This window comes from Frischella perrara (assembly GCF_000807275.1).
In the GTDB taxonomy this organism is placed as follows: Bacteria; Pseudomonadota; Gammaproteobacteria; order Enterobacterales; family Orbaceae; genus Frischella; species Frischella perrara.
In genome coordinates, this window is sequence record NZ_CP009056.1 from 2076177 (window position 1) to 2133847 (window position 57671).

47 protein-coding genes, 2 tRNA genes and 2 pseudogenes (2 of these 51 cut by a window edge) are annotated in these 57671 nt (G+C 32.6%); 15 read left to right on the forward strand and 36 right to left on the reverse strand.

All coding sequences use genetic code 11. From position 1 onward, the window contains the following. The 5 genes from nrdA to gstA all read left to right on the forward strand — a co-directional run. Nucleotides 1-1200 carry the 3' portion of a class 1a ribonucleoside-diphosphate reductase subunit alpha gene (gene nrdA / locus FPB0191_RS09005; RefSeq protein WP_039105479.1) on the forward strand. The gene continues 1086 nt to the left of window position 1, outside the view, so the window shows 1200 of its 2286 coding nt (coding positions 1087-2286); its start codon lies off the left edge, out of view; it ends in the stop codon at nucleotides 1198-1200. Between the two features lie 157 nt (nucleotides 1201-1357). Next, the gene (gene nrdB / locus FPB0191_RS09010; RefSeq protein ID WP_039105481.1) at nucleotides 1358-2488 is read left to right on the forward strand and encodes a class Ia ribonucleoside-diphosphate reductase subunit beta; all 1131 of its coding nucleotides are present in this window, start codon (nucleotides 1358-1360) and stop codon (nucleotides 2486-2488) included. Nucleotides 2489-3204: 716 nt separating this feature from the next. Continuing rightward, nucleotides 3205-5874, forward strand: coding sequence for a bifunctional uridylyltransferase/uridylyl-removing protein GlnD (gene glnD / locus FPB0191_RS09015; protein ID WP_039105482.1), 2670 nt, complete (start codon nucleotides 3205-3207; stop codon nucleotides 5872-5874). Nucleotides 5875-6079: 205 nt separating this feature from the next. Then, nucleotides 6080-7003, forward strand: coding sequence for an AEC family transporter (locus FPB0191_RS09020; protein WP_039105483.1), 924 nt, complete (start codon nucleotides 6080-6082; stop codon nucleotides 7001-7003). Nucleotides 7004-7175: 172 nt separating this feature from the next. After that, nucleotides 7176-7772 (forward strand): glutathione transferase GstA, encoded by a 597-nt coding sequence (gene gstA, locus FPB0191_RS09025; protein ID WP_039105484.1) that lies wholly within the window; start codon nucleotides 7176-7178, stop codon nucleotides 7770-7772. Between the two features lie 48 nt (nucleotides 7773-7820). On the opposite strand, the gene FPB0191_RS09030 is transcribed toward gstA, so the two are convergent. The 9 genes from FPB0191_RS09030 to FPB0191_RS09070 all read right to left on the reverse strand — a co-directional run bounded on the left by FPB0191_RS09030 (nucleotide 7821) and on the right by FPB0191_RS09070 (nucleotide 17274). After that, entirely contained in the window at nucleotides 7821-8687 is an 867-nt protein-coding gene (locus tag FPB0191_RS09030) for an EamA family transporter (protein ID WP_039105485.1), read from the reverse strand. A 3-nt stretch (nucleotides 8688-8690) separates the two neighbouring features. Next, on the reverse strand, nucleotides 8691-9602 hold the full coding sequence (gene truB / locus FPB0191_RS09035; RefSeq protein WP_039105486.1) for a tRNA pseudouridine(55) synthase TruB: 912 nt from the start codon (nucleotides 9600-9602) through the stop codon (nucleotides 8691-8693). Nucleotides 9603-9951: 349 nt separating this feature from the next. Beyond that, entirely contained in the window at nucleotides 9952-10329 is a 378-nt protein-coding gene (gene rbfA, locus FPB0191_RS09040) for a 30S ribosome-binding factor RbfA (protein ID WP_039105487.1), read from the reverse strand. Between the two features lie 92 nt (nucleotides 10330-10421). After that, nucleotides 10422-13118, reverse strand: coding sequence for a translation initiation factor IF-2 (gene infB, locus FPB0191_RS09045; RefSeq protein ID WP_039105489.1), 2697 nt, complete (start codon nucleotides 13116-13118; stop codon nucleotides 10422-10424). A 30-nt stretch (nucleotides 13119-13148) separates the two neighbouring features. Beyond that, nucleotides 13149-14624: a transcription termination factor NusA gene (nusA, locus tag FPB0191_RS09050; RefSeq protein ID WP_039105490.1), complete on the reverse strand. Its 1476-nt coding sequence runs from the start codon at nucleotides 14622-14624 to the stop codon at nucleotides 13149-13151. 39 nt (nucleotides 14625-14663) lie between these two features. Further along, a complete protein-coding gene (gene rimP / locus FPB0191_RS09055) occupies nucleotides 14664-15119 on the reverse strand; it encodes a ribosome maturation factor RimP (protein WP_039105492.1) in 456 nt (151 codons plus the stop codon). Nucleotides 15120-15312: 193 nt separating this feature from the next. Further along, a tRNA-Met gene (locus tag FPB0191_RS09060) sits at nucleotides 15313-15389 on the reverse strand. A gap of 998 nt (nucleotides 15390-16387) precedes the next feature. Beyond that, entirely contained in the window at nucleotides 16388-16840 is a 453-nt protein-coding gene (locus tag FPB0191_RS09065; protein ID WP_034883416.1) for a MarR family winged helix-turn-helix transcriptional regulator, read from the reverse strand. A 2-nt stretch (nucleotides 16841-16842) separates the two neighbouring features. Continuing rightward, nucleotides 16843-17274 (reverse strand): hypothetical protein, encoded by a 432-nt coding sequence (locus FPB0191_RS09070; RefSeq protein WP_039105501.1) that lies wholly within the window; start codon nucleotides 17272-17274, stop codon nucleotides 16843-16845. A gap of 839 nt (nucleotides 17275-18113) precedes the next feature. On the opposite strand from FPB0191_RS09070, the gene FPB0191_RS09075 reads away from it, so the two are divergent. Continuing rightward, nucleotides 18114-18473 carry an MmcQ/YjbR family DNA-binding protein gene (locus FPB0191_RS09075; protein ID WP_039105503.1) on the forward strand — a complete coding sequence of 120 codons (360 nt, stop codon included), beginning with the start codon at nucleotides 18114-18116 and terminating at the stop codon, nucleotides 18471-18473. Between the two features lie 152 nt (nucleotides 18474-18625). Here the strand turns inward: FPB0191_RS09075 and FPB0191_RS09080 are convergent, their stop codons facing one another. After that, entirely contained in the window at nucleotides 18626-19522 is an 897-nt protein-coding gene (locus FPB0191_RS09080) for a LysR family transcriptional regulator (protein ID WP_082018297.1), read from the reverse strand. Nucleotides 19523-19622: 100 nt separating this feature from the next. Between FPB0191_RS09080 and FPB0191_RS09085 the strand changes: the two genes are divergently transcribed. Then, entirely contained in the window at nucleotides 19623-20243 is a 621-nt protein-coding gene (locus tag FPB0191_RS09085) for an NADPH-dependent F420 reductase (RefSeq protein ID WP_039105507.1), read from the forward strand. Between the two features lie 475 nt (nucleotides 20244-20718). Here FPB0191_RS09085 and FPB0191_RS09090 read toward each other — a convergent pair. Together FPB0191_RS09090 and secG are read right to left on the reverse strand one after the other, a co-directional pair. After that, nucleotides 20719-20803, reverse strand: a tRNA-Leu gene (locus FPB0191_RS09090). 10 nt (nucleotides 20804-20813) lie between these two features. Beyond that, on the reverse strand, nucleotides 20814-21191 hold the full coding sequence (secG, locus tag FPB0191_RS12485) for a preprotein translocase subunit SecG (RefSeq protein ID WP_039105509.1): 378 nt from the start codon (nucleotides 21189-21191) through the stop codon (nucleotides 20814-20816). A 208-nt stretch (nucleotides 21192-21399) separates the two neighbouring features. Here secG and thiI point away from each other — a divergent pair, with 208 nt between their 5' ends. Further along, on the forward strand, nucleotides 21400-22845 hold the full coding sequence (thiI, locus tag FPB0191_RS09100) for a tRNA uracil 4-sulfurtransferase ThiI (protein WP_039105510.1): 1446 nt from the start codon (nucleotides 21400-21402) through the stop codon (nucleotides 22843-22845). Nucleotides 22846-22918: 73 nt separating this feature from the next. Here the strand turns inward: thiI and FPB0191_RS09105 are convergent, their stop codons facing one another. The 11 genes and pseudogenes from FPB0191_RS09105 to murA all read right to left on the reverse strand — a co-directional run bounded on the left by FPB0191_RS09105 (nucleotide 22919) and on the right by murA (nucleotide 38485). Continuing rightward, entirely contained in the window at nucleotides 22919-25693 is a 2775-nt protein-coding gene (locus tag FPB0191_RS09105; protein WP_039105511.1) for a M16 family metallopeptidase, read from the reverse strand. Between the two features lie 2 nt (nucleotides 25694-25695). Continuing rightward, the gene (locus FPB0191_RS09110) at nucleotides 25696-27378 is read right to left on the reverse strand and encodes an ABC transporter ATP-binding protein/permease (protein ID WP_039105513.1); all 1683 of its coding nucleotides are present in this window, start codon (nucleotides 27376-27378) and stop codon (nucleotides 25696-25698) included. Between the two features lie 17 nt (nucleotides 27379-27395). Then, nucleotides 27396-29930, reverse strand: coding sequence for a TonB-dependent receptor plug domain-containing protein (locus FPB0191_RS09115; RefSeq protein ID WP_110021830.1), 2535 nt, complete (start codon nucleotides 29928-29930; stop codon nucleotides 27396-27398). Between the two features lie 231 nt (nucleotides 29931-30161). Then, nucleotides 30162-30737 carry a DJ-1 family glyoxalase III gene (locus FPB0191_RS09120; protein WP_039105514.1) on the reverse strand — a complete coding sequence of 192 codons (576 nt, stop codon included), beginning with the start codon at nucleotides 30735-30737 and terminating at the stop codon, nucleotides 30162-30164. A 20-nt stretch (nucleotides 30738-30757) separates the two neighbouring features. Next, nucleotides 30758-31405, reverse strand: a pseudogene (locus FPB0191_RS09125) (sugar transferase); the annotation flags it as partial. Nucleotides 31406-31467: 62 nt separating this feature from the next. After that, nucleotides 31468-32283, reverse strand: coding sequence for a glycosyltransferase (locus FPB0191_RS09130; RefSeq protein WP_039105515.1), 816 nt, complete (start codon nucleotides 32281-32283; stop codon nucleotides 31468-31470). 144 nt (nucleotides 32284-32427) lie between these two features. Then, nucleotides 32428-33420: a glycosyltransferase gene (locus tag FPB0191_RS09135; protein WP_039105518.1), complete on the reverse strand. Its 993-nt coding sequence runs from the start codon at nucleotides 33418-33420 to the stop codon at nucleotides 32428-32430. A gap of 147 nt (nucleotides 33421-33567) precedes the next feature. Next, nucleotides 33568-34593: a glycosyltransferase family 4 protein gene (locus FPB0191_RS09140; protein ID WP_039105520.1), complete on the reverse strand. Its 1026-nt coding sequence runs from the start codon at nucleotides 34591-34593 to the stop codon at nucleotides 33568-33570. Between the two features lie 4 nt (nucleotides 34594-34597). Next, nucleotides 34598-35620 carry an EpsG family protein gene (locus FPB0191_RS09145; RefSeq protein WP_039105522.1) on the reverse strand — a complete coding sequence of 341 codons (1023 nt, stop codon included), beginning with the start codon at nucleotides 35618-35620 and terminating at the stop codon, nucleotides 34598-34600. Between the two features lie 312 nt (nucleotides 35621-35932). Next, nucleotides 35933-37228 (reverse strand): oligosaccharide flippase family protein, encoded by a 1296-nt coding sequence (locus tag FPB0191_RS09150; RefSeq protein ID WP_039105524.1) that lies wholly within the window; start codon nucleotides 37226-37228, stop codon nucleotides 35933-35935. Nucleotides 37229-37234: 6 nt separating this feature from the next. After that, on the reverse strand, nucleotides 37235-38485 hold the full coding sequence (murA, locus tag FPB0191_RS09155) for a UDP-N-acetylglucosamine 1-carboxyvinyltransferase (protein ID WP_039105526.1): 1251 nt from the start codon (nucleotides 38483-38485) through the stop codon (nucleotides 37235-37237). Between the two features lie 227 nt (nucleotides 38486-38712). Here murA and FPB0191_RS09160 point away from each other — a divergent pair, with 227 nt between their 5' ends. Then, complete coding sequence (locus FPB0191_RS09160; RefSeq protein WP_039105528.1) at nucleotides 38713-38910, forward strand: YbdD/YjiX family protein; 198 nt, start codon at nucleotides 38713-38715, stop codon at nucleotides 38908-38910. A 41-nt stretch (nucleotides 38911-38951) separates the two neighbouring features. Then, entirely contained in the window at nucleotides 38952-39986 is a 1035-nt protein-coding gene (locus tag FPB0191_RS09165) for a CobW family GTP-binding protein (protein WP_039105530.1), read from the forward strand. A gap of 98 nt (nucleotides 39987-40084) precedes the next feature. On the opposite strand, the gene ibaG is transcribed toward FPB0191_RS09165, so the two are convergent. From ibaG to pepN, 8 genes are all read right to left on the reverse strand, one after another. Beyond that, nucleotides 40085-40342, reverse strand: a complete 258-nt coding sequence (gene ibaG / locus FPB0191_RS09170; RefSeq protein ID WP_039105531.1) for a BolA family iron metabolism protein IbaG — start codon at nucleotides 40340-40342, stop codon at nucleotides 40085-40087. A gap of 151 nt (nucleotides 40343-40493) precedes the next feature. After that, entirely contained in the window at nucleotides 40494-40763 is a 270-nt protein-coding gene (locus tag FPB0191_RS09175) for an STAS domain-containing protein (RefSeq protein WP_039105533.1), read from the reverse strand. Between the two features lie 28 nt (nucleotides 40764-40791). Continuing rightward, nucleotides 40792-41451: a phospholipid-binding protein MlaC gene (gene mlaC / locus FPB0191_RS09180; protein ID WP_039105534.1), complete on the reverse strand. Its 660-nt coding sequence runs from the start codon at nucleotides 41449-41451 to the stop codon at nucleotides 40792-40794. 15 nt (nucleotides 41452-41466) lie between these two features. Next, nucleotides 41467-42039, reverse strand: a complete 573-nt coding sequence (mlaD, locus tag FPB0191_RS09185; protein WP_039105535.1) for an outer membrane lipid asymmetry maintenance protein MlaD — start codon at nucleotides 42037-42039, stop codon at nucleotides 41467-41469. Between the two features lie 16 nt (nucleotides 42040-42055). After that, nucleotides 42056-42832 carry a lipid asymmetry maintenance ABC transporter permease subunit MlaE gene (gene mlaE, locus FPB0191_RS09190; protein WP_211305620.1) on the reverse strand — a complete coding sequence of 259 codons (777 nt, stop codon included), beginning with the start codon at nucleotides 42830-42832 and terminating at the stop codon, nucleotides 42056-42058. Then, nucleotides 42832-43662, reverse strand: a complete 831-nt coding sequence (gene mlaF, locus FPB0191_RS09195) for a phospholipid ABC transporter ATP-binding protein MlaF (protein WP_039105538.1) — start codon at nucleotides 43660-43662, stop codon at nucleotides 42832-42834. Before mlaF ends, mlaE begins: the two co-directional genes overlap by 1 nt. A 128-nt stretch (nucleotides 43663-43790) precedes the next feature. After that, complete coding sequence (locus tag FPB0191_RS09200) at nucleotides 43791-44171, reverse strand: rhodanese-like domain-containing protein (protein WP_202965330.1); 381 nt, start codon at nucleotides 44169-44171, stop codon at nucleotides 43791-43793. Nucleotides 44172-44250: 79 nt separating this feature from the next. Further along, a complete protein-coding gene (gene pepN, locus FPB0191_RS09205; protein WP_039105539.1) occupies nucleotides 44251-46875 on the reverse strand; it encodes an aminopeptidase N in 2625 nt (874 codons plus the stop codon). 126 nt (nucleotides 46876-47001) lie between these two features. On the opposite strand from pepN, the gene pncB reads away from it, so the two are divergent. The 5 genes and pseudogenes from pncB (at nucleotide 47002) to mdtH (ending at nucleotide 52809) form a co-directional block, all read left to right on the forward strand. Then, on the forward strand, nucleotides 47002-48204 hold the full coding sequence (gene pncB, locus FPB0191_RS09210) for a nicotinate phosphoribosyltransferase (protein WP_039105540.1): 1203 nt from the start codon (nucleotides 47002-47004) through the stop codon (nucleotides 48202-48204). Between the two features lie 37 nt (nucleotides 48205-48241). Further along, nucleotides 48242-49645 (forward strand): asparagine--tRNA ligase, encoded by a 1404-nt coding sequence (asnS, locus tag FPB0191_RS09215; protein WP_039105541.1) that lies wholly within the window; start codon nucleotides 48242-48244, stop codon nucleotides 49643-49645. Nucleotides 49646-49908: 263 nt separating this feature from the next. Further along, nucleotides 49909-50937, forward strand: a complete 1029-nt coding sequence (locus FPB0191_RS09220) for a porin (RefSeq protein ID WP_039105542.1) — start codon at nucleotides 49909-49911, stop codon at nucleotides 50935-50937. Between the two features lie 175 nt (nucleotides 50938-51112). After that, entirely contained in the window at nucleotides 51113-51571 is a 459-nt protein-coding gene (locus FPB0191_RS09225; protein ID WP_039105543.1) for a methylglyoxal synthase, read from the forward strand. Between the two features lie 2 nt (nucleotides 51572-51573). Further along, a pseudogene (gene mdtH / locus FPB0191_RS09230) lies at nucleotides 51574-52809 on the forward strand (multidrug efflux MFS transporter MdtH). 18 nt (nucleotides 52810-52827) lie between these two features. Here mdtH and FPB0191_RS09235 read toward each other — a convergent pair. From FPB0191_RS09235 to FPB0191_RS09255, 5 genes are all read right to left on the reverse strand, one after another. Next, nucleotides 52828-53595, reverse strand: a complete 768-nt coding sequence (locus FPB0191_RS09235; protein ID WP_039105546.1) for a class II glutamine amidotransferase — start codon at nucleotides 53593-53595, stop codon at nucleotides 52828-52830. A gap of 29 nt (nucleotides 53596-53624) precedes the next feature. Then, nucleotides 53625-54203 (reverse strand): D-sedoheptulose 7-phosphate isomerase, encoded by a 579-nt coding sequence (gene lpcA / locus FPB0191_RS09240; RefSeq protein ID WP_039105547.1) that lies wholly within the window; start codon nucleotides 54201-54203, stop codon nucleotides 53625-53627. Between the two features lie 297 nt (nucleotides 54204-54500). Continuing rightward, nucleotides 54501-55379, reverse strand: coding sequence for a hypothetical protein (locus tag FPB0191_RS09245; RefSeq protein WP_039105548.1), 879 nt, complete (start codon nucleotides 55377-55379; stop codon nucleotides 54501-54503). A gap of 364 nt (nucleotides 55380-55743) precedes the next feature. Next, nucleotides 55744-56625: a hypothetical protein gene (locus tag FPB0191_RS09250; RefSeq protein WP_039105549.1), complete on the reverse strand. Its 882-nt coding sequence runs from the start codon at nucleotides 56623-56625 to the stop codon at nucleotides 55744-55746. 394 nt (nucleotides 56626-57019) lie between these two features. Then, nucleotides 57020-57671, reverse strand: the 3' portion of a protein-coding gene (locus FPB0191_RS09255) for a hypothetical protein (RefSeq protein ID WP_039105550.1). Its footprint extends 227 nt past the window's final position; only the last 652 of its 879 coding nucleotides appear in the window; the start codon falls outside the window, past its right edge; the stop codon is at nucleotides 57020-57022.

The window sequence follows — 57671 nt, forward strand, 5'->3', positions numbered from 1 at the left end:
GGACTTTATGATGCCTTTTTTGCTAATCAAGCTGAATTTGAACGTTTATATTGTCAATATGAAGCGGATGAATCAATTCGCAAACGCGCTGTTAAAGCGGTTGAATTATTTTCTTTGCTCATGCAAGAACGCGCATCAACCGGACGAATTTATATTCAAAATGTGGATCATTGCAATACTCATAGTCCTTTCAATCCAGACGTTGCCCCTGTTCGCCAATCCAATTTATGTATGGAAATTGCGTTACCAACAAAACCATTAAATAACATAAATGATGCCTCTGGTGAAATCGCCCTTTGTACGTTATCAGCATTTAATTTAGGATTGATTGAATCACTAGATGAATTTGAAGAACTGGCCCGTTTAGCCGTTCGTGCCCTTGATAATCTGTTAGATTATCAAGATTATCCTGTTCCAGCGGCCAAAACTTCGACAATGAATCGCCGAACATTGGGTATTGGCGTGATTAATTATGCTTATTATTTAGCTAAACATGGCGTTAAATATTCTGATGGCAGCGCTAATAACTTAACCCATCGAACCTTTGAAGCTATGCAATACTATTTATTGAAAGCGTCAAATGAATTGGCAATGGAAAAGGGAGCTTGCCCTTTATTCCATGAAACAAACTATTCACAAGGAATCCTTCCTATTGATACCTATAAACGTGATTTAGATGATATTGTTAAAGCTAAATTAAATTATGATTGGGAAGCATTACGCCAATCCATTAAAACACATGGTTTACGTAACTCAACACTATCAGCTTTGATGCCATCGGAGACCTCTTCACAAATTTCTAATGCTACCAATGGTATAGAACCTCCACGCGGTTATGTCAGTGTGAAAGCATCTAAAGATGGTATTTTAAAACAAGTAGTTCCTGAATATGACACACTAAAACGATTTTATGAACTGCTTTGGCAAATTCCAAACAATACCGGTTATTTACAATTAGTTGGCATCATGCAGAAATTTATCGATCAATCCATTTCAGCTAATACCAATTATGATCCAACTAAGTTTGCCAATGACAAAGTCCCGATGAAACAGCTTCTCGCGGATCTACTCATTGCCTATAAGTATGGTGTTAAAACGCTGTATTATCATAACACTCGCGACGGTGCTCAAGACATGCAAGAAGATATTACGATCTCAACTTCGGATGATGGTTGTGAAGGTGGTGCTTGTAAAATTTAGTTGTTCATCTTTTAGTAAGCTAGTTTTGTAAATTGTAACAAACGTTTGTTTAACGTGTACATCTGGTTGTAGGCAATAGTCTGCAACTAGGCTTTTTACGGTTGAATTTCATCAATATTCAAACGTAACAACCCTTTTTATCATTAAGGATTTAAGCATGAATTATACCATTTTCTGTCAAACACATAATGATCAGCTCAAGGAACCTATGTTTCTCGGTCAACCCGTTAATGTGGCACGGTATGATCAACAAAAATATGAAATGTTTGAAAAACTGATTGAAAAACAACTTTCTTTTTTCTGGCGTCCCGAAGAAGTTGATGTTTCGCAAGACCGTATTGATTATGCTGACTTACCTGAACATGAGAAACATATTTTCATTAGTAATTTGAAATATCAAACACTATTAGATTCAATTCAAGGTCGTAGCCCTAATGTGGCTTTATTACCGTTAATCTCTATCCCTGAATTAGAAACATGGGTGGAAACTTGGGCGTTTTCCGAAACGATTCATTCTCGTTCTTACACACATATTATTCGCAATATAGTGAATAATCCTTCAATTGTATTCGATGATATTGTCACCAATGAAGAGATCAAAAAGCGGGCAACTGATATCGCAGGTTACTACGATGATTTAATCACTTATTCCAACTATTACAACTTGTTAGGTACTGGCAAGCATGATATTAATGGCCAAACTATTACTATTGATAAGCGTGAATTAAAGAAAAAGCTGTATTTATGTCTAATGAGTGTTAATGCCCTAGAAGCTATTCGCTTTTACGTCAGTTTTGCTTGTTCTTTTGCCTTTGCTGAGCGTGAATTAATGGAAGGTAATGCGAAAATTATTAAGCTCATTGCCCGAGATGAAGCTCTACACCTAACCGGTACACAATTTATGATTAACACCTTACGTAGTGGTGAAGATGATCCAGAAATGGAAGAAATCGCGAAAGAGTGTGAAGGTGAATGTTATGAGTTATTTTTACAAGCAGCAATCCAAGAAAAAGAGTGGGCTGAATATCTGTTTTCGGGTGGTTCAATGATTGGTTTAAATAAAGATATTTTATGTCAATATATTGAATATATCACTAACATTCGAATGCAAGCAGTGGGACTTAAATTACCCTTTGAAACAAAATCAAATCCTATTCCTTGGATAAATAACTGGTTAGTCTCCGATAATGTTCAAGTTGCTCCACAGGAAGCCGAAATTAGCTCCTATTTGGTTGGTCAAATTGATGCTGAAATCAATGAAGATGATCTGAGTGATTTTACTCTATAGTGACTTAATCAATTTTTAGCTAAATGATAGGGATTAGTTTCGATCACATTTTTATGGCTATTCCGTAGCTTTTGGTTTGAAATTAAATTTTATTTTTAAATCTTGATTAATTTAAGCCGATGATATAAATCGGCTTTTTTATAACAGCTATTACTATAATAGTTATTATTTAGCTAATTTTTTAATATCAATTGATTATCTTAGAAAAAGTTAATTTATTACATTAATTTTAATAAATTATAGCTATTATGCACTATAAATGTAAATTTTTTGTAAAAAATAGTAAGCAAAATACGCTTAATTATAGTTAGCTTATGAATAAAATGATATTAAACAATCGGTTAAGTTAAGAAAATATTAATATTTTTTTACAAAAGTGTTGCGTTATCAGTTTTTAAATGTTAATCTAAATTTAGCTTAGAAATTGACTGGAATAACATTGTAAAGTGTTTTTTTGGTAGATTTCGAAGCTTATTTCCTTTCTGTTAATAGTTATTTTGGGCTTATCTCATAAGCCCTTTTTTTTTATGTTAATTTCACATGTTTTCTTTTTTTAACGTTTTTCATTCATTCTTATCAGATTAGTTGAATTTATTTCTTTTTATTTATTAATAACAAATGATAAAACTAGCTTAACGTCAAGTAGTTATTGACATCCTATGTTTTTAGGATAACGATATAAAATAATATCAATAATTGGCTTTAATGATTGCTTGATGAACACTGACATATATTCAACGCTTAAATTCCCTTTTTCACCACTTAATTTTACTGATGAGGAATTAACAATTGCTCATCTGAAGCAATCTTTAGATCAATTCTACCAATGGTCAGTAGCTGAATTTAAAGCAAACGCTGATATAGAAAAATTAATTTACACGCGGGCAAAATTTATTGATGAGCTATTGATTCGTTTGTGGAAGAATTTTCATATTCCAGATCAGGTTACGTCGATATTTAAATCAAATCGCATTTCTTTAATCGCTGTCGGTGGTTATGGTCGTAGTGAATTACACCCTTTATCAGATATTGATATATTAATACTTAGTGACAAAGAACTAACGAGTCAAATGGAAGAGCAAATCGGTCAACTAGTTCGATTGTTATGGGATTTGCATTTAGATGTCGGTCATAGTGTACGAACTCTAAAGATATGTTTACAAGAAGCCAAAAATGATATTACCATCATGACGAATCTTATAGAATCAAGATTAATTGTTGGTAATCAAGAACTATTTGACGAATTACAGCAACAAATACTCAATGAAAATATTTGGCCATCTAAGACATTTTATCAAGCTAAAATCCAAGAACAATTACAACGCCATCAACAATATCACAGTACAAGTTATAATTTAGAGCCTGACATTAAAAATAGTCCCGGTGGCTTACGCGATATTCAAATTATACAATGGATTGCACTCAGACATTTTGGGAAAGAATCATTACAGAAAAATGGACATTTTGTTTACCTCACATCAGAAGAAATTGATGAAATTAATAATTGTCGTCGTTTTTTATGGCGTATGCGTTTTGCCCTTCATAGCGTGATCAATCGTTATGACAATCGATTATTGTTTGACCGACAATTAAGTATTGCCAAATTATTAGGTTATCAAGGCGAGGGTAACCGGCCAGTTGAAAAAATGATGCGTGATTATTATCGTGTAGTACATAACATTACTGAGCTTAATCAGATGTTATTACAACTATTTGAAGAGTCTATTTTATCACTTAAATCAGATAAACCTTATGATATTGACGAGTATTTTCAAGTTCGCGATAAATTGATTGATATAAAAAATAACGATCTATTTATTCAATATCCGGTTATGATTATGCAATTATTTCATACCATACTATTAAATCCACAAATCATTGGCATTCATTCTAATACTATTAGGCAATTACGTTCAGCTCGTCGTAAACTTGATGGTTTATTATGCCAATTACCACAAGCACGCCAACAATTTTTACAAATTATCAAACATCCTGATGCAATAAAAAAAGCCATTTTTCTTATGCACCGGCATGGGATTTTAGCTAAATATATTCCGGGTTGGAAACGTATCGTTGGCATGATGCAGTTTGATTTGTTTCATATTTATACAGTTGATGAACATACTATTCGTTTATTATTGGAAATAGCTGACTTTACAACCGAAGAAGGACAGAAGAAACATCCGAATAGTTCAAAAGTTTATGCCAAATTACCTAAACCGGAACTGTTAATTATTACGGCTCTTTTCCACGATATTGCTAAAGGACGTTCTGGAGATCATTCTGAATTAGGTGCTGAATTAGTCGAGCAATTCTGCCAATTACATGATCTTAGCGAAAAAGAGACTAAATTAATAGTTTGGTTAGTCCGATACCATTTATTGATGTCAGTAACTGCGCAAAGTCGTGATTTACAAGATCCGGCTGTTATCCGTGAATTTGCTCAGCAAGTCAAAAATAAAAGTTATTTGCAACATTTGCTATGCCTGACTGTTGCCGATGTTTGTGCTACCAATGAAACGCTTTGGAATAGCTGGAAACAGAGTTTGATGCGTGAGCTTTATTTTCAAACCGACCGCTTATTTGAATTAGGCATCCATCGGATTCCAGAACATCGTAGTATTGCGAGAGAACATAAAAAACTGGCGCTAGCCCAGCTTGTCCAAGATGGTTATGATGAGTTAGAAATCAAACAGTTTTGGAAAGATTATCTTTTTGATTATTTTTGGCGTTATACTACTGAACAAATCGTATGGCATGTTAAGAATTTACTCAATCATGATCTTACACAACCTCTAGTTGTCATTAATCAAATCCCATTTCATGGTGGCACTGAAATTTTTATCTATTCTCCAGATAGACCATATCTCTTTGCAACAGTAAGTAGTGAATTAAGTAAACGTAATCTTAATATTCATGATGCATTAATTACAACGAATAAAAAAGAGTTTGCTTTAGATACCTTTATTGTATTGGATCCTTATGGTCATTTGATAAATAACGATCGTCACCAAGAAATCAAAGATAATCTTGAAAAAGCATTACGTCAAAATCACTATACAAGAGTAAAAATTAAACGTCTTTCATCAAAACTACGTCATTTTAAGGTGCCGACCCAAATTAATTTCTTATCGTCATTTAATGAACGCACAACATATTTAGAATTAATTGCTCTTGATCGTCCCGGTTTATTAGCTCGTCTAGGCGAAGTATTTTCCAATCTTGGATTATCATTGCGTAGTGCTAAAATTGTTACTATTGGAGAACATGTGGAAGATTTGTTTGTACTAACGAATAAAGATAACCAAGTTTTAAATGAAAATACCTGTGATCAATTACAACTCGCAATTATGATGGCAATTGATGAATTAGATAATGAGTCTTAGAATGGCTTGTTAAGCTATCGATACATAAAAAGGTCACCTATTCTTTACTTAGTTATTCAGTTAAAACACTTATATAGGCTGACCTATTAGTTTTGGTTATTTGTTTGCTTAGTCCTTACGATATTTGATAATTTTCAAAGACGTATATTTTTTCTTAGGCACACTATATAATGCTTAAACTCTGCACAAAAATTACTAATTCATTATGCAATTTTTTCTAATATTGTTCCCTATTTTTTGCATTTTCATTGTCGGATTTATATCTCAAAAGTTACTCCATTTTGATATTGCTAACCTATCAAAAATGTCATTGTATGTTTTATCACCATTTCTAGCATTTAAGACATTCTACACTCATACCTTAACGATTGATTATATTTTTTATAGTATTTATCTATTTTCTCTATGTTTCATCATAATTGGTATAGTTTACTTTTGTAGCCTCTTTATGAAATGGAATACTCAGGAAAATTGTGCCATGATACTTAGTTCGTGCTTTATGAATAATGGTAATTATGGTACACCGGTTATTTTAGTTTTCTTTGGTGAAATGGGGTTTGATTTAGCCGTTATTATCATGGTCTTACAACAATTTGTTATGAGTACTGTGGGCATTTATTATGCAGCGAAAGGGAGTAGTGGTGAAGATATCGTAAGTCAAAAAGCAGTGCTTAAAAAAGTTATACAGATGCCAATTGCTTATGGTGCATTACTGGGTATTCTCTTTCAATTATTCCATATCCCATTAACCTCATCTATCCTCAATTCAATAGGCATGATTGGTGATGCCTCTATAGTTATTATTATGATTATATTAGGTATGCAACTATCTATGTTAACCATTAAACATATAGATTATAGTAAAATTACGATTGCTTTAACTATTAGAATGATCATTTCACCACTGATTGCTACAGTATTAGTATACTTTTTACCAATTGAAACGACTTACAAACAAATATTAATTATACTTGCCGCTATGCCGAGTGCTGCCAATACTACCCTTATGTCTGTACAATTCAACACTAAGCCAGAGTTAGTGTCCAGTTCGACCTTTATAAGTACACTTATAAGTCTAATTACATTACCGATAGTACTTTGGTTGGTTGGAACTCCAATTCCTAGCTAATTGGACAATTACTTAGATAACGTATGATTAATTTTCAGTTTATTGTTGAATTAATTGGTTTAACCAATATTCACAACATCGTTGAGAGATCACTTTGTTTCTGAACCTCAACGGTGCTAATATAGATATCTCTATATAGTTAAATAACTACCAACATAAGGAAGGATAAAAGATGAAACTTTACTATAAGCCTTTTGCTTGTTCACTTACCCAACATATACTACTCATTGCATCAAAACTTGATTTTGATATTGAAAGGGTGGATTTAAAAACTAAAAAAACAGAGCATAATCATAACTTTTATGATATTAATCCGCGGGGGCAAGTTCCAACTTTAGTGTTGAATGATGGCACAGTCTTAACCGAAAATATTGCTATAGCTCAGTATATTGCTGATTCAGCACCTGATGCTAAGTTAATTGCCCCGGTTGGTAAACCTGAACGTTATCAAACTTTGTCATGGTTAAGCTATGTTGGTACTGAACTACATACTGCTTATGTACCTCTCTTTAAATCCGACGAACAAACCAGCAAAGAAGCTGCTGTGAAAGTGCTACAAACAAAATTAAATTTTATTGAAGCACGATTAGCAAATCGTCAATTCATAGCCACCGATTACTTCACTATTGCCGATGCTTATTTATATGTGGTTTTGAGTTGGCGTAAATATGTCGAACATTTACCGGCTTATCCAGCAATTGATCAATATACACAGCGTATTGAAGCAATTCCAGCTGTGAAACAAGCGTTAGAGCAAGAAAGTAAATAATAGCTTTAAGTGGGTCACAAAGACCCACTATTTATTCATCTACTTTTGTTATTGGTTCACGCTGTCAATTTTAGGTTTATGACCAATTGATAACACCGTGCCAATTGACGAAACAATGATGAGACTTATTGAAATCCATTGATTGCAAGTCAGCTTTTCTTCTAAAAATATAAAACCAGATATAGCACCTAATACGGGTGTTAAGCTCATTAATGTACTAAAAGTTAATGCAGAAACTCTAGGTAGTGTGATGACATCTAATGCATAAGGTATCGCCGATGCTAAAACAGCTACAACAAATGCCAGAGGTAATACATCTAGCGAAAACATCGCCATACCATTATGCCATACGCTTATAGGGAAAATAATACAACAAACCAATCCCGATGCAATTGCCACGCTTGAACTGCCTTGTAATTGTCCAGCTTTACGTCCAGTTATTATATATAATGCCCAGCAACTACCAGCACATAATGCAAATAGCAGACCATAGGGATCTAAACTAGAATTAGCTTGATGGATAGGTAACAATGAAACTAATCCAATTATTGCAATAGCTAACCAAATAAAATCTAGTAGCTTACGCGCAGAGCACATTGCTACTATTATAGGTCCAGTCAATTCAATAGCTACAGCAATGCCAATTGGAATGCGTTCTATTGCATAATAGAAAGATAAATTCATAAAACCCAAAGCCAATCCATAAACAATAATGTATTTCCATGCTTGTTTAGAAACGGGTTTACGCCAAGGTTTAAATATAAAAATTAGCATTAATGAGGAAAAAAACAGTCGCCAAGCCGTCATTCCTTCCGGCCCTAGCATTGAAAACAAATATTTAGCTAACGAAGAACTGCCTGTTACTGATGCTATAGAAACGAAAATCAATAGTATTGGTACAAAACGTTTTAACATTTCCTATTTTTCCGTTTGAATAAGCCGTTTTGGTACTAATTTATCAACCCTAACTTCACCCATACCAATAAATTTATCTTGTTGATACAATCTAACTAATTGAGGAGATTCATTATATGATTCATTAAGCTGAATTGAGCGACCTAATAATAGATCGTTACCTTGTTCGTTTGTCAGAATAATACAATTGTAATCAAGTGCTGGGCTATCAATCGGTAGCAATAACTCATCAAGCAAGGCTTGATTGTCACTATGCTGACGCAGAAAATCTAATGTTACCATTTTTTCATAGGGATAAGTTGAAACTTGTAACCGTCTTAAATATATAACATGTGCACCGCAGCCTAATAATTCGCCCAGATCATCTATGATAGTACGAATATATGTGCCCTTTGAGCAATGAATTTCCAATTCTAGCTGGTTGTTATGCAAGCTAATAAAGCGATTTTCGTAGATGGTGATAGGTCTTGCTTCACGTTCAATAGTCACGCCTTGACGGGCATACTCATACAATGGTCGCCCTTGATATTTTAAAGCTGAAAACATTGTTGGTAATTGCATAATATCGCCACGAAATTGTTCTAACGCAGCAAAAATATCTACTTCAGTAACATTAACACTTTTTTCAGCAACAACTGTTCCATCGGCATCAGAAGTATCAGTGCGAACACCCAATTGCGCAATAACTCGATAACGTTTATCGGAGTCTAATAGATATTGTGAGAACTTTGTTGATTCACCAAAACAAATTGGTAACATACCTGTAGCGAGTGGATCTAATGCACCGGTATGTCCTGCTTTTTTTGCATTATAGAGATATCTTACCTTTTGTAGTACATCATTAGATGTCATACCCTGTGGTTTATCTAATAATAATACGCCGTGAAGGTTACGACCTTTTTTTCTTCTTGCCATAATTGATCTGAATAAATTTCTAAAACTTGTATTTATCGTTAATTATTATAACGTTAACAATTTATTGATTTTGATAGTGATTAATTAAATTCAACAAAATTAGATGTTAAAAGTATTAAGCTTAATTTATTAGCTTTAGTTCTAATAGTGAGAAACCATTTCCTAAATTCAATATAAGGTTAATAACAATATGAATTAGCAAACCTAGTTGTCAATTTAGTTATTTTGCTGAATTATTTGCATTATATAAATATTTAAACGATTACTTTTTTATACCATTAAAAAGAATAAATCCCTTGCCTGTAAATTAACAAGGGATTTTTATCAAGCTAAATAAAAATTGATAATATTAATCTTGATGTCGATTTTCATCCTGTTGAATGACTTGACTAACAAGATTAGACATGCGCATACCTTCAACTAATGATTGGTCATAAACAAATTTTAATTCTGGAATAATCCTTAATTTCATTGCTTTACCAACTAAAGAACGAATATAACCCGTTGCATCATTCAATACTTTCAATCCTTGAGTAACAACTTCTGAATCATCATCATTAAGAAATGTCACAAATACCTTCGCATAAGACAAATCCTTAGATAGTTCTACTCCGGAGACTGTTACCATACCAAGACGAGGATCTTTTATTTCTCTTTGCAATATAATTGCAATTTCTTTTTGTAGTTCGTGACCAACACGTTGTGGGCGACTAAATGACTTTGCCATATTATTGAATCCTCCCAAATGATCCGGTTAAGTGAAAAGCACAAAACCGGATTAATGCTTTATAATTTGCTATTCTTCAACAATAGCTAAATTTAGATAGTTCGTTTAATTTCGATTGTTTCGAATACTTCGATCGAATCGCCTACACGAACATCATTGTAATTTCGAACGCCAATACCACATTCCATACCATTACGAACTTCATTAACATCATCTTTAAAACGGCGTAGTGATTCTAATTCACCTTCATAAATAACAACGTTTTCACGTAGAACGCGGATTGGATTATGACGTTTTACAACACCTTCAACAACCATACAACCTGCAATTGCACCAAACTTAGGTGATTTAAATACGTCGCGAACCTCTGCTAAACCAATAATTTCTTGCTTGTATTCAGGAGAAAGCATACCACTCATCGCCTGTTTAACTTCATCAATTAGGTCATAAATAACAGAATAGTAACGTAGATCCAGATTTTCTGATTCAATTACCTTGCGCGCGGATGCATCAGCACGAACATTGAAACCAAGTATAATTGCATTTGATGCCGCCGCTAATGATGCATCAGTTTCTGTAATACCACCAACACCTGAACCAACAATCTTAACTTTTACTTCATCTGTTGATAGTTTAATTAATGCGTCACTAATTGCCTCAACTGAACCTTGTACATCAGCTTTTAACACGATATTTAATTCGGATACATCACCTTCGGTCATGTTGGTGAACATGTTTTCCAGTTTTGCTTTTTGTTGACGTGCTAATTTCACATCACGGAATTTACCTTGACGATAAAGGGCAACTTCACGCGCTTTCTTCTCATCACGAACAACGGTTGCTTCATCGCCTGCTGCTGGCACACCAGAAAGCCCTAAGATTTCAACAGGAGTAGATGGACCTGCTTCCGTCACGTCTTTGCCCATTTCATTACGCATTGCACGAATACGTCCGTACTCAAATCCACAAAGAACAATATCACCTTTATGTAAAGTACCTGACTGAACGAGTACAGTAGCAACTGGACCACGACCTTTATCCAAGAAGGATTCAATCACAACACCACTTGCCATACCAGATTTAATAGCGGTTAACTCTAATACTTCAGCTTGTAATAGAATTGCTTCTAAAAGCTGATCGATTCCTGTACCAACCTTAGCAGATACGTGAACAAATTGAGCATCACCACCCCAATCTTCTGACATTACACCGTATTGTGCTAGTTCACCCTTAATACGTTCAGGATCAGCCTCTGGTTTATCAATTTTATTCACTGCAACAACAATAGGTACATTGGCAGCTTTAGCATGTTGAATTGCTTCAATAGTTTGTGGCATTACACCATCATCGGCAGCAACAACTAATACGACGATATCAGTAGCTTTCGCACCACGAGCACGCATTGAAGTAAATGCAGCATGTCCTGGAGTATCTAAAAATGTGATTTCACCATTCGGTGTTTTTACATGATATGCACCAATATGCTGAGTAATACCACCGGCTTCACCGGAAGCAACTTTTGCTTTACGAATATAGTCCAATAAAGAGGTTTTACCATGGTCAACGTGACCCATAATTGTAACAACTGGAGCACGCGATACTTTTTCAGCGCCTGTATCACGATCGCTCATTAGTGATTCTTCTAATTCATTTTCACGACGAAGTACTACTTTATGACCCATTTCCTCAGCAACTAGTTGTGCTGTTTCCTGATCGATTACCTGATTAATGGTTGCCATTGCTCCCATTTTCATCATGGTTTTAATCACTTCGGAACCTTTAACTGCCATTTTATTAGCAAGTTCTGCAACTGTTATTGTTTCACCAATGACAACATCACGGTTAACGGCTTGTACAGGTTTATTAAAACCTTGTTGAATAGTACTTTTGCCTTTTTTCTTGTGACCACTACGTGTAATAGCACGTGCTTCTTCGCGTTCAGCTTTGCTTTCTGACAGCTTACTACCTTTCTTCTGTTTGGTAATTTTGCCACCTCGTCCACGTCCACGTCCGCTTTCAACTTCACGGTCATTGTCATCTTCGGCAGCTCTAGCATAAGCAGAGGTGGTAACATGATAATCTTCATTTTCTTCAATGCGTTCTTCATTGTCATCACTATATTGTGCTGCAAGTTTGCGTGCCTCTTCCGCCATTCGCTTAGCTTCTTCTTCAAGCTTACGACGGTTTTCTTCTTCCGCCTTGCGCTTGATTTCATTAGCTTCTGCTTCTAAGCGTGCTTTTTCATCGTTAACTTTTTTTACTTTGGTATCATTATTTGCAGTTTTCGCTTCTTGGATCTGCTCTTTTTCAGCATTAGCTTTAGCTAATTCTGCTTGTTTTGCTTGTTCTGCTTGCAACTCTTGCTCTCTACGTAATTTTTCAGCTTCTTGTTTCGCTTTCTCTTCAGCTAACAAACGTGCTTTTTCTTCTTCAGCAGCCTTTTGCTCAGCTGCTTTTCTTTCCGCCTCTAAACGCGCTTTTTCTTGCTCTGCTGCAATTTGAGCGGCGTCATGTTTAACAAAAGTACGTTTTTTACGTACTTCTATTTTTACTTCTTTGCTTTTTCCACCTGAACCTTGTACATTTAGGGTTGAGTGAGTTTTACGTTGCAAAGTTAATTTTGTTGGTGCCTTTTGCGGATTAAGATGCGCTAATAAGGCTTCTTTCTCCGCTTGAGTCACGGTATCTGATACAGATTTTTTAATACCTGCCTCAGCAAATTTTTGCAACAGGGTTTCCACTGGAGTATTAATTTCTTGCGCCAGTGTTTTTATCGATACTTTGGTCATAGGCAATTGTCCCTTCCTGTTACTTTCAAACTATTCATTGGCAAACCAACAGATGTTACGCGCTTTCATGATTAACTCACCAGCTTGCTCACTATTCAAGCCTTCAATATCAGCTAACTCATCTGTACCTTGTTCAGCTAGCTCTTCTAATGTCGTAATACCATTAGCAGCTAATTTATAAGCTAATTCTTGAGTAATACCCGGAAGATTGATTAAATCTTGCGACGGTTGTTTATCGCTTCCATTTGCTAACGCTAAATTCGTTAAGGCATTTTTAGCACGATTTTTCAGTTCTTCAACTAGCTCTTCATTTAACCCATCAACTTCTAGCAATTCATCAACTGGAATATAAGCCAGTTCGTCTAAGCTACTAAACCCTTCTTCAAAAAGTAATGTAGCAAGCTCTTCATCAATATCAAGGTGATTCATGAAATTCTTAATTGCCGCAAATGATTCTTGATGGTGTTTTTCTTGCAGTTGATCAGTAGTCATCACGTTTAACGTCCAACCTGTAAGTTGAGATGCTAATCGGATATTTTGCCCATTGCGACCGATTGCCTGTGGCAAGGTTTCTGCATTTACGGCGATATCCATCGTGTGTTTATCTTCATCAACCACAATTGATGCTACATCAGCTGGTGCCATGGCATTAATCACATACTGGACAGGATTGTCATCCCATAATACGATATCAATACGTTCACCACCAAACTCATTAGAAACTGCCTGCACTCGCGCACCACGCATACCGACACAGGCACCAACTGGATCTATTCGTCGATCATTGCTTTTAACGGCAATTTTCGCTCTTGAGCCAGGATCACGAGCAACACCTTTAATGTCGATCATCTCTTCGCCGATTTCTGGTACTTCAATGCGGAACAATTCTTCCATCATCTGTGGATTAGAACGGCTAACAAATAATTGCGCCGGTTTATTTGGTGTTTCTACCAAATATAAAATACCACGCACTCGGTCACCAATACGGAAATTTTCTCTTGGTAACATATCATCACGCATCATCATGGCATCGGCATTATTACCTAAATCAAGAATGACGCTATCACGATTTGTCTTCTTTACTATCCCAGTAACAATTTCCCCGATACGGTTACGAAACATATCAATAACCATTGCTCGTTCAGCTTCACGAACTTTTTGCACAATAACTTGCTTTGCTGTTTGCGTTGTGATGCGATCGAAAGCAATCGAATCAATTTGCTCATCAACATAATCACCAATTTGTTTAGAAGGATCTTCATACTGGGCTGCTTCTAAGGTAATTTCGCGTAATGGTTGTGTAACATTATCAACAACTGTCCATAGACGGAATGTATCATAATCGCCCGTTTTACGATCAATTTTAACAACTACATCAATATCTTGCCCGTTCTTTTTCTTCGTTGCAGTTGCAAGTGCTGATTCCAAAGCTTCAAAAATTTTTTCTCTTGATAACGCTTTTTCATTAGATACAGCTTCAACAACTGCTAAAATCTCTTTATTCATCCTGTTCTACCTACTTATCTTTAAATTGTTAAATTAGGTTTAAAATTTAGGAACAATATTTGCTTTTTGAATATTACTTAAAGCAAAAACCTCATCTTTTCCATCGATAACTAAAGTAACCATTTCATTATCGTCAATTGATTTAATTGTGCCTTTCCAATTACGCCTATTAGCCACTGCAATGCGTAATGCCACACTGATCTCTTCACCTATAAAACGACGATAATGCTCAACATTAAATAGTGGGCGGTCCATACCCGGCGATGACACTTCCAAGTTATAAGCTGTTGTAATCGGATCTTCAACATCTAAAACAGCACTAATCTGGCGACTCACATCCGCACAATCATCTACTGTTATGCCGTTTTCACTATCAATGTAAACACGTAAAATCGGTGAACGGCTACGAATATATTCAACGCCAACCAATTCAAATCCTAACGCCATAACTGGGTCTTGAATAATATTTACTAATTGCTGTTCTAAATTAGTCAATGAAACCTCCACAGCACCGTTACAAAATAAAAAAGGGCATAAAGCCCAACTTAATCAATAATCCATTAAATATCAGTAATTACACTTCTGCAGACATTAAAAAACCTCGACAAGCGAGGCTACATTTTAGATTCTGTAATGAAGCCACTTTACTGTAATATATTAAATAATTAACATTATTTATAAATTCAAGTGGTTGCGGGGGCTGGATTTGAACCAACGACCTTCGGGTTATGAGCCCGACGAGCTACCAAGCTGCTCCACCCCGCGTCAGATGGGTTAAAATTATACGCTTTTTAGTTTAAAAAGCAAATATTAATTTTCCATTTCCATAGTAGATCGAGTTATAAAAATCTAATTATAAACAATATAAAAAGTGAGTAAAAAAATATAGATTCGTAATACTGATCACGCATATATATCGTGTGATTTTATATGGAAATGAAGGTGCTTACAATATAATAGATAGTGTGACTTTAGTAATAGAAATTATTCCATAATTAGAAACAATTCCTTATTCTTAAAAGGATAGTAGAATGAGAATCTTTGACAGTTAAAAGCTAGAATACATATTCTATCAGTTTTGTAAGAGTGCCTATATCTCAACAAAGATTCTTTTACCGTTACCGTCTATAACGGTTACCTCTAAAAATAATTAACAATCGTGACAGATAGTTAATATTATATACATTCCGGCTATATGCTCTTGCATTTATCGTGATTGGCTTTAGCGCCACCAAAAAATCGCTCAATATCATTTGATTTATTTAAGTAATCAAATTGACACTTTTAATGCTCACTTATTTTTGATTTAAAGTTAATTTTTCGCGGGTGTAAAAATCTGGTCAAAGAGGCGGTACCCAATTTTGAGTGTTAAAGAAATTAACCCTCCCCCATTAAAATAAAATTTTATAAAAAACTATGCATACTATACATGATTTCTTGTAAGCCTTATACTGTTATTGTTTGTGCTATGTATGTTCTACATTTTTACTGTACATAATTCAGTGATGTAAAAATTTATTACTAGATTAGCTAAATAATGGACTATCTATTTTTTATGATTTTGATTATTACAAGCCCAAAAAATACTTTTATTTCGCGGTTTTGCACAGAAATGAGTAAAGGCGGTGTTTTAGCTATTGAGTTGTAGATATTTACTACCCCATAACTGTTATAATAATACAACGAAAGGAATACTAATTAGATAATATTTTAATTGATTAGTGCTGATAGATAGTTATTAAAGTTTAATCTATTCTATAATATCATGACAGTTTTAATAACATTTTATGGAAATAGGTGATATCTTCGCCCAAACAAGAAAAAAATTGATTATCAAGCTTTTCTACTAATGGAGTAGTTTTATTGACCATAACATAGCCATTATCTGTTAATTGAATAGATTTGGCTCTACTATCTTTTATTGATGTAATTCTTTTAACTAATGTTTTTTTTTCTAAATTATCTAAGATTTGCGATACAGTAACAACATCAATATTAGCATGTTGAGATAAAGTTACTTGCGTAACTTCATCACAATGTTCCGAAAGATATGCCAACGTGGTAAGAATAATAAATTGCGGATGAGTTATTGAATACTGTTTCAAACTATTTTTTATTAAACTATGCCAAGCTGCATAGGTTTTCATAAATACAAAACCCATAGATTCTGACGAATCATGTTTAAATTGAGAAGAAAACCTATTATCTTTGGACATACTTATTTTTCTACCAGCTCTTTTAATAAAAATGCTTTATCTATAATATCATTTGAAATATTCTTCAAAAAATCATAACAAACTTTATTTGATAATTCCACTGTCGGTTCTAATTCAATTACCGCTTTTATAGCATATTTATTATCTGAATATTCGATTATTTGATGAGAAAAAAACAAAGCCCCAATATCTGGGATATCAAATCTTTCAGTCAATTCTCTATTAATCAATACGGTAGATAATACAACTTTCATGGCAGGCATGTTTTCCAGTTTAAATAAACCATTAACTCCACTTTTCATTTCACCTGTTATAGTAAATTCTTCAAGATCTGTTTCCCAAAGTTTTCTTAATGAAAAGTCAGTAAAATATGGCCAAATTTTATGAGGCATGGACACGGTTGGAAGTTCAAAAGAAATAGAAATTTTTTTCATATATAATCCTTATTTATTTAATTAGTGTGCTTATAATAAGTATACTAATTAAATGCGTCAACTAAATTTTATCGTGCTTGTTACAAATTTGTTTCACCTACGACAAAAGACGCGATTAATTATTATTAATATAATTGAATTGGTCGCGTTTAAAAAAGCTATTTGCTAACCTCGTGTGATATCGTTTTAGGTGCTACATCAAATACCACTTAATACCTCATAAAATTTGGTCATAAATGTGTCTAAATGTACTTTAATTGGTGTTAATTAAATGTTTTATCGATGTGATTACTGTGTTTTAAGTATTTTATGGACTTTAATGGATATTAATGAGCCACGGAAAACTAAGCATAAAAAGAAAAAACCTTATTAATACTATGTTTTTATTTTTAATAAATTCAACCGAATACCTGAAAAGAAAAGTGCCCCTTAAAATTGGGTGTTTTTCGTACTCATTTAATTTTGATTTAAAGTTTATTTTCGCGGATGTAAAAATCTGTCTAAAGAGGCAGTACCCAAATTTGAGTGTTAAAGAAATTACTACCCCATTAACATAAAATTTTATAAAAAACTGTACATACTATACATGATTTCTTATAACCCTTATTGTATAAGGGTTTGTGCTATGTATAGTCGGCATTTTAACTATACATAACTCTACATTCGAACTGTACATAATTCAGTGGTGTAAAAATTTTTTATTAGATTAGCTAAATAATGGACTATTTATTTTTTATGATTTTGATTAGTGCAAGACAACTATAATGTTATACTTAAGGAGATAAACTTCAATGCAGTTAAGTTGTATTTTCTATATCCAACATCTTTAGGAGATTATAATGAATAGAGAAACATTATTTAACTATGCCAAAAAACATTTTCATTCAGAACCTAACTATCTTTGGGAAAATTTACCTAACTATGCAGTATTGCGCCATCATCAGGATGGTGATAAATGGTATGCTATTGTTATGAATGTATCTGGCTCAAAACTTGGGCTAAAAGATGATAAAGAGATTGATGTTCTAGATATTAAAGCAAGACCTGAACATATAGGCTCTTTAAGGAAAAAAGAAGGTATTTTGCCAGCATATCATATGAATAAAGAACATTGGATCAGCATTATTCTTTCTGGACATTTATCAGATAAAGAAATATTCGATTTGCTTAACGAAAGTTATCACTTAACTTCAAAGTAATTTTAGCCTTAGCTTTAATATATTTGTTTATTTCATTAAGTATCTATTTTGTATTATACAAAAAACGCCAATCAAGGTGGTTAGAATACTCATAAACAAAAAAGTATGCTCATCTGCTTTAGGTAACCGATTTATACTGCCTATTATGATTTCTAACTTTGTTCATCTTCACCAAATTTTTGGATACAAAAATCAATAAAACATCTTAGTTTAGGTAGAACATGTCGATTAGATGCATAAAGAATATGCATGGGTCGGGTTGGCACGTGATAGTCAGGTAAAAGATGAACTAACAATCCTTTTTCTATTGCTGGTGTCACCATTTCGGCTGATTGTAACATAATACCTAATCCAGCAATGGCAGCTGGTAATAGTGCATCACCACTGTCGGTCATGAATCGCCCTGATACAGGTACAGAAAAATGACCTTCAGATCCCTCAAATTGCCAATGAGTTTGTAATGTTGTGTGAGAAAAACCTAAACATTCGTGATATTTAAGATCTTTTGGTGAATTAATCGGTGGTGAGGATTTTAAATATAAAGGAGCAGCACACAAAATCAACTGGTAAGGTTTTAATTTTCTTGCAATTAATCCACTATCAGGTAATTCGCCAACTCTGAAAACTAAATCAAATCCTTCATCAATTAAATCAACAATACGATTAGTAAGTGATAAATCAATGGAAATTTCTGGATAAGTGCTTAAAAACTCGGGTAACTGAGGTGCTAATGCATGAGTACCAAATGTTGTTGGTGCACTAATCTTAATTCGCCCTCGAGGTATGGCATTAATTTGTGCTGCAATCGCTTCTGACTCTTCAACTTCGGCAAGAATATTTTTGGCACGTTCATAAAATGCACGTCCTACTTCGGTTAAGCTCTGGTGACGAGTTGTTCTATTTAACAAACGAACATTTAGGTGTTCTTCAAGCATGCGGACATGTTTACCAACTAATTGTGGTGACATATTAAATACGTTTGCTGTAGCCGAAAATGAGCCTAATTCAACGGCTTTCACAAAAACAGACATAGAAGTTAATCTATCCATTAGAAACAATTTGTTTTTAAATATGAAATATAACTGAAATTTATCACTTTTTATTTCTATTGTATAGTTTTATCAATTCATTCATAAACAGGAGATAAAAATGAAAATTGCTATTATTGGAACAGGAAATATGGGGACAGGACTTGCAAATGTACTTGCCACAACAAATCATGATATTGTAATTGCAAGCAGAAACTCAGCAAAAGCTAAGGCTCTCGCAAAAAATATAGGCGCTGAAAGCGGTTGTATTGAAACTGCGGTAAAATCAGCCGAAATGGTGATTTTAGCACTACCTTATCAAGCCGTAAAAGAGGTATTACTCTCTTGTGGTGATTTAACTGATAAAATATTAATTGATATAACTAACCCAGTTACGGAAGACTTTAAAGACTTACTGATTGGGCATGTCACATCAGGCGCAGAAGAAATTCAAGCATTGGCACCAAAGGCGAAAATCGTAAAAGCATTTAATACTATCTTTGCCCAATTATTACCTACATCAGCACGAACAAAACAAACTTTACAAGTTTTTATTGCTTCTGACGATGATAACGCGAAAACCATTGTATCAAACATTGCTAATTCAATTGGATTTGAACCGATTAACGCTGGTTCTTTGTGTAATAGTCGTTTTATTGAACCTATTGGTGCAATGAATATTCATTTTGCCTTTTTCCTTGGGCAAGGACCAACTGTAGCCCCAATTTGGGTCAAAGCATAAATATGAAAATAACAGTCAATTTTGTTATTTAATTTATAATAAACAAAATGATATTAAAATTTATATTTCTAAATAGTCGCCATATACGGTTTATATTTTAACTCTACATTCGTACTATACAAAAAAACCGCCAACCAAGGCGGTTTAAACATTAATAAATAATTAGCTTTAGATAGACTCTTCTGCTTTAGGTAACCAGTCTTTACTAGCGTTTAAATTAAGCTCTAAATTAGTTTTAACCCCCTACTGTAAAGCACTTCTTTATGTATTGCTTGCCGTTCTCGTTCATTGCATAACTTAAAAACTGGGTAAGGGATAGGGGATTGCTTAACCCTGTGTTGCAGATGTATTCGACATAAGCATGGTAAAGATACTTTCTTGGATTAAAATGAACAACAAAATAGGCTTAAAGCCTTGTATTTGTTAGTTTTGATGTGTTTTAAAGGATTTAAAAGAATGTTACTGATTATTGAATTGGTGCCGTGGGCGGGACTTGAACCCGCATGCCCTAGAGCACTACCCCCTCAAGATAGCGTGTCTACCAATTTCACCACCACGGCAGTTTATAGATTATTCAGGAATATCTGAAGTTGGGTTAACCTGTTCTTGTTCATTTGTTGAATTATCAGGTGTTGTTACTGGTTGTTGACTATCGTTTACTTCTTGTGTCGCAACTGGTACTCCATCACCAATATTAGAGAATGTATCATTCGAGATCTGTTTACTTCCAATATTGGCTAGAACGAGGCTAATAACAAAAAATAAAACACCTAAAATCGTTGTTGTTCGAGTAAGGAAATTTCCTGTTCCTGCTGAACCAAATAATGTTGCAGAAGCACCAGCACCAAAAGATGCTCCCATGTCAGCTCCTTTTCCTTTTTGAATAAGAACTAAGCCAACAATTGCAATTGCAATAAGTAAATAAACAACGATTAAAATTCCGTACATGTTAACCTACAGTTAATTTAATTATCTTTTTTCAGCGCAAAAAGCCTAACGCAAAAGAAAATAAAAATATTGATGGCGAATATTAACGAAACATCACTCAACAAGCAAGTAAATTTTTATAATTTCTTGCTATTTATTTAATCTATTGTACGCATTATCGCAATAAATCTGTATAATGTCGCGAATTTTTTATGTTGTGATGATTAAAATGAAATTTATTATTAAACTTTTTCCAGAAATCACCATTAAGAGTGATTCAGTTCGTTTACGTTTTATTAAAATTTTAACTAGTAACATTCGGAATATTTTAACACATGATTTTGCAGTTGCTGTTGTTCGTCACTGGGATTACATTGAAGTGAGACCAAAAGATGAAAATCAGCAACACGCTATTTTAGAAGCACTTACCCGTATACCGGGTATCCATCACATTTTAGCTGTTGATGAACTAACTTTTACTGATGTGCATGATATTTATGAAAAATCGCGCGATTATTATCTTCCGTTGATTGAAAATAAAACGTTTTGTGTTCGCGTCAAACGACGTGGTAAGCATGACTTTACCTCAATCGAGGTAGAACGTTATGTAGGAGGTGGTTTAAACCAATCTGTAGCAAGTGCTAAAGTTAAATTAACAAAACCTGACATAACCGTTAATTTAGAAATTGAAAACAATAAATTGTTATTAGTGAAAGGTCGTTATGAAGGGATTGGTGGATTCCCTATTGGAACCCAAGAAGATGTTATGTCGCTGATTTCTGGTGGATTTGATTCTGGTGTTTCGAGTTATATGCTGATTCGGCGTGGTTCTAGAGTACATTACTGTTTCTTCAATTTGGGCGGAGCAAGTCACGAAATTGGCGTTAAACAAATGGCTCACTATCTTTGGCAGCGTTTTGGTAGTTCCCATAAAGTACGTTTTATTGCAATTAATTTTGCAGATGTAGTTGGTGAAATCTTGGAGAAAATCGACGATGGGCAAATGGGGGTTATTCTCAAACGTATGATGGTGAGAGCCGCATCAAAAATTGCTGAAAAATATGGCGTTCAAGCATTAGTTACTGGTGAAGCATTAGGACAAGTATCTAGTCAAACGTTAACCAATTTGCGTATGATAGATAATGCTACAGATACCCTGATTCTAAGACCTTTAATTACTCATGATAAAGAGCAAATTATAAAATTAGCTCGACATATTGGTACTGAAGATATTGCTAAAACTATGCCTGAATTTTGTGGCGTAATTTCCAAAAATCCTACGGTTAAAGCGATTAAAGAGAAAATAGAAGCAGAAGAAGCTAATTTTGATTTTGCAATTTTGGAAAAAGCTATTAGTGAAGCTCAAAATATCGATATTAGAGAAATAGCCAAGCAAACGGTCAACTCAATCCAAGCCGTAGAAATGGTATCGGAATTCAATCAAGATAATATTATTATTGATATTCGTTCGCCTGATGAACAGGAAGATAAACCACTAGAGATGGAAGGAGTAAAAATTCATTCGATCCCATTCTATAAATTATCTACACAATTTGGCGATTTAGATCATAGTAAACAATATTTACTTTATTGTGAACGTGGGGTAATGAGTAAATTACAGGCACTTTATTTAATGGAACAAGGTTATACTAACGTTAAAGTGTTTAGACAATAACAGAAGAATCTTTATCTAATTAGTTTTAACGAAAACAACAGCTAAGATTAATTAGCTGTTGTTTGAATTGAACTTATTGCGTATTAGTTGCCTTTGGCAGTAACCGAAATTGTTTTAAATTTTTTCCTATAAATTGTTGTGCTAGTTCATTTACATGATCTATTGTTATTGACTGGACGAGCTGTTTCTGCTGGGTAATCTGCGTGAAATCCTGATCATCAGTCGCTATCTGTGCGATAGAATTACTCCAATATTGGGCGCTTTTAATCATTTGATTATAATTAACTTGCCATGCTTGTTTAGCCTGAGCTAACTCCTCACTATTCACGCCGTAACGTCGGATGTTATCCATTGTTTCGTTCACTAATTGTGCGATTTCGTTAGCTCGTTTGGGATCGGTTGTAAAATTTAAACGAGCTAAATAATAGGCGTTAGGTTTCTTAATGAGTTGTTCTGAAAAAACAATTGTATAAACGCCTGAATGTTGTTCTCGAATAATGGTTCTTAATCGTAAATTGATAATATAATCTAATAAACTCAAAGCTAATTGATCGGTATATTGCCATTTAGCATTTGTTGAATAAATTATACTAACCATGGTTTTATTACTTGTTCCATAAGGATAATCTAACTGTAAAGGACGATTTATTGGTGTGATTTGATTATCCTTCCAGTTCGTAACGGATTGTAATTTATCTCCCTCTGGTATTGTAGCTAACCAAGTTTTAACTAGTTGGTTGATATTTTCGCGATCAAAATTTCCCGTTATTACCACTATTGTGTCTTTGGGTGACGCATATAATCGTTGATATTGTTTTTTTAATTGACTCAGAGTAAAACTGTTCCATGTCCCTTTGGGATCAACAATTAATCGTTCACTATGATTAAATGATTTTTGATGAATAAAATCAAGAAAGTGCCGTTCTATAGGTTGATGATTTTGAGATAATTGAGCATTTTGTTTTACTAAGGAAAATTTATTTTCATCAAACTTAGGGGTAACTATTTTCATGTATAATAATTTAAAAAGTGTTTCGAGCTCGTTTTGTGGCGCACTTCCTTCATAACCATGAAATAATAGCTCAGTATAAGGTACTAAATCGATTTGCCGCTGTTTTAATTGCGACATATTAACTAACTCATTTGTTGATGCATTAGCAATATTTTGAGACCATGCTGTTAAACCTATTTGATTTTTATCATCAATAGATTGTCCACCTGGAACACGTACTTTGATCTGCACGTTATCTGTCAAATTTTTATCTTGATGCAAAATTACTTGCATACCATTACTTAAGATTAATCGTTCACTGTTAATTGAGTTAATTAATTGTGTTTCGTTAATCTGCCCTTCTGTTAATGGTGTTATATCCAATTGAATCTCTTTTTTATGAAAAGGGAAATCGGATAATTGATGATTAGATCGACTTTCATTCCACGTAAGTTGGATTTGTTGTTTTGTTATTTTATGCTTATCGGTTTCAGGACCAATCACTGCCAAGCGTAGTTCGCTGTCAGCAAGTCGTTCTGCTACTGCTTTTTTTAACTGACTGGCATCAATACGATTAAATATCGTGTTAGTAAAATATAGTTGCTGTTTTTTACTAATGATAGGTAACTGATATTGTAATGCTGTGGTGATTTGATCTGCTTGATAAGCATTAGTATAATTATCTTCACTTTGAGCTTGCTGAGCTAATTTTCTAATTATATTATCTTTAGCCTCTTGTAGTTCCGCATCAGAAACTGGAACAGTTGCCATTCGTTGTAACTCATTAAATAATACCTGCATTGCTTGAAGATAATTATCTTGAATCGGAATAGCAAAAAATGTGTATTGTTGTCTTTGTTGATCTAATAATACACTCTTTTTTTGTCCTTGAAGCGCTTGAATTTTTTGATTTTCAACCAATAAGCTAAATCTTTGGTTCAATATATATAACCAAAGTTGATCAACGATATCTTCTTGAAAACCTAATTGAGTATTTAAAGATTTTTTTAGATTCTTTTGCAACATGACTTGAATCATACGTTGACCTTGTTCTGGGTCAAAAATCATTTTAATTAATGGTGATGTATAGTGTTTATAGTTACGCAGTTCTGGGATATCTGGCGGTGTTTTCCCTTTAGGTTGTTGACCAAATAATTTTTCAATAGCTTTTTTCATTGATTTTTGATCAAAAGATCCCACAATCACCACACTCATTCTTTGAGGTTGATACCATTGGGAATAAAATTGCTTAGCTGATTCAGTGGGTCCATTTTTAATAATTGAAAGATCACCAATAGGTGAACGTGTCGCATACAAGCTACCTTGATAGCGTAAATCATCTAATTGGCTATTAATACGGTATGCAACGCCTTGGCGTAATCGCCATTCTTCAATGATAACATCTCGTTCACTATCATAATCTTGTTGGTTGAATGAAATGTGATAAGCCCAGTCGGATAATACTCTTAAACCAAGATTGACCGCTTTTTCATTATCAGATAAAGATAGTTTATAGGTTGTCGTATTAAAACTGGTAACAGCATTAATGTGAGAACCTAACTGGATTCCATATTTTTCTAGTTGTTTGAAACTACTTTTATTGGGAAAATGTTGTGTTCCTTTGAAAGCCATATGTTCTACAAAATGAGCTAAGCCCAGTTGCTGTTCATCTTCTTGTAATGATCCACTATGAACAATTAATCGCATTTCAAGACCTTCTTTTTCCCGTGGCAAGAAAAGAACTTTTAATCCATTATCTAAAGTAAATTGTGAAACGGAAGGATTTTGTAACTTTGGTTGTTGATTTGCACATGCAATTAAAAACACCATAATAATCATCAATACTATCTTTTTCATCTTTAATTACCTAAACCAAAATCATTTATTTCCACAATTATATCGCTCAATGCTTGTATTTCTGTTTGATGTGAAATCAAGACAATTGAACTTGTTGGTAGCTGTTTATTTAACAATATAAGCAATTGTTTTGCACTATTAATATCTAAGCTTGCTGTAATTTCATCAAGCAGCATCAATGATGGTTTTTGTAATAATAAACGAGCAAACAGCAATCTTTGCTGCTCTCCGCCAGATAGAATAGTCTGCCAATTTGTGGTTTGCTGTAGATTTAATATTAAGTTATCTAAACCAACTTGATTAAGAACCGTAATTAGTTCGTCTTGATCATAATCACACGGTAGTTTTGGATAGGCTAATAAATCCACTAACTTCCCTTCACCAATCATAACCTTTTGAGGTATCCAGATAAAATCTTGTGTGCGATGAATATCCCCCTCATAGGATGACCAAAATCCAGCCAAGCATTTTAGTAATGTTGATTTTCCTATGCCCGAACGACCTTGAATTAAAATTGTTTGACCAGACTCTGCCCTAAATGAAGGAGTTATGATTGACTCTTTTTGGTTTGACAAATTAATGACCAGATTATCAACTATTAATTTAGTTTGTTGATCTTCATTAATCATTGATATAGGATTTTTAATAGGCGGTTCTAATAAATTCACGAAATGATAAAGACGGCTAACAGTTGCTTTCCATATTGCAATATCTTCATAACAAAAAATGAACCAACTTAATGCGCTATTAATTTGCATAAATGCCATTCTAATTTGCATTAATCCACCGAGCTGTATTGTTCCACTTATAAATTTAGGTAATGCAAAAAAAATAGGGGCTAAACTTGAAACTTGACTAAAACCATTAACAAAAAATAGCAGATTACGTTCTTTACTAATTAAATGATGCCAATTTCTAATTACTGAATTAAATTTTATTCTTAGATGTTGTTGTTCCCATTTTTCGGCATGTTGTCCAGCTATACTATCTCCATTATCGCGACATCGTATGAGCGCACTGCGGTAATTAGCTTCATTTTTTTGTTTTTCAATATTAATAGGATGTAATTTGCGACCAATAAAATGAGTACAAAATGAACCAACTAATACGTATATAATACAGACAAAAAACATATAGCCAGGTATAGAAATATCGATGGAAAATAGGTTAAATTCTAATGTGCCCGATAATTGCCATAAGATAGTTGCAAATGAAATAAAAGTTAAGGTCGATGTTAAAAATGATATTAACAATTGTAGGCTTTGACTAATTAATAAATTAACATCTTCGGCAATGCGTTGATCAGGATTATCTGGCATTTTTCCTTGTAAAGTTAAATGATAATGTTGCCCATTATTAGCTAACCATTTTGCTGTGATAAATTGCGTCATAGCATCACGCCATTTGATCTGTAATTTTTTACGTAAAAAATCAGCAAAGACAACTAACAATAGAAACACAGCAACCAATAAAATAAATTGCCATAATAAGTGAATAATTTTGTCACTATCTAATACTTGTAGTGCATTATAAAATTCACCATTCCAATCTACTAATAAAACATTTAACCAAGTCGTGCTTAAACTAAGTGTCAATATAATAACAAGTAATACCCAAGCTAAACCAGCTTTAGATGAACACCAAAAAGGTTTAACTAAATAGAGAAATTGTTTAATTTTTTGCATATTAAATCTCAAAATAATCAAAAATCATAGTTGAGTTGTAGCCAGAATTGTCTACCAACATCATATGAATTAAGAATAACCATATCTCTAGTTGAGTTATAATAAGAATAACGATCGGTTATATTCTTTTTGTTCAATACATTATCAACTTCAAGTGAAACACTACCACCATAAGCAAAAGAAGGTGCCCATGAGACTTTCATATCCCAACGGAAAGTACTCGCAAAATCTTCACGAGTATAGCGTGCTAATTGACCATGTTGACTATCGTTATGATATTCATTGTCATATCTAGCTGCTTGATAGCGACGCCCATGCCATTCAAAAATATTATAAACTGAAAGATCCCAGTCTGGAATTTGAGTTCTTAATTCAAAATTAAAGCGCAAAGGAAGATTAAAATCAGTAGCTGGTAGTTTTGATGCTTTTATGACTTTACCATTATAATAAACGTAATCCTTATTTATTCTTCCAGAAGGATCATAACTAGCATAGCCATTTTTAGGTTTATTACTTTTATTTTTTTCCCAAATTATCGAACTAATAATGGTATTTTCTGTATTACCTAACAGCCAGGGTTCAGGATTACTCACACTGATTGAAAAACTATCATGTGAACTTTTACCCGAGTTATCAAAGATTTTAATAACCGAATTATTTGCTTTTGGTCGACTGACTACTTCATTGTGACCATCCCGATGAACATATTGGAATTTCCATAAAGTATTAAATAATGTTTGCTCTAACCCAAAACTAAATTCGTCACTATATGGGGTTGATAGTGAATTTAAACCTTCAAAATCTGTTTGATGTTCCCAACTATCATCAATTTGTGTTCCTGGTGCACATTCCTCAACATCCATAAAACCAGAACAATGTCTTAATCCTGCATTTTGTGCGCCATAAAGCGCATATATCAGCATATTACGCCCATAATAGCGGCTATATCCTGCTATAATATTGGTTTGACCATTACCTAATAAATCATAAGATGTGGTAATACGAGGAGCAAAATTTGCCTCTTTGACGAAATCATCATAGTCTAAGCGTATACCTAGTCTAATGGTGAGTCGTTGGTATTTAATCGTATCGTCTAGATAAGCTGCATAATTCGTGTAACTTGCTGAATGGTGCCCTGCCTCAAAAACCGAAGTAGACCAATAGTCATTCATATACGGTTGCATATTAAAATAGTAAAAATTGTAGCGATAATAATCTTTATCTCGCTCATAAATTCCTTTGGTCTTACCATATTCAAAACCTACTTTAGGTTCATGTAGTGTTGCACCAAATTGAATTGGTCTAAATTGTAGTTTAGTTTTAAAATTTGTATTTTTTTGGGTTGTTTTTAAGTCTCCAACCCCTCCGGAATTGTAAGTTTTATTTGGATATTGTGAATAATCATTAAAACCAATAAAGAAATTTTGGTCGCTTTTACGCTTATCTTGTAATTGTTGATAACCTGCATTTAACGATAATTCAGCAAAATCAAAATTAGTCGTTAATTCAAACATACCACCTATACCACTATGATCGGTTTGAGTACCCGAATTATCTTCTTTAGGTGAAAATGAATAATCTTCATGTTTAGAATAGTTAATAGATAAATCAGCATTAGTATTCTCTGTCATGTACCAACTTAACTTGCCAGAAAAATTATTGGAATCACGAGTTTGATTTTTAAAACCTTGATAAGGTTTATTCGTGATAACGATATCATTATTTTTATTAAGGCTAGGTGATAACCCCATAAATTTTACAGCTGATATATCTGACTCACGATGTGAAGCGGAAAAAACAATCCCTAAGGTATCCGTTATACCTGCTTCAAACCATCCACCAAAACTCTCTTTTTTATAATGTGGCTGAAAACGACTTGGTCGGCTGCTATCATTGTTGGCAGTATTAAAATCAACACGATGATCATAATAGACTTTATTCCATGCTGAACGTGTCGAACTAAAAAATATACTTCCCCCATTATTATAGCGCCAACGCTTGCTGGTAATATCTACCACTCCACCAGTGAAGTTACCGTACTCAACAGGAATATTGTTATCATAGACTTTAATATTATCAATTAATCGGCTATCTATATAAAAACCTTGTTCACTTGATTCAATAGTAGTGCTCGTCACACCATTCCCATCACTTGATGGATCAAAATCATTATTGAAGCTTATACCATCAAGCATAAAATTATTTTGATAACTATTCGCACCACGAATAGTGATTTTATTCGGCTTAATTTCACCCTGTTGATTACCACTCATACCACCATTCGACATTTGCACTGCTGGTAGTGTTTTCAGTAGATCAGTCACATTACCATTGCCTATGGTACCAGTTCTAATCTCCTCGGAAGTAATAACTTCAGGTTTTGATATATCATCAATTGATGCCTGAATAACTAGTACATCTTTAACATCATTTTCTTCTTTATCAGATTGCTCTGACATTGTTTCCTGAATTTCATTTTGTTCCGCCATGACTGGACAAGATATTAATCCCATGCTGATGATAAGATAGGATAAGGAGGGTACGTTTTTCATTATTTTACCAAATAAGAATAGATATCATATGCTTTTGTAAATGATAATTATTCTTAATTGCAAAAATAAGTCAATAACAGTTTAAGGTACAAATCAACCTGAAATTTAATTATTAACATTAATTTTTTAAGAAATCTATTTTGTGGGTATGATAGGTGTATAAATTTTGGTAGTGGATAACGTAGATCCACTAATATTTTATATCATCAATATTGTTTTGGATTTTATTCTTTAATGCGAATAATCATTGATACCGAGAGGTAATATCAAATCTTTCGCAACTTCTTGAGCTTTGGCTTGTCCTACTAAAACTGCAATAATTTTAAGAGCAAAATCTATTGATGTTGCGGGTCCCTGACTTGTGAGAACTTTATGAGTTTCATCATAAAAAACACGCTCATCTTTCCAATTTTTGAAAATTTGTTTTCTACTTGGATAACCTGTCATTTCTGCTTCAGGGAAAAGATTATGATACTGTAAAACCAAAGCAGGACTAGCACAGATAGCTGCAACAATATTGCCTTCAGCATGCGTTCTTTTCAACTTTTCAATTACATCTACAGAATCTCGAAAATTTTCAGCTCCGATTAAACCACCAGGTAATATAACGACATCAAAAGACAATTCTTTTACTTGTGAAAATGTCTTTTGGGTCAAAATTACTACTCCTCGCGAACACTTTATTTCCCGTTCTTCTGTAATACTAGCATAAGTTACATCAATACCTGCTCTTGTTAATAAATCAATTGTTGTGACTGCTTCTGTTTCTTCACAACCTTGTGATAGTAAAACGAGTGCTTTAACCATAGTAATCACCTCTAATAAAATTAATAAGCTCCTTTTCTAAATAGAACGACCAAGACCGTCTTAAATAATATTTGAATATCTTTCAGCAGAGTCCAACTAATAACATACTTTGTATCTAATCTTATTCTTTCATTATATGTCGTATCATTTCTTCCACTAACTTGCCATAATCCTGTAATACCTGGGCGTACAGCAAGGTAATATCTAACATACTGACGATAACGTTGGAGTTCTACTTCAGTGACAGGACGAGGTCCCACGAAACTCATATCACCTTTAAGAACATTCCATAGTTGAGGTAATTCATCAATACTGGTTTTCCGTATGAAATGACCAATTGGAGTTATCCTTGGATCATTCTTTAATTTAAAATCTTTTTCCCATTCAGCTTTAGCTACTGGGTCAGTTGCTAATAAATGTTCTAACACTTCTTGGGAATTATTCACCATTGAACGAAATTTATAACATTTAAATGTCCTTCCTTCCATGCCAACCCGAGTATGTCCATAAACAGCGGAACCTCCATCTTTAGAGATTCTAAAAAATAAATAAACAAATAGAGGTGATAATAAAACCAATAAGAAAAATGCCAAGAAAATATCAAATAATCGTTTAATAAAACGGTTAGATTTAATGAACCACGATTTTTTAGCTTTCATAAGTTTTATATTCTTTTAAATTGTTGAACCATATAATATGCTGTAATATAAAAATATGATACTGAAAATATTCATTTTCTTAAGAAATAGTATATTGGTCTCAATAAATTACCCGGTAATAATCTTGGCAACGAACGGAATAAAAATAAACTATAAATGGCTGGTTTATTCTGAATTTTTAACGAACTTTTAAGTTTTGCTAATTGCCACTCGCTTTTGATATATTGTATACCCCTACGACGACGATACAAATCATTACCTACTCTCGCCATTACTAAATTATCTGGTAAGTTCTTAACTTCCGTTCCTTTTGAAATCACTCTCAAAAATAAATTATAATCTTCCATAAATAAGTGATGCTGATAACCACCGACATTCTCAATCATATCTTTTCTATAAATAATTGATTGATTATTAAATGGAGAACGATATTTTGAAAATTTAATAATATCAGAATGTTCCGTGGGCACTTCTCGTATTGCAACAACATTTTCAATATTATCAATAAATTCTGACATTTGACTTCCAAGTATAGCTAACTGAGGATTTTCTTTAAGACATGATATTTGTTTTTGAAAACGTTCGGGTAGCGATATATCGTCCGAATCCATAATGGCAATATAACTATGGCTACAATGTTTTAAACCTACATTCTTTGCCTTACCTGTTCCTAAATTCTTATCTAATTTTATCCTCTTCAAAATACTTGGTATTTTGTTTTGCCACTGTTCAATAACATCATATAATCCGTCATTTAATGGGCCATCTTCTACTAAAACAATTTCATTAGGTTTTAGAATTTGTTCATCCCAAATACTGAGTAAAGATTGATTCAAATGTAAAGGATTCTCTTTATAATACACAGACATTAAAACTGAAAAGTTCATCTTTATCTCCCTTATATTTAGGTTATGAGTCCATTTAATTGACTATTTTAATAGTCGTTGCCATTTTGTTAGATGTTCATTCAAGAAAATCTATTCGCTGATTCTCTTGTATTTTTAGATATACTATATGTTGGAATTCTAATTCTATCTTGTCAAATTTTTTAGAATAAAAAAAAGATATTTATATATTACTGATATATAAGGGAAAAAAAACAATAGAATAACTTTTTTTCTAATTTTATATTTCTTAATAAGAAATAACATTTTATTTTTGTTAATATATCTAAAAAAACATCTCTTTGCTTCTTTAAAGGAAGCATAGGCTTGATGAGGAGGATAAAATTCAAATAATAAATAACGATAAACAAACAAGTTATAAAATGAATTTAAAATAAGTAATTCATTTGATGCATCCAAATCAGATAATTGTTGTTTAAATACACCATAAAAGTCTTCTAAATGAGACAGTTTTATATTATGTGTTAAACTACTTTGATTTTGTCGATAATAATATAAAGGCTCTTGTATCGCCCAAATTTTTTTACATTTGATAAATATTAAGGGATATAATAGTTGATCTTCATAGGATTTTACTTCAGGAAAATAATTATCAATATAATAAGCTTTTTTTATTACTTTTGACCATGCAAACCACTTAAGCGCTTCTAATGATGATTTTTTGGCGTTATTTGTAAGTAAAATTTCGCCAGAACCATGAAAATGACACTGAAATAATTTTTTATCGTTAATATTTTGAAATTTATAAGCATTTATTTCTATTAAATCTATGGAATTATTTTTCTCAATAATATTTAATATTTTTTCAAAATATTCTGTTGATAACATATCATCAGAATCTAAAAAAGCTATATATTCCCCAGATGCCAAATCAAGTCCTTTATTTCTTGTTTTCGCAATCCCTTGATTGTTTTGTGAATAAATTTTAACCAAATAATCTTTACTCAGATCAACTCGAAATTGTTCAATAATTTGCTCACTATTATCTAAAGAACCATCATTAATTATGATAATTTCGATTTTTCGCGATTTTATAGATTGTTCTAGCAGAGAATTAAAACAATCAGAAAGAAAATTTCCTGCATTATAAACAGGAATAATAACTGATAATAATACCATTATTTAAAATATCCTATTTTTCAAATAACTGCTTTTCAAAAGATTGATTCAAATATGAAGAAATCTCTTTATAACATACAGACATTAAAACTGATAAGTTCATGTTTAGCTCTCTTATATTTAGGTTATGTGTAATCATATAATTGGCTATTTTAATAAACATCGCCATTTTGTTGTGGCGTTCTTTTTAGAAAATCTTTTTGCTGATTCAATTGCTTTTTTAGACATACTAATTCTTTTTGATTCAGAAAGAATTAAGGATTCTATGGATGCTGCCAATTGTTCAATATTACCATTTTCCACTAAATAACCATTTTCATTATTAGTTATAATTTCATTTGGACCATATGGACAATCAAATGAAATAGTAGGTAACGCGAAAGTTTGTGCTTCAATTAATACCATTCCAAAACCTTCATACCTAGAGCTCATAACAAAAAAAGAGGCATTTTTATATACATTTTCCATATCGATGGTGGAACCTAAAAGGTGAATATTATTCATATTTGCTTTATCAATTTGATCCTTTAATTTTTGCTTATCAATTCCTTCACCATAAATATCTAATCTCCAATCAGGATATTTATTCGCAATCAAAGCCCATGCACTAATTAATAAATCAAACCCCTTTTGATGAGTTAATCTACCAGCAGCTATTATTGATTTACTTGCCACATTATAATTATCTACTAATTCATATGGCGTTGGGTTAAAGACAACATCGACATTACAATCTAATTTTTCATATTCTATTTTATCTCCATGAGTCAATGTTATGATTTGATCAAATCGTTTATAAAGTATTTTCCCCAGCCAATTAATCCATTTAGGTCTACTTTCTCTTGATACATGCTCAAAAGACCACAAATTATATCTTTTAGGTAACAATGACATTAATAAACTAAGTCTTCCCATATTATGAATAATAATAATATCTGGCTTTGTCATGCTAAGATATTCTTTTACTGAAAAGAAAAATGTTGGTAGGATTCCTGATATCACTTTAACTTTTACATTTTCATTCAATGGAAAAGCACATTGATTAAAAGAAGTATTACGATTAATTATCTCAATTTCATAATAATGACTTAATTCATTAGCTAAAAGAGAAACTACACGTTCAATACCAGCACGATGTTTTAAAGAATTTACAATAAAAATGATTTTTTTCATATTATTATTCCAGATAACCTGAGCTAAAATAATCTTGTACCATATAAGGTACTTGGAAATTTAATGTTAGATAGCAATGAATTATCAAATAAAAAAGGGCAACAAAATAAAATAATTTCTTAGTGACGAATTTTAATGAAATAGCCAATAAGAAAATTTCACTATATCCAAAAGCAATACCTAATCTTCCACTAAGAATATAAAAATCGTAAAAGCCTAATCTTAAGGCTAAACTTGTTGAATAAATGTACAGCAATGTTAAATAAGAATCATTTTTAATATATTTAGCTGTTAAAGCAAATAAAATAAAATAAATCATTGCTCGGATATTCGCTAATTCAAAAAAACTTCTTGATGAAGCAAATTCAGTAACTGAATAATCATTAATTCTTGAGCTAATATTTTGTAATAATGAAAACTGCATCACTATTCGACATAAAATAAAAATTAAGATAAACCATAATATTAACCTAATCAAAAGATATTTTTGATTTAAAACATATTTTTTGATTTGCGGCACAAAAAAAGTTAAATATGCTATGGACATCGAGTGAATACTTATAGCAATGAGCAATAATATTGAGCATTTAATTTTTTTCTGATATATGTATAGTAATATAACAGCATTTATTACTATTGCACTAGCAAGACCCTGTCTAATTTGCATAAGCTGTTGAGTAATAAATAAATTAGGTAAATAGAATAATAAGACATCTATAAAACGGATCTTTAATAAATTTGTCGATAAATAAATGAATAAAAAAGTTATGAAAGATATAATGTATGAATATATTGTAAAATTATCAGTAAAAAAATGAACAATATGATTGATTATACCAAATCCAAATTCAACACCGCTTTCTTTATAGAAATCAATCGGGTTTGAACTAAATTTATTAATATTTTTAAAAACACCAAAATATAATCCTGTATCACGCGTATTACCTTTAAAGGCAACAATGAGAGATAATAAACTAATTAAAAATAAGTTAAATAAATTAATTAATGTTCTTTTTTTTACCTTCATTATAAAATGCCTTTGAGAAAATATTGTGTTTAAGAGTATATAATTAAATAATTTTATAATTATTTAATTATATTACCAACTCATAATATAGTCTTTATGCTTTAATAAGCTAACTTCTAAAATAAATAATATATTCTAAATATATAAATTAATGCCAATATATTTTCTCAAACTAAAAATTTATTTTTTATTAAAATAGCTGAATTTTTCATGTATTTTGTTTATATAAACTAAATACATGAAAATTGTTAACAAATCTTCTCTGTCAGAATATTGAGAGAAAAAGTAATAATAACCAGCTCAATAAGCGGGTTAGTGAATATTATTATTCATCCCTCTTTTAAACAAATATCCTATAAGCTTAAATTTGTAACATATAAATAATCTATGGCATAACTCAAGGAAAACACTAACATTGTAAGCTATTATAACTGTTCTTAAATTAATGGAATTAAATAAAAATAAAATACCGATTAAAGATAGATATATTACTGTAGCTAAAAATAAATTATAGAGGAATTTATTTTGCAAACCATTCGGTATTAAAATGAATAGTCCTATTGCAGAGCTCATTGATGCAGTCACAATAAATAAAGCCGCAATACTAAAGGTTATAAGATCATTATTAATTATCCCTTTAGAAAGGATATAGATAAGAATATTTGATGATGAAACAACAACTAAATAAAAAAAGATACTAACAAAAAAGGCGCTCCAAACTCCAACTCTTATATCTTTTATTCTTTTACTTCTTACTATTAGTGGGAAAAATGCATTATTAAAATTAACAAAAATATTACGAACTAATTCAATAATTTTTTGCATAATGTCAAAATAAGCTACAGAAGACATAGATAAAAAACTTATAATGATAATATTAGTACGATCTTTTATTAATGCCATCACATCCGACATGAAATAAATAAAGGCATCTTTAATTGTTGATAAGATTTGGGACTTATTGGGAATTAAAAACTTAAAACGTTCTCTTTTAAATAAAACAAATAAAGGGAAAGAAATAGCAAACAAATTACTTCCTATAAGTAAAATAGGGACTAATAAAATATTAGATTCATTTTCAATAAAAAAGAAGATCAAGATACAAAAAATAAGTTTTGATAAAGCGTTCGTGATGCTGATATTTAGCATCTGCTCTTTACCTAAAAAATACCAAACAGGGAATAAAACGTCATAAAACGTAGCTATGGCATATAATAAAATTAAATAAAAAAGCGTTGTGTCTTCAATAAGGTAACCAAAAATAAAATAGATACAGAACAATAATATTACAGTAGTTAAATAAATAGTAAATTTGATAGTATAAATGACCGAAGCAATCTCATCAGTTAATTTTTTATTATGTCTTGACTCACTGATTTCTTTTGTACCAGTAACATTAAAACCAAAATTTATAAATGTAGAAATATAAATCATTATAGTTTGAGCGAAGGCAATTAAACCATAGTTATGTATACCTAATTTAACTATTAAAAAAGGAAGTGTAACTAATGGGGATATTAAATTAACGGATTGAATACAACTCAAGCATAAAAAATTAATCAGTTGTTGCCGATAATTTGCAATTACATTAGATATAAAAGATTTCATTTTATATTATATTCTATCAATTTTCGCACCTAAAACCCGAAGTTTATCCTCAATTGCGTCATAACCACGATCAATATGATAAATACGATCAACAATTGTCGTGCCATTAGCAATACAACCTGCTAAAACTAGGCTTGCAGAGGCGCGTAAATCAGTAGCCATTACTTCAGTTCCTGTTAACTTTTCCACACCCTGTGTAATTAGTGTATTACCTTCAATTTCCGCTTTTGCTCCCATTCTAATTAACTCTGGAACATGCATAAAACGATTTTCGAAAATAGTTTCTTTAATGATACCCGTCCCTTCAGCAATAATGTTTAACAAAGTAAATTGAGCTTGCATATCCGTTGGGAAACCTGGATGTGGTGCTGTATAAATATTTACAGCTTTTGGTCGTTTATCTTGCATATTTAAACTTATCCAATCTTCACCTGTTTTTATCTCCGCTCCTGCTTCTATCAATTTAGCAATTACCGCTTCTAGCATAGTCGGATTTGTTTTACGACAAACTATACTACCTTTTGAAATAGCTGCCGCAACTAAATAGGTTCCTGTTTCAATACGGTCAGGCAAAATTTGATGCACTCCACCACCTAATTTTTCAACACCTTCAATGATAATTTTTTCACTTCCGGCGCCAGATATTTTAGCACCAAGAATATTCAAAAATTTAGCTGTGTCAGCAATTTCTGGTTCACAGGCTGCATTTTCTATAACAGTTACACCTTCTGCTAACGTTGCAGCACACATAATGGTAACAGTAGCACCTACGCTTACTTTTTCCATTACAATGTGTGCCCCCTTGAGTCGTCCATTTACGGTTGCTTTCACATAACCTTCATCTAAAGTTATCGTGGCGCCTAATTTTTCCAATCCTGAGATATGTAAGTCAACGGGACGAGCACCAATAGCACATCCGCCAGGTAAAGAGACTTGTCCTTGCCCAAATCTTGCGACTAAAGGTCCTAATGCCCAAATCGAAGCTCTCATCGTTTTGACTAATTCATAAGGTGCACAAAAATCATCAATTTGGCTTGCATCAAGAATAATATTTTCATTATATTCAATCTTGACACCTAAACGTTTTAATAATTCTAAGGTCGTTTCAATATCTTTTAATCTAGGAGCATTCAAAATTTTAACGGGTTCTGTTGCTAATAACGAAGCAAATAAAATAGGAAGTGCTGCATTCTTAGCACCAGAAATAATGACTTCACCATTTAGTTGGGTTGGCCCAATAATTTTAAACTTATCCATTAAATAATTATCTCTTAGTATACTGACCTCACAATAATGTGCCATTATAAATGGAATAATCAAATCTGTAATTATTAATCTTATAAAATTATAAAAATGTTATGAGCAGATTTTAATTTTCTGTTATAGTTAAGTTGTTATTTATCAATTATATTACAAACAATTTAGATGATGAAAATTTTAAAAGCATTCATATTTCTATAACACAAACACAAAAGGAATGAAGCATGTTTGATAATTTAGCTAAAGCTGGGAAATATTTAGGTCAAGCAGCTAAATTGATGATAGGTATCCCTGACTATGATACTTATGTTCAACATATGAAATTAACCCATCCTGAACAAGTTCCAATGACTTATGAGGAATTCTTCAAAGAACGACAAGAAGCCAAATATAGTGGAAAAGGTGGTTTTAAATGTTGTTAACCTCAAACTTTTACTTATAACCTTTAAGGTAAATTTTAATAATGAATAACTATCTACCTGTTACTATTTTGACCGGCTTTTTAGGTTCTGGTAAAACAACGCTTATTAACCATTTGTTAAATCATAATCAACATGAAAAGATTATGATAATTGAAAATGAATTCGGTCCAATTAATATTGACAGTAAATTACTTAAGTCTGATAGAAATATTGAAATCCTTGAGATGACGAATGGTTGTATTTGTTGTAGTGTACAAGGTGAATTGATCTCAGCTTTACATCATTTATATCAACGTCGTTTAAATGGCGAAATCGCTTTTGATCGTTTAATTATTGAAACAACAGGGTTAGCTGATCCGGCTCCTATTTTACAGGCCTTTTTTATAGATGAATTTATACGCGAAACTATTCAGCTTGATGCCGTTGTGACTTTAGTAGATTGTGAAAATATAATAAATGATCTTAATGAACATCGTGTTATTGCTTCACAAATTGGTTTTGCCGATAGAGTCATTTTGACTAAGACTGATCGCATTAACGATGATGAAAAAATAATTATTGTTAAGCGTATTAGTAATATCAATCGTAAAGCAACAATCCTAGAAGCAAAACATGGGCAAATAGCCAAATCACAATGGTTAGATATCAATGCTTTTCAACTAAATGATGACCTACATTTAAACAATGGATTATTTATTTTTGAAAATGATAGATCATTGACAGATAAATCAATACTTTTAAAATCAGCAAATAATTTACAGAAATCATATAATGATGAAATCTGTAGTTATCTATTTGAAGCTGGTGAACTAGACCTGAAAAAAATTGGCGAATTCACAGAAACATTAATTGAGCAATATGGTAATGATATGCTGCGCTATAAAGGAGTGTTAGCTATTAAAGATCAATCACAGAAGTTAATCGTACAAGGTGTTCATAAAGTAGTGGGCTTTGATTACGGTCAGCAATGGGAAAATGAACAAGATAAAGTATCTAAATTTATTATAATTGGTCGTAAATTACCTTTTAAAGAGTTAAAGCAAAAGTTTTTACTAACCGCCGTTAATAAAAGTTAGTTTAAAAAATAATGGATATAAAAAAGCCCTTTCATGGGCTTTTTATGTAAAATTTGAATAAAATAGCATTACTCTATACCTAAGCTAACTTATTATCTTTAAAGACCAATAAGTTTTCGTTCGCGTTGCCACTCAGTAGGTGTATAGGTCTTTATAGAAAGAGCATGAATGCGATTATCCGCAATATACTCCGATAATGGACGGTACACAGCCTGTTGTTTTTTAACTCGGCTTAACTCAGCAAACATCTCACCTACCGCAATCACTTGAAAGTGACTACCATCATCAGTCAAAGCAAAAACCTCATCTAAATTAAGTTCTTGCAATAATTTATTTTCAATTTCTTTTGTATCCATTTTTTTATATAACGCTTAATTGTATAAATTTTTAAAACAATATTAGATCAGCAATATTCAATTTACCGTTCAAACCAAGTTTTATGTTTAATATAATCTTTCAACAAATTATTAATACTTGAGGCTAGTAATTATTACATATATCTGTTAGTTAAACCAATAATGTATCAAGATCATATAGAATAATTAATGTTTTGAGCTGCTGATTAATCTCAAGCAGCTTCACATTTTGCTTAATACAGAAATAAGTTAATAACGCCAATCCCGCAGAATCAACCCGAATTAACGCTGACACATCAATACCTTTAATATCCTTTAAAAGCTCAGTCCTGTTATGCCAAAGTTCATTAAGTGTATCGCAATCCAATACGCCACTAAGATGTAATACATTATCTCGTTTCTGTACTGTAATTACTTGCATAACAACTCCTTTACCCTAAAATAACATATTATTTTGATGCTGTAGTTTTATTTGGAATAGCATTCGGATCAATTTTTTGACTTGCTTGTGATTGTAATTGAGCAATCAAAGATTTAATACCCTGTTGCCTAACAATTGTTGACCACTCACTTTGCTTAGTTGTAATCATACTTACCCCTTCAGCTACCATATCATAAGCCTGCCATTCACCGGTAGCAGTATTCTTACGCCATTGGAAATCTAATCTTATTGGTTGTTGAGATTTATCTGGGTTGATTAATAGAACTCGTACTGAAACGATATTTTTTCCAGTGACATCTTTGTCTGATTCTACTTGATAAGATTGTCCATTGTACATAGATAGTGCTTGAGCAAATGCTTGTATTAGATAACGTTCAAAAGCAGAAAAATACGCATCACGCTCATCTTTATTAATATTTTTATAATTATCCCCTAATGACAATGCAGCTGCATATTTAACATGAACATAAGGTAATAAGTCACTTTTAACAACGTCTCTCAAAATTTCAGGGTTACTTTTAATTTGAGCACTTTGCTGATTAATTGCGTTAAAAATTTTCTCAGCCGCTATTTTGGTTTTTTGATATGGGTCTTCAAAATTTTTTTCGCTAGCCATAACAATTGGAGCAAATATTAATGTAACAATAACTATGAACTTCTTTAACATGAAATTAACCTCTTTTTAATGGTTACTCGGTTCTGTTTTAGATTGATTATTCTTCGAAGGACCAACGCTATATAAAAACTGACCTATCAAATCTTCAATAACCATAGCAGGACTTGTATTATGTATAACGAAACCTTCTTGAAAATAATCTGGAATCTTTTCTTCAAAATCTACAGTCGGATCAACTGATACCCCACGATCCTGTGCATCTTCAATATCAAGTTCTTGTTCGGAACTCTTTTTTATTCCTAAACTGACAGCTATAAATTGTTCGCCAAGTAACCCAGAGGTTTTAATTGATAAGCTACTATTACTTGGAATATGATCATAGTTTGCATCAATATCCATAGTAACATAAGGCTTATAATCTTTAAGCGTGATATTGGCTATTCTTCCAATCACTACTCCGCCTATTTTAATCGGTGAACGTGCTTTTAAGCCCCCAACATTATCAAATACAGCATAGACACGATAGGTTGAGTTTTGATTATAAGACGTTACGTCAGTCACTCTGAAACATAAAAAGAGTATTGAACAAACTACTATAACCATAAATAACCCAACCATGATTTCGATTTTACGACTCATGTTTATTTGACCTCAATTAACTAAACATTAATGAAGTTAGAATAAAATCTAACCCAAGAATAACAAGTGATGAATATACAACGGTACTAGTTGTTGCTTTACTTATACCTTCAGATGTTGGAATACAATTATAGCCATTAAATAGCGCAATCCAACTAGCAGCGATAGAAAAAGCAAAACTTTTAATAAAGCAGTTTAATGTATCATGCCACCAATTAACATTACTTTGAATTGATGACCAAAAGAAACCGGAATCAATCCCCTTCCATTCCACACCAACTAACGCACCGCCTAAGATACCAACCGTGATGAATATTGCTGTCAGAAAAGGCAAACAAAAGAAACCAGCCCAAAAGCGTGGTGCTATAATTCGTCTTAATGGATCAATCGCCATCATTTCCATGCTAGATAATTGTTCTGTAGCCTTCATTAATCCAATTTCTGCTGTTAGCGCGGAACCAGCTCTTCCCGCAAAAAGTAATCCTGCGACAACAGGTCCTAATTCACGTAATAAAGCTAAAGCAACTAACATTCCTAAACTGGCTTCGGCACTAAAAGTCGTTAAAATAAAGTAACCTTGTAAAGCTAGTACCATACCAATGAATAATCCAGAAACAATAATAATTGTTAAAGATTGTACGCCAACGAAATAAAACTGTTTAATTAAAAGAGGGAATTGTTTCTTGAACTCAGGCTTACCAATTAATGCGCCAAATAACATTAACCCCGCTCGACCAAACATAGCCACAAAATCAATTCCCCATTGCCCGATCTTAGAAAGAATATTTAACATTATTTCATACCTCTACTTAAATCGGTTTTATAATCTTCTGCTGGATAATGGAATGGTACAGGTCCATCAGCTAATCCATCTAAAAACTGTTTAACGCGTGGATCATTATTTTGTCGAATTTCTTCTGCTGTTCCACCAGCAATAATATGTTTTTCAGCAATAATATAAACGTAATCAGCAATAGTTAGTACTTCATTTACATCATGAGTCACTACAATACATGTCAATCCTAATGATTGATTAATTTCAGCAATTAATTTGACGATCACTCCCATGGATATAGGATCTTGTCCGGCAAAAGGCTCATCAAACATGATTAAATCAGGATCTAGTGCTATTGCACGTGCTAATGCAGCTCTTCTAGCCATTCCTCCTGATAATTCCGAAGGCATTAACTCGGCAGCACCACGTAAACCTACAGATTGAAGCTTCATTAACACTAAATTACGTAATATCGGTTCAGAAAGATCAAGATGTTCTCGAATTGGATAAGCGACATTTTCAAATACTGTCAAATCGGTAAATAATGCACCTGACTGAAATAGCATACTCATACGCTTTCGAACTTGATAGAGTTTTGAACGCGATAATGAGGGAATATTTTCACCATCAAATAATATTGTTCCTGATTGTGGTTTTAGCTGGCCACCAATCAATTTTAATAATGTTGTTTTACCTATACCTGAAGGCCCCATAATAGCAGTTACTTTTCCTTTTGGTACGGTTAAATTCATATTTTTATAAATTGGTCTAGCACCACGATAAAATGACATATCATGAATTTCTACCAAATTATCTGGTTTTATTGAGTTGTTTTTTAGTTCTGTCATCTGTAGTTTCTCTGATTAAAGACCATCCAGTTAACAATATCTCTTAGATTAGTTTACATTATCTTCATCAATTATGAAAATAAAACTAATAGAAACAATGAATTCTAGTTAAAATTGGTAAAAGAAAACTAATAACGAATCATCGTTTTATCAATATTTTGCGCCCAATCATCAATACCATTTTTCAAATTATAAATTTGGCTTTCATCAAATCCATTATCAATTAAATAAAGTGCAACATTTAAGCTTCTTATTCCATGGTGGCAATAGATGACTATCATTTTATCATCTGGAATTTTATCCAGATAAAGCGGAATTAAATTCATTGGAATATGAATTGATTGTGGTAAATGACAAATCGACACTTCGCTAGCTTCACGAACATCCAGCAAAAAAATATCATCAGGTTGATTAGTTAAGATTTCATCTAATTGCCGGCTAGAAAGTGATTGTATTTCATTACGCATAGTTTTATTTAATTTAGCATTGTTGAGAATGGTATCTATCATAACAAATATGATATAAAACTCATTATTTCACAAAGTAGGGTAATGATATTACCCTACTCAATCCGTGTTATTTTATTTGTTATGCGTTATTTTCTAATCCTTTTGTGATTTTCTCATAAAGATCATTCGATAAATTATTTAATTTCAATAATCTTTCTAAAGCTTCACGCATTAATGATGCTCGTTTTTCATCATAACGTTTTAAACGTATCAATGGATCAATAAGTCGTGATGCAACTTGTGGGTTTTTCTGATTTAATTCTGTAAGAATTTCCACCAAGAAATGATAACCACTTCCATCTAGCATATGAAATGCTGCTGGATTATTATTCACAAAGGCACCAATTAGCGATCTAACTCGATTTGGATTATTTAATGAAAATGAACGATGAGTAAGTAGTTTTTTTACAATTTGTAATGCATTGTTCGGACTACTCGCTTGTAATGCAAACCATTTATCCATTACCAATCCATCTTTATGCCATTGTTCATCAAAATCTGTCAATAAAATGTCTTTACATGGCAACTGAGCCATAACAGCCGTATGCAAAGCAGCTAGGCTATCTGTCATATTATCTGCTTGTTCATATTGACTTTTAACTAGTAAATCTGCTTGTTTTTTATTATCTGCAAAAGACAATATATATAAACAACAGTTTCTTAACGCACGTTTTGCCATATCGGTGTGCGTGATACGGTAATAAGGTAAACTATGGTGATGATAAATTGCGTATAATTCATCATACAATCCATTAGCAAACTGACATAACAAGAATTTTCTTACCTGATAAATAGCATCGGGATCAACGATTGTGAACAGATTTGCTATTTCATTTTCTGACGGTAATGTCAATATTTGTGCAATTAGTGCTGAGTCAAGTTGTTCAGATAGTAATATTGCTCTAAATCCATCAATCACAGTATCAGGTAAAATAAGCGATTGTTTTTGTTGGTAATTACTAACATTCAAATAAATATATTTAGCTAGCAACATTTGAGCAGCATCATAACGATTAAAAGCATTATTTGCTTTTTGCATTAAAAAAATAAGTTCATTATCTTGATAATTATAATGAAGTTTAACTGGTGCAGAAAAATCTTGTAGTAAGGCAATAATTGGTTTTTCTTTTACATTTTCAAAAATAAATTGTTGTTGTGCTTGATGTAGATTAAGTACCTGATTAATTGTTTGACCTTGATATTGTAAATTAATTAATTCACCACTACCTTGATAAAGCTCAATAGCCAATGGTATATGCAATGGCTGTTTTTCTGACTGATCTAAGGTTGGTGGCGTCATTTGTTTAACAGTTAAAGTATATTGTTGATTTTGCTGATCATAATGATCCGTTATAGTAAGTTCAGGCGTCCCTGACTGACTATACCATAACTTAAAGTGTGTTAAATCAATACCAGAAGCATCCTGCATTGCTTGAACAAAATCATCACAAGTAGCAGCACTACCATCATGACGTTGGAAGTAAAGTTGCATTCCTGCTTGGAATTTTTCTTCACCTAACAGGGTATGCATCATACGAATAACTTCAGCACCCTTTTCATAAACTGTGACCGTATAAAAGTTATTCATTTCAATGACTTTATCTGGGCGGATTGGATGAGCCATAGGGCTAGCATCTTCTGCAAACTGTACTGTACGGAGAATCTTAACATCATCAATTCGTTTGACGGCTCGCGATCCCATGTCAGCACTAAATTCTTGATCTCGAAATACGGTGAGGCCTTCTTTTAGACTCAATTGGAACCAATCTCGGCAAGTCACCCTATTACCTGTCCAATTATGAAAATATTCATGTCCGATTACTCCTTCAATACCTAAATAGTCATGATCGGTTGCGGTTTCAGGTTTTGCTAATACATATTTAGAATTAAAAATATTTAAACCTTTATTTTCCATAGCTCCCATATTGAAAAAATCAACAGCAACTATCATAAAAATATCTAAATCATATTCAAGACCAAAACGGCTTTCGTCCCATTGCATTGCATTTTTAAGACTAGTCATCGCCCATTGAGAACGATCCAAGTTACCTTTATCAACATAGATTTCTAAATCTACTTTTCGTTGAGATTTACTTATAAATGTATCACATAATACATCAAAATCACCTGCTACTAATGCAAATAAATAACTCGGTTTTGGAAAAGGATCTTGCCATTGAACCCAATGACGACCATCATCCAATTGACCTTGAGCGATACGGTTACCATTAGAAAGTAGATAAGGATAAAGTGCTTTGTTCGCTGTAATTCGAGTGGTGAAACGTGCTAGTACATCGGGCCGATCTAAATAATAAGTAATATGGCGGAAACCTTCAGCTTCACATTGTGTGCATAAAGCATCTCCAGAGACATATAATCCTTCTAACGCTGTATTATCAATTGGTTTTATTTCATTAATAATTGTTAAAGTAAATTCTTCTGGCACATGGTAAATTTCAATTCCAGATTCTGTGATTTTGTAATCATGCCATGGTTGTTCATTAATATTAATAGTGAGAAGTTTAAGGTCTTCACCATCCAAAATAAGCGTATCTTGAGCTTTATTTTGCTGTACGATATGACTACGAGCTGTAACTGTCGTAAGTTCTGGAGCAAGATCAAATTCAAGATCAATATCAATAATAGTAAAATCTGGCTTTTTATAATCTAAACGATATTTAGCAATTGGGCTATTTTTGTTCATAATTCACTCAAATGTCTGACTAAATAAGTAAAGTATATTACGCTTTATTATGAAATAATATACTCCTTAATTTTTATTCTGCTATAATTTGATAAATCAGTTAGGACAACTCTTTTATACATTTACATGCAATCACCAATATTAACATCTTTATTAGATACCGATGCTTATAAATTACATATGCAACAAGCGGTATTTCATCATTATCCCGATATAACTGTTGCTGCTGAATTTCGATGTCGTAACAATGAAAAACTTGGTATTTATGTTGATGCTATAAAATACCAAATTGGATTAATGGAAAAACTCTTTTTAACAGAGAATGAATTTAACTATCTAAATCAAACGGGCTATTTTAAACATGACTATTTGATGTGGTTAAAAAATTGGCGATTTGACCATAACCTCGTAACTATTCGTGATGATAATGGTGAACTTTACATCCGTATAGAAGGGAAATGGCTTGATGTCATTTTATGGGAAGTGCCACTCTTGGCCGTAATCAGCGAAATTGCTCATAGGGATCGAACGCCTGATGTTGGAATTGAGCAAGCTATTACGCATCTAAAAGATAAGCTAGCAAGTTTTAATCATAAAACCGCATCTTTTGATATGTCACAATTTTTACTAATGGATTTTGGTACTCGTAGACGTTACTCTTTCAAAGTACAAGAAGCCGTTGTTTGTTATTTGAAAGATCATTTCCCAGATTTCAATAGTACCAGTAATTACTTATTAGCATTTAAATATGGATTAAAGCCAGTTGGTACACAGGCGCATGAATGGTTTCAAGCACATCAAAGATTAACAGATAATTTATCTGACTGCCAACGTAAAGCTTTACATGTGTGGCTTGAAGAATATCCGCACGATCTTGATATTGCTTTAACAGATTGCATAACTATGGATGCTTTTCTAAAAGATTTTGATAAAGAATTGGCAACTCGTTATCAAGGATTACGTCATGATTCAGGAGATCCAATTGAATGGGGTGAAAAAGCTATCGCTCATTATCAAAGAATGGGGATTGATCCTAAAACCAAAATTCTTGTTTTTTCTGATAGCCTAAATTTTGATAAAGCCATTAAGATTTATCAACATTTTTATAATCGTGTTAAACTATCTTTCGGCATGGGAGGACATCTTGCCTGTGATATTCCAGCCAAAAAAGACTCAAACACTAAAGCATTAAATATCGTAATAAAATTAGTCGAATGTAATGGTCAATCTGTTGCTAAATTATCAGATAGTCCTGGGAAAACAATATCTCAAGATACTAATTTTATCGAAGAGCTAAAAAGAACATTTGATGTAACAGGCAACATTTAAATACAAGGTTAAACAACGCATAATGGAAATGACAAACATGAGTACTATTGCACCAATTACGGATATTTTACAAGGTAAAATTGCAGTTGGCAGTTCAGTTACCGTTCAAGGATGGATTAGAACCCGCCGTGATTCTAAAGCTGGAATTTCATTTTTAGCAATCTATGATGGTTCATGCTTTAATCCGATTCAAGCTGTCGTTGAAAATACCTTATCAAATTATGAAAATGATGTATTAAAATTGACTACAGGATGCTCTGTAGAAGTAACAGGCGTTGTGGTAGAAAGTCCGGGTCAAGGTCAGCAATATGAATTACAAACCACTAAAGTAAAAGTATACGGTTTTGTTGAAGATCCTGAAACTTACCCTATGGCGGCAAAACGCCACTCTATTGAATATCTACGTGAAGTAGCGCACTTAAGACCTAGAACAAATATTGTCGGAGCAATAACCCGTGTTCGCCATACTTTAGCAAATGCTATTCATCAGTTTTTTAACGATAGAGGGTTTTACTGGATTTCAACACCAATAATTACTGCATCAGATACAGAAGGTGCCGGTGAGATGTTTCGTGTATCAACTTTAGATCTAGTTAACTTACCTAAACAAGACAATGGTAAAATTGATTTTGATAAGGACTTTTTTGGCAAAGAGTCATTTTTAACGGTTTCCGGTCAGCTTAATGCTGAGACTTATGCTTGCGCATTATCGAAAGTCTATACTTTTGGTCCAACTTTTAGAGCAGAAAATTCAAATACTACACGTCACTTAGCCGAGTTTTGGATGATGGAACCAGAAGTTGCTTTTGCCAATCTCGATGATATAGCTAAATTAGCTGAAGATATGCTTAAATTTGTATTTAAAGCTGTCCTAGAAAAACGCGCTGATGATATGCAGTTTTTTGCTCAACATGTTGATAAAGAAGCAATCTCAAGATTAGAAAACTTCATCAATTCGGACTTCGTACAAGTTGATTATAGTGATGCTATTACTATTTTACAAAAATGCAATGTGAAGTTTGAAAATCATGTTAGTTGGGGAATTGATTTAGCTTCTGAACATGAACGCTACTTAGCTGAAAAACACTTTAAAGCTCCAGTAGTTGTCAAAAACTATCCTAAAGATATAAAAGCATTCTATATGCGAATGAATGAGGATGGTAAAACGGTCGCCGCTATGGATGTGTTAGCTCCAGGAATTGGTGAAATTATTGGTGGGTCCCAACGTGAAGAAAGATTAGAAATGTTAGATCAACGCATGGCTGAAATGGGATTAAACAAAGAGGATTACTGGTGGTATCGTGATTTACGCCGCTATGGAACCGTCCCACATTCTGGTTTTGGTTTAGGGTTTGAAAGACTTATTGTATACATTACTGGTGTCCAAAATGTACGAGATGTAATACCGTTCCCAAGAACACCAAGAAATGCTAATTTTTAGTCTTAATTAGATGAATATTTAATAACATATAAGCTAAATTATGCTTGTTTTTTAAGCAAACAAACATAATTTATACATTAGACAGCTTGTTTTGCTAAAAGTTCACTTGATTTTGAAAAAGATTCAATATAATTTGTAACAATAAATAAACAATCAATGATTACTTATGGTGAGTGGTCATTAAAAAAACTGACACCATGCTTTCATTAGTTTATATGTGGCAGTGGCAGGTGTCTTAATAACAACACCAATGAGGGTATAAAATGAAACGTAATCTATTAGCAATCGCTATCCCTGCACTTCTAGTAGCTGGTGCAGCAAACGCATCTATTGAAGTTTGGAATAAAGACGGTAACAAATTAAATATTAATGGTCGTGTTTACGCATTAAATTACTTAGGCGATACTAAAAATACTATTGATGAGGAAGGTGACAAAACTACCGCTCGTCTAGGTTTCACCGGTGAAACTCAAGTAACTGATTCTTTATCTGGTTATGGACGTGCAGAATGGGAAACTAAAGCAGGTAAAGGTGCATTTAAAGAAACTCGTTATGCATTTGCTGGTTTAAACTTTGGTCAATATGGTTCTTTCGACTATGGTCGTAATGACGGTGTTTTAAAAGCTATTACTGCATACACTGACGTATTACCAGAATTTGGTGGTAATGCTTCTGATAATGATCTTTATGTATTATCTGCTCGTACTAATGCTGTTGCAACTTATCGTAATAGTGGTTTCTACGGTTTAGTTGATGGTTTAGATTTTGCTGTCCAATATGGTGACAACAAAGCAGATAGTAATTTAAGTGGTGCTGATAAAGAAGCATTCGGATTAAATGCACAATACGCTATTTTAGATACTGGTTTAAGCATTGGTGGTGGTTATGCGACTACAACTAAAGCTGGCGACGATGAACGCTATAAAACCTACATGGCTGGTGTAAAATATGAAGCATATAATCTTTATTTAGGTGCTCTTTATAGCCATACTAAACATGATGATGCCAAAGTTAAAGGATTTGAACTTGTTGCTCAATATGGCTTTGACTTTGAAGTTGGTCGTTTAACTCCATCTGTTGCTTATATTCAACACAAAGGGACTGACTATAAGCAAGCTGGTAGTGACTACTTTGCAAAATATGTAGAAGTCGGTGTTCAATACGATTTCAACAAAAACCTTACAGCAGTTGTAGACTACAAAATCAATCTACTTGATGATGATAAAGATTTTGGTTATGCAAAAGCTGATACTAAGAACACATTAGCTTTAGGTTTAATTTACCAATTCTAATTAAATCATAGCGATTTAATATTAATAGAAAGGCACTTTGGTGCCTTTTTTGTTTTTCATAATTTTATAAAATTTTAAAAAAATAATATTATTTTTTGATTGATATTGCACCATTGAATAAACTTTGATAAAAAGTTAGTCAACATTTATATATTTATATGGTATTAGTATCAATATGCAATACACAACACGTATATTACCCTGCCAAAAAAACATCGCGCTTGTAGCTCATGATCATTTAAAAAGTTCATTACTTAATTGGTGTACTAAAAATCAATCCAAACTTTCACGGCATAATCTTTGGGGAACTGGCACTACTGGAACATTAATAAGACAACAAACCAGTCTAGAAGTTAGAACAATGCTCAGTGGTCCAATGGGGGGAGATCAACAAATTGGCGCACTTATTGCTGAAGGTAAAATCGATATTTTAATTTTCTTTTGGGATCCGCTTAATGCTGTGCCCCATGATCCTGACGTAAAAGCGCTTCTACGCTTAGCCACAGTTTGGAACATCCCGGTAGCAACAAATCAAGCAACAGCTGATGCTTTAATTCAATCCCCTTTTTTTAGTGATGAAGTCTCAATAGAGATTCCAGATTATCAGCAATATTTAATTGATCGGACAAAATAAAAATGCCGATTCCTTCCCAAGCACGAAAGACAGGTAAAATTATATTATTATTTGATAACTTATTTATTGTTTTGGGTTTCTATATCGTTTTTCCTTTGGTCTCAACTCATTTTGTAAGTCAAATTGGATGGAGTGCTTTATTTGTTGGATTTACATTAGGGTTCCGACAGTTTGTACAACAATGATTTGGTTTGATAGGAGGTGCAATTGCTGATCGCTTTGGTGCAAAGCCTATGATTATCATTGGCATGTTTTTAAGAGCAATTGGCTTCATCGCTATGGCATTAGCCACTACGCCATGGATATTAGTTTTATCTTGCCTATTATCAGCTTTAGGAGGTTTACTTTTCGATCCACCTAGGATGGGTTTAGCAATCAAATTCACACGACCCCATGAAAGAGGACGTTTTATATCTTTACTAATGATTGAAGATAACGCGGGCGCAGTGATAGGTGCTTTAATCGGTGGGTTTCTTATTGATTATGATTTTCAGTTAGTTTGTTGGTTTGGTGCTTTGGTATTTATGCTATGTGGTATTTTCAATATTATCTATCTTCCTGCTTATCACATTGCATTAGGAAAAAATCCAATAATAAAAGGATTGAAAGATGTATTAAAAGATAAAATATTCACATCTTATGTTTTATCATTAACAGGATACTATATCTTGTGGGTGCAAGTTATGTTGATGTTACCTCTTACAGTAACCAAATTATCAGGTAGTCCTAGCTATGTAAAATGGATGTATGGCATTCAAGCAATAATCTCATTAACATTACTCTACCCAATTGCTCGTTGGAGTGAAAAACGTTTTAGATTAGATCAAAGATTGAAATGTGGTCTTTGGTTAATGACTATTAGTTTTATGTTCATTGCGTTTATATCAGAACTTGATTTATTATTTATATTCATCAGCATATTTTATTTAGGTGCTATAATTGCTGAACCGGCCAGAGAAACACTAAGCACTTTGTTAGCAAATCCTAAAGCAAAAGGTAGCTATATGGGTTTTAGTCGTCTGGGTCTCGCAATTGGAGGCTTTATAGGTTATTCTGGCGCTGGTTGGCTACACGACATTGCAATCAACTTAAACTTACCAACGTTACCCTGGTTTGCCTTAACATTAATTGTTTTTTTTACCATTATTTATCTAAATCTATTATTTAAACAACCAGTTCTAGTTGAGAAAACTCGTTTAAGCCAACAGCCGAATAAAATTGACAAGATATCTCTTTAACCAAATTAGATTAAAGGATTAAAAAATCACTTCACCATTTTTAAATAATTTGGCTTGCTTTACTTCGATTGCCTGCCAGATTTCATTAGAAGTCAACGGCATGGTCGCTATCATTGTTACAATGTCCGAAGGTGTAGTATGAATTTTAAAATCTATCTCAACATCTTCATCAAGTAACTTAGCTTTACCAAATGGTGCTCGACGTGTTAGCCAATGTAGTTTTGTCGAACAATAAGCAAATAAATACTCTCCATCGGAAATGAGTAAATTACATATTCCAAGTGTATTAAGATAATCAGCACATTGTTTAATAAATTGGAATACTTCATCTAACTTATTAGGCTTTTTAGGGTATTTTGCTGCTAATTGAGCTAATAAATAACAAAATGCAAATTCGCTATCGGTTTGACCGATGGGTAAATAATTACCCGTATCTAATTTTTCATAATCAGTTAACTGACCATTATGAGCAAAAGTCCAATTATTACCCCAAAGTTCTCGCGTAAATGGATGAGTATTTTCTAAAGCAATGCGACCACGATTAGCTTGCCGAATATGACCAATAACGACTTGTGATTTTATAGGGTAATCTTGCAATAATTTAGATATTGGAGAAGAACAACATGGCATTGGATCCTTAAAAGAACGACACCCCTTTCCTTCATAAAAAGTTATTCCCCAACCATCTTTATGTGGTCCTTTTTCTCCTCCACGACGAGCCAGTCCTTTCAAACTAAAACAAATATCAGTGGGAATATTTGCACTCATACCCAACAATTCACACATCGCCTTGACCTCTTAAATAGGTTTAGGATTTATTTTGCCATTTCTTTTTCTATTAACATTATCAGAATATGGATAACTTTAATATGAATTTCTTGTATTCGATCAGCAAAACCGAAATGAGGAACACGAATTTCAATATCGGCAAGACCACTAATTTTGCCACCATCTTTACCGGTTAAAGCTATAACTTTCATTCCTTTTACTTTCGCTGCATGAATAGCATTGATTACATTAGCTGAATTACCGGAGGTTGAAATACCTAATAAAACATCACCGGTTTGTCCTACACCTTCCACATAACGTGAAAAAATTGCATCATATCCAAAATCATTACCTACACAAGATATATGACTTACATCTGAAATGGCAATCGCTGGATAAGCAGGACGGTTTTCACGATAACGCCCAGTGAGTTCTTCAGCAAAATGCATTGCATCACAATGTGATCCACCATTACCACAAGAAAGCACTTTACCACCTTTTTTAAATGAATCAGCAATTAATAATGCAGCTTGTTGAATAGTTTGAATATTGTGTTCATCGTTAACAAATTTCACTAACACATCTACAGCCTGATTCAATTCGGTTTGAATATCATTTATATACATAACAAAACAACCTTTTATTTAATAATAAGTACGTATCATAACAGTTTATATTTTTATAATATAAATATTGTTATAAATTGTAGCATTACAAGCTAGCTAATAAATTTAAATTAATAGATTTATTTCGTATTATATGGATAGATTAGATTAGCTTATATAGTTATTCAATAAGATTTGCATGTTTATTTTAAATAAGATAACAAAAGGTTGAGTAGTAATAGTTTGATAAACTAAGCAAAATAAATCGTAGAAGAAGTCTTAATGATGTTGAGGGTGCCAGAAAATTAGTAGCAACAACTATGCGAGGATATTATCAATAGCAACTGCATTTTTAACACCACCATTCTTGTAAAATGCAACCGCAAAATAATTAAATTTATTTCTTACTCTGAAAACAACCTCACCATGTTCATCACTTGTGTGTTTTGCTATTAAATCACCACTTTTCCTAGAATATAAATAAACTTCATGGGATGGTAACAAAGTACCATCTTGATCTTTCACCTTAGCTGGAATATATGTTTTATTTAATAACCAAAAAATTACATCATTAAATATATTCATACCTTCATTAGTTAATGCAATATTAAAAGGCAATCCCAGATATGCACAATCTGCGGCAAACGGTTCACCATATAAATTCAAATCACCTTTTCGAAACGTTGCACAAAGAACTGTTAGTCTATCAGAGCCGGCATAAAAATTACGAATCAAAAGTGGTGTCATATTCGCTGATGTTATGGAATCATGATATATATAATAAATGCACCAGCGAAAACCATATATCTTCCTGTCATAGACTGGGAAATTGCCATGGTAATTACCTGAAATAACATCTGCATTATTTATGATTCGATGCATATCACTAATATCGTAAGTAATATCTTTTGAAATACCTAGTGATCTAACTGCTGCCCCTTGCCCCGAGCCGGCGTATATTGGTGAACCAGCAAGTACAGGGATACCTTTATCAAGACTTTTTTTTATCGGGTTACCCTTTTTTGCTTCATTTGAATTTCTGTGATCCATTATCAGATCAAATGTTGACAGGTAATTTTCATTGTAATCACTTGACGTTGTATCACAAAAAATAACTTGGTGTTCTTCATGCCTTAAAGCGCTAATCATAACTTTAACGTCATCTTCTTTATCGCTACAAATAACTATTTTTGCCATTTTTAATCCTCAAATGTAAATTTCAATTCAGTTTTATGCTCATTCTTGAAAATAAATTCAATATCATTACCTACAATAGGTGTAGGTTTAAATTTTGACTTGATTTTGTACTATTTTTAATACTGATAATTCGAAACAAAAGTCCCCCTTTTTATAAGTGACTTATATAATCGAATTGTAGTTTTCACATAGAAAAAAGTGTGAAGAAACATATAATTGTGATAATTCTGATAATGCATAAAGGTTTCATCAAAAATCATCCATTATATGGTTGAGTTACGTGACAAACCCCTTAAGAATTGTCTTTTTTTATACAAATGCATTTAAAGCATCTTAGAGAAGAATGCTATTTTGGTAGCAACAACTATGCGAGGATATTATCAATAGCAACTGCATTTTTAACACCACCATTCTTGTAAAATGCAACCGCATAATAATTAAATTTATTTCTTATTCTGAAAACAACCTCACCATGTTCATCACTTTTGTGTTTTGCTATTAGATCCCCACTTTTCCTAGAATGTAAATAAACTTCATGGGATGGTAACAAAGTACCGTCTTGGTCTTTCACCTTAGCTGGAATATATGTTTTATTTAATAACCAAAAAATTACGTCATTTAATATATTCATACCTTCATTAGTTAATGCAATATTAAAAGGCAATCCCAGATATGCACAATCTGCAGCAAACGGTTCACCATCTAAATTCAAATCACCTTTTCGAAACGTTGCACAAAGAACTGTTAGTTTGTCAGAGCCGGCATAAAAATCACGAATCAAAAGTGGTGTCATATTTGCTGATGTTAAATTGTTATCATGATATATGTAATAAACGCACCAGCGAGTGCCATATATCTTCCTGTCATAGACTGGAAAATCATCTTGGTAATTACCTGAAATAACATCTGTATTATTCATGATTCGATGCATATCACAAATATCGTTAATAATTTTTTTTGAAATACCTAGTGATCTAACTGCTGCCCCTTGCCCCGAGCCAGTGAATACTGGTGAACCTGCAATTACAGGGATACCTTTATCAAAACTTTTTTTTATCGGGTTACCCTTTTCTGCTTCATTTGAATTTCTGTGATCCATTATCAGATCAAATGTTGACAGGTAATTTTCATTGTAATCACTTGACGCTGTATCACAAAAAATAACTTGGTGTTCTTCATGCCTTAAAGCGCTAATCATAACTTTAACGTCATCTTCTTTATCGCTACAAATAACTATGTTTGCCATTTTTAATCCTCAAATGTAAATTTCAATTCGGTTTTATGCTCTTTCTTGAAGATAAATTCAATATCATTACCTACAATAAGTATAGGTTTAAATTTTGACTTGATTTTGTATTATTTTTAATACTAGATAATTCGAAACAAAAGTCCCCCTTTTTATAAGTGACTATATAATCGAATTGTAGTTTTCACATAGAAAAAGTGTGAAGAAACATATAATTGTGATAATTATGATAATGCAGAAAGGTTTCATCAAAAATCATCCAATATATGGTAGAGTTACGTGACAAAACCCTTAAGAATTGTCGTTTTTTATACAAATGCATTTAAAGCAACTTAGAGAAAATTGAAACGCATAGCTGCCCAAAAATATTAGATGAATGCTATTTTAGCAACAGTTATGCGAGTATGGTATCGATAGCAATAGCATTTTTAACACTACCATTACTGTAAAACGCAACTGCATAATAATCAAATTTATGTCTTATTCTGAAAACGATCTCACCATGTTCATCACTTTTGTATTTTGCGATCAAATCACCATTTTTCCTGGAATGTAAATAAACCTCATGGGATGATAATAAACTACCATCTTGGTCTTTCACCTTAGCTGTAATATATGTTTTATTTAATAACCAAAAAATCACATCATTTAATATATTCATGCCTTCATTAGTTAATTCAACATCAAACGGAAATCCCAAAAATGCACAATCAGCTGCAAATGGTTCACCATCTAAATTCAAATCACCTTTTTGAAATGTTGCACAAACAACTGTTAGTCTCCGATAGCTAGAGCCTGCAAAAAAATTACGAACCAAGATTGGAGTCATATTCTTTATCGTTGAACTGTCACCATGATACATACAAAAAACCGAACTAGAACCATTTTCCGTTTTATAGACTGAAAAATCATCTTGATAGCTACCCGAAATAACATCTGTATTATTTAGGATTCGATACATATCATTAGAACTATAAGTGAAATTTTTTGAAATACCTAGTGAGTTAACTGCTGTACCTGACGCCGAGCCACTGTATTTTGGTGAA

What these genes read in the sequence shown, in the direction of transcription:
- FPB0191_RS09150 (WP_039105524.1), bottom strand. Translation starts at nt 37,228, where the DNA reads ATGAAATCTTTTATATCTAATGTAATTGCAAATTATCGGCAACAACTG.
- FPB0191_RS09115 (WP_110021830.1), bottom strand. Translation starts at nt 29,930, where the DNA reads ATGAAAAACGTACCCTCCTTATCCTATCTTATCATCAGCATGGGATTA.
- FPB0191_RS09200 (WP_202965330.1), bottom strand. Translation starts at nt 44,171, where the DNA reads ATGATAGATACCATTCTCAACAATGCTAAATTAAATAAAACTATGCGT.
- FPB0191_RS09065 (WP_034883416.1), bottom strand. Translation starts at nt 16,840, where the DNA reads ATGTCCAAAGATAATAGGTTTTCTTCTCAATTTAAACATGATTCGTCA.
- FPB0191_RS09070 (WP_039105501.1), bottom strand. Translation starts at nt 17,274, where the DNA reads ATGAAAAAAATTTCTATTTCTTTTGAACTTCCAACCGTGTCCATGCCT.
- truB (WP_039105486.1), bottom strand. Translation starts at nt 9,602, where the DNA reads ATGGCAAGAAGAAAAAAAGGTCGTAACCTTCACGGCGTATTATTATTA.
- infB (WP_039105489.1), bottom strand. Translation starts at nt 13,118, where the DNA reads ATGACCAAAGTATCGATAAAAACACTGGCGCAAGAAATTAATACTCCA.
- nrdB (WP_039105481.1), top strand. Translation starts at nt 1,358, where the DNA reads ATGAATTATACCATTTTCTGTCAAACACATAATGATCAGCTCAAGGAA.
- murA (WP_039105526.1), bottom strand. Translation starts at nt 38,485, where the DNA reads ATGGATAAGTTTAAAATTATTGGGCCAACCCAACTAAATGGTGAAGTC.
- pncB (WP_039105540.1), top strand. Translation starts at nt 47,002, where the DNA reads ATGCAATCACCAATATTAACATCTTTATTAGATACCGATGCTTATAAA.
- FPB0191_RS09105 (WP_039105511.1), bottom strand. Translation starts at nt 25,693, where the DNA reads ATGAAAAAGATAGTATTGATGATTATTATGGTGTTTTTAATTGCATGT.
- FPB0191_RS09120 (WP_039105514.1), bottom strand. Translation starts at nt 30,737, where the DNA reads ATGGTTAAAGCACTCGTTTTACTATCACAAGGTTGTGAAGAAACAGAA.
- FPB0191_RS09250 (WP_039105549.1), bottom strand. Translation starts at nt 56,625, where the DNA reads ATGGCAAACATAGTTATTTGTAGCGATAAAGAAGATGACGTTAAAGTT.
- mlaD (WP_039105535.1), bottom strand. Translation starts at nt 42,039, where the DNA reads ATGAGTCGTAAAATCGAAATCATGGTTGGGTTATTTATGGTTATAGTA.
- FPB0191_RS09235 (WP_039105546.1), bottom strand. Translation starts at nt 53,595, where the DNA reads ATGTGTGAATTGTTGGGTATGAGTGCAAATATTCCCACTGATATTTGT.
- FPB0191_RS09225 (WP_039105543.1), top strand. Translation starts at nt 51,113, where the DNA reads ATGCAATACACAACACGTATATTACCCTGCCAAAAAAACATCGCGCTT.
- secG (WP_039105509.1), bottom strand. Translation starts at nt 21,191, where the DNA reads ATGTACGGAATTTTAATCGTTGTTTATTTACTTATTGCAATTGCAATT.
- FPB0191_RS09160 (WP_039105528.1), top strand. Translation starts at nt 38,713, where the DNA reads ATGTTTGATAATTTAGCTAAAGCTGGGAAATATTTAGGTCAAGCAGCT.
- FPB0191_RS09145 (WP_039105522.1), bottom strand. Translation starts at nt 35,620, where the DNA reads ATGAAGGTAAAAAAAAGAACATTAATTAATTTATTTAACTTATTTTTA.
- FPB0191_RS09165 (WP_039105530.1), top strand. Translation starts at nt 38,952, where the DNA reads ATGAATAACTATCTACCTGTTACTATTTTGACCGGCTTTTTAGGTTCT.
- FPB0191_RS09085 (WP_039105507.1), top strand. Translation starts at nt 19,623, where the DNA reads ATGAAAATTGCTATTATTGGAACAGGAAATATGGGGACAGGACTTGCA.
- rbfA (WP_039105487.1), bottom strand. Translation starts at nt 10,329, where the DNA reads ATGGCAAAGTCATTTAGTCGCCCACAACGTGTTGGTCACGAACTACAA.
- gstA (WP_039105484.1), top strand. Translation starts at nt 7,176, where the DNA reads ATGAAACTTTACTATAAGCCTTTTGCTTGTTCACTTACCCAACATATA.
- FPB0191_RS09030 (WP_039105485.1), bottom strand. Translation starts at nt 8,687, where the DNA reads ATGTTAAAACGTTTTGTACCAATACTATTGATTTTCGTTTCTATAGCA.
- asnS (WP_039105541.1), top strand. Translation starts at nt 48,242, where the DNA reads ATGAGTACTATTGCACCAATTACGGATATTTTACAAGGTAAAATTGCA.
- FPB0191_RS09075 (WP_039105503.1), top strand. Translation starts at nt 18,114, where the DNA reads ATGAATAGAGAAACATTATTTAACTATGCCAAAAAACATTTTCATTCA.
- nusA (WP_039105490.1), bottom strand. Translation starts at nt 14,624, where the DNA reads ATGAATAAAGAGATTTTAGCAGTTGTTGAAGCTGTATCTAATGAAAAA.
- pepN (WP_039105539.1), bottom strand. Translation starts at nt 46,875, where the DNA reads ATGAACAAAAATAGCCCAATTGCTAAATATCGTTTAGATTATAAAAAG.
- FPB0191_RS09110 (WP_039105513.1), bottom strand. Translation starts at nt 27,378, where the DNA reads ATGCAAAAAATTAAACAATTTCTCTATTTAGTTAAACCTTTTTGGTGT.
- FPB0191_RS09140 (WP_039105520.1), bottom strand. Translation starts at nt 34,593, where the DNA reads ATGAAAAAAATCATTTTTATTGTAAATTCTTTAAAACATCGTGCTGGT.
- mlaF (WP_039105538.1), bottom strand. Translation starts at nt 43,662, where the DNA reads ATGACAGAACTAAAAAACAACTCAATAAAACCAGATAATTTGGTAGAA.
- glnD (WP_039105482.1), top strand. Translation starts at nt 3,205, where the DNA reads ATGAACACTGACATATATTCAACGCTTAAATTCCCTTTTTCACCACTT.
- FPB0191_RS09020 (WP_039105483.1), top strand. Translation starts at nt 6,080, where the DNA reads ATGCAATTTTTTCTAATATTGTTCCCTATTTTTTGCATTTTCATTGTC.
- thiI (WP_039105510.1), top strand. Translation starts at nt 21,400, where the DNA reads ATGAAATTTATTATTAAACTTTTTCCAGAAATCACCATTAAGAGTGAT.
- lpcA (WP_039105547.1), bottom strand. Translation starts at nt 54,203, where the DNA reads ATGTATATAAATGATATTCAAACCGAATTGAATCAGGCTGTAGATGTG.
- FPB0191_RS09130 (WP_039105515.1), bottom strand. Translation starts at nt 32,283, where the DNA reads ATGAACTTTTCAGTTTTAATGTCTGTGTATTATAAAGAGAATCCTTTA.
- FPB0191_RS09245 (WP_039105548.1), bottom strand. Translation starts at nt 55,379, where the DNA reads ATGGCAAAAATAGTTATTTGTAGCGATAAAGAAGATGACGTTAAAGTT.
- FPB0191_RS09135 (WP_039105518.1), bottom strand. Translation starts at nt 33,420, where the DNA reads ATGGTATTATTATCAGTTATTATTCCTGTTTATAATGCAGGAAATTTT.
- mlaC (WP_039105534.1), bottom strand. Translation starts at nt 41,451, where the DNA reads ATGTTAAAGAAGTTCATAGTTATTGTTACATTAATATTTGCTCCAATT.
- FPB0191_RS09175 (WP_039105533.1), bottom strand. Translation starts at nt 40,763, where the DNA reads ATGCAAGTAATTACAGTACAGAAACGAGATAATGTATTACATCTTAGT.
- FPB0191_RS09220 (WP_039105542.1), top strand. Translation starts at nt 49,909, where the DNA reads ATGAAACGTAATCTATTAGCAATCGCTATCCCTGCACTTCTAGTAGCT.
- mlaE (WP_211305620.1), bottom strand. Translation starts at nt 42,832, where the DNA reads ATGTTAAATATTCTTTCTAAGATCGGGCAATGGGGAATTGATTTTGTG.
- FPB0191_RS09080 (WP_082018297.1), bottom strand. Translation starts at nt 19,522, where the DNA reads ATGGATAGATTAACTTCTATGTCTGTTTTTGTGAAAGCCGTTGAATTA.
- ibaG (WP_039105531.1), bottom strand. Translation starts at nt 40,342, where the DNA reads ATGGATACAAAAGAAATTGAAAATAAATTATTGCAAGAACTTAATTTA.